Source organism: Herbidospora galbida, assembly GCF_005233835.1.
GTDB lineage: Bacteria > Actinomycetota > Actinomycetes > Streptosporangiales > Streptosporangiaceae > Herbidospora > Herbidospora galbida.
The window spans coordinates 1-49,371 of sequence record NZ_SZQA01000047.1; the positions used below are offsets into that span (position 1 = coordinate 1).

The 49,371-nt window shown below is 70.6% G+C and carries 44 protein-coding genes and 4 tRNA genes; 27 read left to right on the forward strand and 21 right to left on the reverse strand.

The genetic code is table 11. The annotated features are described in order from the left end of the window. Both FDA94_RS33740 and FDA94_RS33745 read right to left on the reverse strand, forming a co-directional pair. Positions 1 to 146, reverse strand: a 146-nt coding sequence (locus FDA94_RS33740; RefSeq protein ID WP_137251125.1) for a transposase, incomplete at its 3' end; no start/stop codon positions are given. A 68-nt stretch (positions 147 to 214) separates the two neighbouring features. Then, positions 215 to 802, reverse strand: coding sequence for an Rv1733c family protein (locus FDA94_RS33745; protein ID WP_137251126.1), 588 nt, complete (start codon positions 800 to 802; stop codon positions 215 to 217). Between the two features lie 100 nt (positions 803 to 902). Here FDA94_RS33745 and FDA94_RS33750 point away from each other — a divergent pair, with 100 nt between their 5' ends. Next, positions 903 to 1,529, forward strand: a complete 627-nt coding sequence (locus FDA94_RS33750; RefSeq protein ID WP_137251127.1) for a hypothetical protein — start codon at positions 903 to 905, stop codon at positions 1,527 to 1,529. Here FDA94_RS33750 and FDA94_RS33755 read toward each other — a convergent pair. Together FDA94_RS33755 and FDA94_RS33760 are read right to left on the reverse strand one after the other, a co-directional pair. Next, positions 1,516 to 2,544: a mechanosensitive ion channel family protein gene (locus FDA94_RS33755; RefSeq protein ID WP_137251128.1), complete on the reverse strand. Its 1,029-nt coding sequence runs from the start codon at positions 2,542 to 2,544 to the stop codon at positions 1,516 to 1,518. The genes FDA94_RS33750 and FDA94_RS33755 overlap by 14 nt on opposite strands. Positions 2,545 to 2,580: 36 nt before the next feature. Beyond that, entirely contained in the window at positions 2,581 to 3,507 is a 927-nt protein-coding gene (locus tag FDA94_RS33760) for a Bug family tripartite tricarboxylate transporter substrate binding protein (protein ID WP_137251129.1), read from the reverse strand. A gap of 123 nt (positions 3,508 to 3,630) precedes the next feature. Between FDA94_RS33760 and FDA94_RS33765 the strand changes: the two genes are divergently transcribed. From FDA94_RS33765 to FDA94_RS33775, 3 genes are read left to right on the forward strand one after another with little or no spacing between them, the layout of a single operon-like run. Continuing rightward, complete coding sequence (locus tag FDA94_RS33765; protein WP_342778559.1) at positions 3,631 to 4,023, forward strand: GntR family transcriptional regulator; 393 nt, start codon at positions 3,631 to 3,633, stop codon at positions 4,021 to 4,023. Then, the gene (locus tag FDA94_RS33770; RefSeq protein WP_137251130.1) at positions 4,020 to 4,901 is read left to right on the forward strand and encodes an ABC transporter ATP-binding protein; all 882 of its coding nucleotides are present in this window, start codon (positions 4,020 to 4,022) and stop codon (positions 4,899 to 4,901) included. Before FDA94_RS33765 ends, FDA94_RS33770 begins: the two co-directional genes overlap by 4 nt. Before the next feature lie 32 nt (positions 4,902 to 4,933). Beyond that, positions 4,934 to 5,521 carry an ABC transporter permease subunit gene (locus FDA94_RS33775; protein WP_137251131.1) on the forward strand — a complete coding sequence of 196 codons (588 nt, stop codon included), beginning with the start codon at positions 4,934 to 4,936 and terminating at the stop codon, positions 5,519 to 5,521. Here the strand turns inward: FDA94_RS33775 and FDA94_RS33780 are convergent. From FDA94_RS33780 to FDA94_RS33790, 3 genes are all read right to left on the reverse strand, one after another. Continuing rightward, the gene (locus FDA94_RS33780) at positions 5,518 to 6,423 is read right to left on the reverse strand and encodes an aldo/keto reductase (RefSeq protein WP_137251132.1); all 906 of its coding nucleotides are present in this window, start codon (positions 6,421 to 6,423) and stop codon (positions 5,518 to 5,520) included. The two genes, FDA94_RS33775 and FDA94_RS33780, sit on opposite strands and share 4 nt — an antisense overlap. 33 nt (positions 6,424 to 6,456) lie before the next feature. Beyond that, a complete protein-coding gene (locus FDA94_RS33785; RefSeq protein WP_137251133.1) occupies positions 6,457 to 7,797 on the reverse strand; it encodes a GH12 family glycosyl hydrolase domain-containing protein in 1,341 nt (446 codons plus the stop codon). An 82-nt stretch (positions 7,798 to 7,879) separates the two neighbouring features. Further along, positions 7,880 to 8,413 carry a TetR/AcrR family transcriptional regulator gene (locus tag FDA94_RS33790; protein WP_137251134.1) on the reverse strand — a complete coding sequence of 178 codons (534 nt, stop codon included), beginning with the start codon at positions 8,411 to 8,413 and terminating at the stop codon, positions 7,880 to 7,882. Between the two features lie 86 nt (positions 8,414 to 8,499). Here FDA94_RS33790 and FDA94_RS33795 point away from each other — a divergent pair, with 86 nt between their 5' ends. Further along, positions 8,500 to 9,873 carry an MFS transporter gene (locus FDA94_RS33795; RefSeq protein ID WP_137251135.1) on the forward strand — a complete coding sequence of 458 codons (1,374 nt, stop codon included), beginning with the start codon at positions 8,500 to 8,502 and terminating at the stop codon, positions 9,871 to 9,873. Here FDA94_RS33795 and glmS read toward each other — a convergent pair. The 3 genes from glmS to FDA94_RS33810 are packed head-to-tail and all read right to left on the reverse strand — an operon-like array spanning position 9,860 to position 13,395. Further along, on the reverse strand, positions 9,860 to 11,677 hold the full coding sequence (gene glmS / locus FDA94_RS33800) for a glutamine--fructose-6-phosphate transaminase (isomerizing) (protein WP_137251136.1): 1,818 nt from the start codon (positions 11,675 to 11,677) through the stop codon (positions 9,860 to 9,862). The genes FDA94_RS33795 and glmS overlap by 14 nt on opposite strands. 5 nt (positions 11,678 to 11,682) lie before the next feature. Further along, positions 11,683 to 11,946, reverse strand: a complete 264-nt coding sequence (locus FDA94_RS33805; protein ID WP_245653331.1) for a hypothetical protein — start codon at positions 11,944 to 11,946, stop codon at positions 11,683 to 11,685. Positions 11,947 to 12,006: 60 nt separating this feature from the next. Continuing rightward, on the reverse strand, positions 12,007 to 13,395 hold the full coding sequence (locus tag FDA94_RS33810; protein ID WP_137251137.1) for an amidohydrolase: 1,389 nt from the start codon (positions 13,393 to 13,395) through the stop codon (positions 12,007 to 12,009). A gap of 67 nt (positions 13,396 to 13,462) precedes the next feature. Here FDA94_RS33810 and FDA94_RS33815 point away from each other — a divergent pair, with 67 nt between their 5' ends. The 7 genes from FDA94_RS33815 to FDA94_RS33845 all read left to right on the forward strand — a co-directional run bounded on the left by FDA94_RS33815 (position 13,463) and on the right by FDA94_RS33845 (position 20,503). Beyond that, the gene (locus FDA94_RS33815; protein WP_137251138.1) at positions 13,463 to 14,851 is read left to right on the forward strand and encodes a M14 family zinc carboxypeptidase; all 1,389 of its coding nucleotides are present in this window, start codon (positions 13,463 to 13,465) and stop codon (positions 14,849 to 14,851) included. A 29-nt stretch (positions 14,852 to 14,880) separates the two neighbouring features. After that, positions 14,881 to 14,952 (forward strand) — tRNA-Gly (locus FDA94_RS33820). A gap of 1 nt (position 14,953) precedes the next feature. Then, a tRNA-Cys gene (locus FDA94_RS33825) sits at positions 14,954 to 15,027 on the forward strand. Between the two features lie 71 nt (positions 15,028 to 15,098). Further along, positions 15,099 to 15,170, forward strand: a tRNA-Gly gene (locus FDA94_RS33830). A gap of 13 nt (positions 15,171 to 15,183) precedes the next feature. Next, positions 15,184 to 15,255: transfer RNA gene (locus FDA94_RS33835), tRNA-Val, on the forward strand. Between the two features lie 718 nt (positions 15,256 to 15,973). After that, a complete protein-coding gene (locus FDA94_RS33840; RefSeq protein ID WP_137251139.1) occupies positions 15,974 to 19,978 on the forward strand; it encodes a LamG-like jellyroll fold domain-containing protein in 4,005 nt (1,334 codons plus the stop codon). A 63-nt stretch (positions 19,979 to 20,041) separates the two neighbouring features. Next, the gene (locus FDA94_RS33845; protein ID WP_137251140.1) at positions 20,042 to 20,503 is read left to right on the forward strand and encodes a hypothetical protein; all 462 of its coding nucleotides are present in this window, start codon (positions 20,042 to 20,044) and stop codon (positions 20,501 to 20,503) included. A 28-nt stretch (positions 20,504 to 20,531) separates the two neighbouring features. On the opposite strand, the gene FDA94_RS39600 is transcribed toward FDA94_RS33845, so the two are convergent. The 3 genes from FDA94_RS39600 to FDA94_RS33860 all read right to left on the reverse strand — a co-directional run bounded on the left by FDA94_RS39600 (position 20,532) and on the right by FDA94_RS33860 (position 23,928). Then, a complete protein-coding gene (locus FDA94_RS39600) occupies positions 20,532 to 21,899 on the reverse strand; it encodes a hypothetical protein (protein WP_170991242.1) in 1,368 nt (455 codons plus the stop codon). 125 nt (positions 21,900 to 22,024) lie between these two features. Further along, complete coding sequence (locus tag FDA94_RS33855) at positions 22,025 to 22,867, reverse strand: GNAT family N-acetyltransferase (protein WP_212735629.1); 843 nt, start codon at positions 22,865 to 22,867, stop codon at positions 22,025 to 22,027. Positions 22,868 to 22,977: 110 nt separating this feature from the next. Continuing rightward, on the reverse strand, positions 22,978 to 23,928 hold the full coding sequence (locus FDA94_RS33860) for an RNA polymerase sigma factor (protein ID WP_137251141.1): 951 nt from the start codon (positions 23,926 to 23,928) through the stop codon (positions 22,978 to 22,980). Positions 23,929 to 24,041: 113 nt separating this feature from the next. Between FDA94_RS33860 and FDA94_RS33865 the strand changes: the two genes are divergently transcribed. Next, positions 24,042 to 24,506: an SMI1/KNR4 family protein gene (locus FDA94_RS33865; protein ID WP_137251142.1), complete on the forward strand. Its 465-nt coding sequence runs from the start codon at positions 24,042 to 24,044 to the stop codon at positions 24,504 to 24,506. 129 nt (positions 24,507 to 24,635) lie between these two features. Beyond that, positions 24,636 to 27,683, forward strand: coding sequence for a DUF11 domain-containing protein (locus tag FDA94_RS33870; protein ID WP_137251143.1), 3,048 nt, complete (start codon positions 24,636 to 24,638; stop codon positions 27,681 to 27,683). 41 nt (positions 27,684 to 27,724) lie between these two features. Here the strand turns inward: FDA94_RS33870 and FDA94_RS33875 are convergent, their stop codons facing one another. Together FDA94_RS33875 and FDA94_RS33880 are read right to left on the reverse strand one after the other, a co-directional pair. Then, a complete protein-coding gene (locus FDA94_RS33875; protein WP_137251144.1) occupies positions 27,725 to 28,501 on the reverse strand; it encodes an ABC transporter permease subunit in 777 nt (258 codons plus the stop codon). Further along, a complete protein-coding gene (locus FDA94_RS33880) occupies positions 28,498 to 29,397 on the reverse strand; it encodes an ATP-binding cassette domain-containing protein (protein WP_137251145.1) in 900 nt (299 codons plus the stop codon). Before FDA94_RS33880 ends, FDA94_RS33875 begins: the two co-directional genes overlap by 4 nt. Before the next feature lie 105 nt (positions 29,398 to 29,502). Between FDA94_RS33880 and FDA94_RS33885 the strand changes: the two genes are divergently transcribed. After that, positions 29,503 to 30,762: an FAD-dependent oxidoreductase gene (locus FDA94_RS33885; RefSeq protein WP_170991243.1), complete on the forward strand. Its 1,260-nt coding sequence runs from the start codon at positions 29,503 to 29,505 to the stop codon at positions 30,760 to 30,762. Beyond that, complete coding sequence (locus FDA94_RS33890) at positions 30,755 to 31,195, forward strand: MarR family winged helix-turn-helix transcriptional regulator (protein WP_137251147.1); 441 nt, start codon at positions 30,755 to 30,757, stop codon at positions 31,193 to 31,195. The genes FDA94_RS33885 and FDA94_RS33890 overlap by 8 nt, the downstream gene beginning before the upstream one ends. A 4-nt stretch (positions 31,196 to 31,199) precedes the next feature. Here the strand turns inward: FDA94_RS33890 and FDA94_RS33895 are convergent, their stop codons facing one another. The 3 genes from FDA94_RS33895 to FDA94_RS33905 all read right to left on the reverse strand — a co-directional run bounded on the left by FDA94_RS33895 (position 31,200) and on the right by FDA94_RS33905 (position 36,483). Further along, a complete protein-coding gene (locus tag FDA94_RS33895) occupies positions 31,200 to 33,995 on the reverse strand; it encodes an AbfB domain-containing protein (RefSeq protein ID WP_137251148.1) in 2,796 nt (931 codons plus the stop codon). 74 nt (positions 33,996 to 34,069) lie between these two features. Continuing rightward, positions 34,070 to 35,596 carry a sugar ABC transporter ATP-binding protein gene (locus FDA94_RS33900; protein ID WP_137251149.1) on the reverse strand — a complete coding sequence of 509 codons (1,527 nt, stop codon included), beginning with the start codon at positions 35,594 to 35,596 and terminating at the stop codon, positions 34,070 to 34,072. 77 nt (positions 35,597 to 35,673) lie between these two features. Then, positions 35,674 to 36,483, reverse strand: coding sequence for a DeoR/GlpR family DNA-binding transcription regulator (locus FDA94_RS33905; RefSeq protein ID WP_246060297.1), 810 nt, complete (start codon positions 36,481 to 36,483; stop codon positions 35,674 to 35,676). 206 nt (positions 36,484 to 36,689) lie between these two features. On the opposite strand from FDA94_RS33905, the gene FDA94_RS33910 reads away from it, so the two are divergent. From FDA94_RS33910 to FDA94_RS40125, 7 genes are all read left to right on the forward strand, one after another. Further along, a complete protein-coding gene (locus tag FDA94_RS33910) occupies positions 36,690 to 37,757 on the forward strand; it encodes an ABC transporter substrate-binding protein (RefSeq protein WP_137251151.1) in 1,068 nt (355 codons plus the stop codon). Between the two features lies 1 nt (position 37,758). Continuing rightward, entirely contained in the window at positions 37,759 to 39,264 is a 1,506-nt protein-coding gene (locus FDA94_RS33915; RefSeq protein WP_137251152.1) for a sugar ABC transporter ATP-binding protein, read from the forward strand. After that, on the forward strand, positions 39,257 to 40,207 hold the full coding sequence (locus FDA94_RS33920) for an ABC transporter permease (protein WP_137251153.1): 951 nt from the start codon (positions 39,257 to 39,259) through the stop codon (positions 40,205 to 40,207). Before FDA94_RS33915 ends, FDA94_RS33920 begins: the two co-directional genes overlap by 8 nt. Next, positions 40,204 to 41,169: an ABC transporter permease gene (locus FDA94_RS33925; protein WP_246060298.1), complete on the forward strand. Its 966-nt coding sequence runs from the start codon at positions 40,204 to 40,206 to the stop codon at positions 41,167 to 41,169. Before FDA94_RS33920 ends, FDA94_RS33925 begins: the two co-directional genes overlap by 4 nt. Before the next feature lie 41 nt (positions 41,170 to 41,210). After that, positions 41,211 to 42,041, forward strand: coding sequence for a universal stress protein (locus FDA94_RS33930; protein ID WP_246060299.1), 831 nt, complete (start codon positions 41,211 to 41,213; stop codon positions 42,039 to 42,041). Positions 42,042 to 42,146: 105 nt separating this feature from the next. Then, positions 42,147 to 42,644, forward strand: coding sequence for a TrmH family RNA methyltransferase (locus FDA94_RS33935; RefSeq protein WP_246060300.1), 498 nt, complete (start codon positions 42,147 to 42,149; stop codon positions 42,642 to 42,644). Between the two features lie 101 nt (positions 42,645 to 42,745). Continuing rightward, positions 42,746 to 42,994, forward strand: a complete 249-nt coding sequence (locus tag FDA94_RS40125) for a hypothetical protein (protein ID WP_212735630.1) — start codon at positions 42,746 to 42,748, stop codon at positions 42,992 to 42,994. A gap of 238 nt (positions 42,995 to 43,232) precedes the next feature. On the opposite strand, the gene FDA94_RS33945 is transcribed toward FDA94_RS40125, so the two are convergent. The 3 genes from FDA94_RS33945 to FDA94_RS33955 all read right to left on the reverse strand — a co-directional run bounded on the left by FDA94_RS33945 (position 43,233) and on the right by FDA94_RS33955 (position 44,838). Continuing rightward, positions 43,233 to 43,673 (reverse strand): iron chaperone, encoded by a 441-nt coding sequence (locus tag FDA94_RS33945; RefSeq protein WP_137251156.1) that lies wholly within the window; start codon positions 43,671 to 43,673, stop codon positions 43,233 to 43,235. A gap of 117 nt (positions 43,674 to 43,790) precedes the next feature. Next, positions 43,791 to 44,402: a VOC family protein gene (locus tag FDA94_RS33950; RefSeq protein WP_137251157.1), complete on the reverse strand. Its 612-nt coding sequence runs from the start codon at positions 44,400 to 44,402 to the stop codon at positions 43,791 to 43,793. A gap of 79 nt (positions 44,403 to 44,481) precedes the next feature. Further along, positions 44,482 to 44,838: a VOC family protein gene (locus FDA94_RS33955; RefSeq protein WP_137251158.1), complete on the reverse strand. Its 357-nt coding sequence runs from the start codon at positions 44,836 to 44,838 to the stop codon at positions 44,482 to 44,484. 159 nt (positions 44,839 to 44,997) lie between these two features. Between FDA94_RS33955 and FDA94_RS33960 the strand changes: the two genes are divergently transcribed. The 4 genes from FDA94_RS33960 to FDA94_RS33975 form a co-directional block, all read left to right on the forward strand. Then, on the forward strand, positions 44,998 to 47,811 hold the full coding sequence (locus FDA94_RS33960) for an ATP-binding protein (protein WP_170991244.1): 2,814 nt from the start codon (positions 44,998 to 45,000) through the stop codon (positions 47,809 to 47,811). 108 nt (positions 47,812 to 47,919) lie between these two features. Further along, positions 47,920 to 48,099: an LLM class flavin-dependent oxidoreductase gene (locus FDA94_RS33965; protein ID WP_281286676.1), complete on the forward strand. Its 180-nt coding sequence runs from the start codon at positions 47,920 to 47,922 to the stop codon at positions 48,097 to 48,099. Between the two features lie 84 nt (positions 48,100 to 48,183). Beyond that, positions 48,184 to 48,957: an AfsR/SARP family transcriptional regulator gene (locus FDA94_RS33970; protein ID WP_137251159.1), complete on the forward strand. Its 774-nt coding sequence runs from the start codon at positions 48,184 to 48,186 to the stop codon at positions 48,955 to 48,957. Then, on the forward strand, positions 48,954 to 49,371 hold a 418-nt coding region (locus FDA94_RS33975; RefSeq protein WP_212735632.1), incomplete at its 3' end, for a thioesterase II family protein. The genes FDA94_RS33970 and FDA94_RS33975, both read left to right, overlap by 4 nt.

The window sequence follows — 49,371 nt, forward strand, 5'->3', positions numbered from 1 at the left end:
TCACGCCACCCCGACCCGGTGCGGAAGCGCCACAGGATCCCGTTGAACTGGTCACGCACCCGCCTTGGCAGCGGCCCGGTGGCCGCCACCGGCACCAACGGCTCGATCAACGCCCACTCGGCATCGGTCACATCAAAACGCGCCACAACCGGGTTCTATCAGCCATGGCCAGCCCACCACCGGACCTCACCAAGATCCGAACTCAGAACAGCTCCTAGCGCCCGTTGATGCGCCACGTGGGCTCGACGACCGTCCAGGCGTCGGCCCACTCCCGGCGGACGCGGCGCCACACCAGCAGCCGGGTCACGCCCAGCAGGGCGCAGCTTCCGACGATCATGGCCAGCGGCACTCCCGTGCCCACGGTGAGGGCGGCCACGACGGTGGTCTCCCGGTCACGCGGGCGCGGGACCGGCTGCCCCTGCGCGTCGGTGTAGACGGTGATCTTCTGGGCCTTCACCGACAGCACCGGGGCCTGGACCAGCCCCTGGTGGTCCTTGCCGTCGAGCCCCTTCCAGGACGCCATGACGGTCGCGGTCGCCGGGCCGTTCACGGTCGCGTGCACGCGCGCGTCGTCCAGCAGCGTCGCCTCGGTGGCGTGCCGGGCACGCGCCTGTTCTTGCTCCGCGCGGACGCCCTCGCCGTAGGCCTTGATCCCCAGCATCAGCCCGCACACCACAGCGGCGAGCGTGACGAGGACGACCAGCCGGCGGACCGCCGCCTCGGCGCGGTCACACGGGCGGCGCAGCGGGTTCCGGTCGAATCCGAGCCAGCGCCGGAACCGGACCACAGGATTTGCAGCCATCTCCCCACCTCTAGGGATCCCTACCACTTCACATCCGGTTTATGCCTATTTCCGGACATGTGACCTGGGGTTATCGCCGCTTCGCGTTACGCTCGTGGGTGTGCGTCCAGCCCTCATCGCGCTCACGGCCCTGCTCTTACTTTCGGCCTGCACCAAGCCGCAACCCAAGCCCATCCCGGGCACCGAGGTGCCCGACGGCTTCCACCGCATCGGCGGGGTGGCCACCGGCGTCTCGATCGGCGTGCCGACCGTCTGGAAGGTCGTCGACCTGTCGAAGTCGGGCTTCGAGGAGCAACTCGCGGCCACCGGCCTCACCGGCCCCGCGCTCGACCAGGCCAGGCAGGGCCTGCAGGCCCTGCAGAGCGCCAAGGCGGTGTACGCCCTCGACCCCGCCAGCCAGAAGGAGTCGAAGCAGGGCTTCGTCACCAACCTCAACGGGTTCTGCCAGCCGAGCGTGGGCGGCTCCAACGAGGCGCTGCAGGAGCAGGCCAAGCAGCAGCTCGCGAGCGTCGGCGCCACCGTCTCCGACGCCGGCGTGGTCAAGGTCGGCGCCGGCCAGGGGGTCCGCATCCGCTACACGCTGAAGATGCCGGCCGGGCCGGTCCAGGGCACCCAGTACTACGCCCACTCGGGCAAGGGCACGACCTGCGTGGTGACCCTGACGACCGACCTCCCGGGCCGCGAGCCCCTCTTCGAGCAGATCGGCGCCACGATCAGGCCTCTGTGACCCGGAGCCTCGGCAGGCTCTCGGGGTAGTTCTCCCTGATCCAGGTCACCAGGTGTTCCCGCACGTCACACCGCAGGTCCCAGGCGCTGGCCGAGTCGGCGGCCGACATGAGGGCGCGCACCTCGACCAGGCCGTTGGCGGTGACGTCGGTGACCTGGAGGGTCCAGTCCTTCTGGTCCCAGAGCGGGTTGTCCTTGATCGCCCGGTGCAGTTCGGCGCGCAGTTCGGGGATCGGCACCGTCCAGTCGACGCGGAGGAAGACGGTGCCGAGGATCCGGCTCTCGTGCCGGGTCCAGTTCTCGAACGGGTTGTTGGCGAAGTGCGAGACGGGCAGGATCAGCCGCCGCTCGTCCCAGAGCCGCAGCGACACGTAGGTGAGGGTGAGCTCCTCGACCCGGCCCCACTCCCCCTGCACCACCACGACGTCGTCGAGCCTTATGGCGTCGGAGAAGGCCAGCTGGAGCCCGGCCAGCAGGTTCCCCAGGGTCGACTGGGCCGCGATGCCGACCAGCACCCCGGCGATCCCCGCCGACGCGAGGAGTCCCGCACCCAGCGCTCTCACCTGGGGGAACGTGAAGAGCATGGCGCCCAGCGCCAGCACGATCACGACGGCGGCGCAGACCCGCCGCACCAGCTCGATCTGGGTCCTGATCCGCCGGGCCCGCCGGTTCGCGTCGCCCTCGACGCGCACCAGCCGTTCCAGCACGACGTCGGTCACCGCGTAGGCGGCCTGGATGACGAGCCAGGTGGCGCAGAAGATCAGCGCGATGGTGGTCAGGTGGCCGACCCAGCCTTCGGCGTCGGGCGGGATCAGGCCCCGGTCGTAGACGGCGGTGCCGGTGGCGAGGGCGGCGGTCACGAACCCGGGCCAGGTGCAGCGCCGCACCAGTGGCCCGGCCAGGGCCCAGCGTTCGCCGACGAGCCGTGAGCGCAGGATGCGTCGTACCAGCTCGACCGCGAGGAGGGCGGCGAGCACGGCGATGGCGAGGGAGATCCAGTTCCATGCGTCCGTCACGGATTGAGATCACCACATTTGGGGCTTTTTGTCAGATTATTGCTTGAGGCCCAGGTCGGTGAGGACGTCTCGGGCGCGGGCCGACTCGACGCGGAGCCAGTCGTCGAAGTCGGGGCCGTCGAGGTAGAGCGGGGCCCACAGGTGGCGGCGGCAGGAGGCCGTCCAGTCGTCGGAGGCGCCGACGCTCCGGCAGACGTCGAGCAGGTGGGCGCGGTCGTCCTCGCGGAGGGAGTCGGAGACCAGCAGCCCGCGCCAGTCGGCGTGGATGAGGCGTACCCCCGACTCCATGAGGGTCGGCGCGTCGACCTCCGGCAGGCGCTCGGGCGAGGAGACGGCGAGGGCCCGGACGCGGCCCGCGCGGATCTGCGGCGCGAGCTGGGCGACCCCGCCGACGCCGGCGGCGACGCGGCCGTCGAGGAGCGCGCCGAGGAGGTCGCCCTCGCTGGGGAAGGCGGCGTAGTCGACGAGGCGCGCATCGGCGCCGAGGCCCTTGGCGATGAGGCCGCACAGGACGTGGTCGGCGCCGCCGTGGCCCCGGCCGCCCATCAGGACCGAGCCGGCGCTCCGGCGCAGGGCGGCGGCCAGGCCGTCGAAGTCGCGGAGGCGGGAGCCCATCGGGGCGACGACGACCGACCACTCCCCCGCCATCCGGGCGAGCGGGACGGTGCCCGAGAGGTTGACCAGCGCGGGCCCGGCGACCAGCATCCGGCCCCGGCTCGCGCCCCGGGTGAAGTCCTTGATCGACGCCTTGTCGCCGTCGCACGTGGTGACGTCGACGGCTCGGGCGAGGCCGCGCCGCGTGACGACCCTGCGCAGCTCCTGGGCGAAGCCGTCGTCGTGGCCGCCCACCACGGCGGGCACGACCAGGGAGAGCGGCACGCCCAGTGGACGTGGGCCGGCCCCGCAGCCGGCGGCCAATGCGGCGAGCCCGGCTCCCCACAGGAGGAACTCCCGACGCCGCACTCCGCCCTCCCCTCGGTCTTACACGTTGAGCATATGACCGATTACTCATCGTTATGACAGCGGGGTCGGGATTGACGGGCAGGCCCTCCATCAATTAACTAATGCATTAGTGGATTGAGGGGAGTGACGTTGATCGAGTTCTCTCTCGACAAGAGGTCGGGCGTGGCGACGTACATGCAGATCGTGCTGCAGGTCGAACAGGCCATGCGGCTGGGCCGGCTGACGCCCGGCGACCGGCTGCCGACGGCGGCGGAGGTGGTGGGCCGGCTGGCCATCAACCCGAACACGGTGCTGCGGGCCTACCGCGAACTGGAGTCCCGGGGGCTGGTGGAACCCCGTCCGGGGCTGGGGACCTTCGTGCGGCGGTCGCTGGCGCGGCCGCGCGACCCCGCGCTGGAACAGCGGCTGGCGGCGTGGGTGCGGGACGCGCGGGCGGCCGGCCTGGGGCCCGACGACGTCCGGGCCCTGGTCGAGTCGGCCCTGTCGGGCGGCCTGATCGGGGAGGCGACGGCGTGAGCGACCAGGTTCCCGCCCTCGAAGCGACCGGGGCCGGGTTGCGGTACGGCCGGGCCTGGGCGCTGCGCGGGTGTTTCGCCAGTGTGCCGCAGGGGCGGGTGGCGGCGCTCGTCGGGCCCAACGGGGCCGGCAAGTCGTCGCTGATGCGGCTCGCCGTCGGGTTGCGGCGGGCGAGCGAGGGCGAGGTCAGGGTGTTCGGGCAGCCGCCGCGCGGCGCGAACCTGCCCCGGGTGGCCTTCGTCGCGCAGGACAAACCGCTCTACCCCGAGCTCACCGTCGCCGAGACGATCAGGGCCGGGGCCGGGCTGAACCCCCGCTTCGACACCCAGGGGGCGCGGAGGCGGCTCGACGATCTGGGCATCCCGCAGCGCAAGCGGATCCGCCAGTTGTCCGGGGGTCAGCGGGCCCAGGTCGCCATCACGCTCGCCGTCGCCAAGCGGGCCGACCTCGTCGTTCTCGACGAGCCGCTCGCCAACCTCGACCCGCTCGCCCGCCACGAGGTCATGGAGGGGCTCATGTCCGCCGTCGCCGAGCGGGGGCTCACCGTGCTGCTCTCGTCGCACGTCGTCGCCGAACTCGCCGAGGTCTGCGACCACCTGATCCTGGTCTCGCGGGGAAGGGTGCAGGTCGCGGGCGACATCGAGGAGCTGGTGTCCGCACACCGGCTGCTGGTGGGCCCGTCCGGTACGACCCCCGCCGGCTCCTACGACGTCATCGGCAGAAGCGACACCGAACGGCAGACGACCCTGCTGGCCAGGGTCCGGGGGCCCGTCCACGACCCCCGCTGGACCGCCCGCGAACTCTCCCTGGAGGACATGGTGCTCGGCTACCTGCGCGCGCCCGACGCCGTGCTGACCCCGAGGCCGGTGGCGCTGTGACCTGGCTCGCGATCAGACAGCACCGTGTCCGCATGGTCAGCATGGCCCTCGTGGTCGTCCTGTGGGCCGGGTTCGTCGCCGTCGAACGCCTCTATCCGGGCGTCAGGGGCATCTCGGCCGGCCTGTTCCCCTACCTCCCCCTGGTCATGGGGGTGTTCCTCGGAGCGCCGCTGCTCTCGCGGGAGTACGAACGCGGCACCCACCAGTTCGCCTGGACCCAGTCGATCAGCCGGAGCCGCTGGCTGGCGCCCCAGGTCGGCGTCGCCGCCGTGCTCGCCCTCGTCACGACCGGGCTGGTCACCGCGCTGATCTGGTGGTCGCTCCGGGCCCTGCCGGCGGAACTGACCGGCGCGCTCCCCTTCACCTGGGCGCTCTTCGCGCTCGCCCTCGGCACCTTCTGGAGCGCCGTCACCCGGCGGACCACGGTCGCGATGGGGGCGGCGTTCTTCGGCGTCGCCGCCTGCCAGCTGATGGCCGAGGGGCTGCGCAACCGGGCCGCCCGCGAGCTCGGCTGGGCCCCCGCCACGCTCGGCGCGGTGGAGGCCGCGATCACAGCCGGGCTCGCGGGCGTCCTCGTCGCGGGCGCGTGGTGGTACGTCACGCGCCGCGATCCCGGCTAGACGTCGAGCAGGGCCAGGTCCCCCGGGGAGAGCGAGGGCAGGTCGAGCAGTTCGTCGAGCTGGGCGATCGTGGAGGGCCCGATGATCGGGCTGACCCCGGCGGCGAGCAGCCAGGCCAGCACGACCTGGTTCCGGGTCGCCCCGAGGCCGTCCGCCACCTGGGCGAGCGCTTCGAGCCTGCGGGTGGTCCCGGGGTGGTCGTAGGCCTCGGGGAAGGGGCGCTCCGGACGTACATAGGAACCCGAGATGAGCGGGGTGTAGGCCCACAGGTCGAGGCCCTCGGAGGCCACGTAGTCGAGGGTCTCGTCGGTCACCCACGCGAAGCGGTGGTTGACGCCCTCCACCTTGATCCAGGGGCGGGGGGTCAGGTACGAGTACCGCAACTGCAGCGCCGAGTAGGGGGCGCCCAGGGCGCGGGCGCGCTCGACCCGCCACGTGGGGTGGTTGGAGACGCCGACGCGGCCGGTGAGGCCGTCGGCCACCAGGCCCGCGAGCGCCCCGGCCGTCTCCTCCAGCGGGACCGACCGGTCTTCCATGTGGGTCCAGAAGAGGTCGACGTGGTCGATCCCGAGGCGGCCGAGGCTCAGCGTGAGCGCCTCCTTGAGAGCCGGCGCCGACAGCCCTTCACGGCTGGCGGGCCACTCCCCCGGGCCGACCGGCTCGGCCCCGGCCTTGGTGGCCAGGGTCAGCCGGTCGCGCAGGCCCGGACGGGCGGCCAGCCAGCGGCCCAGGAGCCGCTCGCTCTGGCCGCCCCGGCCGCCGGGGTCGTTCCAGAAGGCGTAGCAGTTCGCGGTGTCGATCACCGTGCCGCCGGCGTCGACGAACCGGTCGAGCAGCGCGAACGAGGTGCGTTCGTCGGTCAGGGTGCCGAAGTTCATGGCCCCGAGCACGAGAGAGGTCATGACCGAACCATGAACCCTGGAGTGCGCTCCAGGTCAAACCTGGGTGCAGCCCGGGATCGTGGGCAGCGGGCTGCCGGTGGCCGGCCGGTTGGCCTGGAAGCCGAACGTGGTGGTCTGACCAGCGGGAACGCTGGAGTTCCAGCTCGCGCCGGTCAGGGTGACGTTCGATCCGCTGACCGAGAGCGTCGAGCTCCAGTTCGACGTGATCTGGTGGCCCGAGGGCAGCGTGAACGGGATCGACCAGTTGTTCGCCGGGCCGTTCAACGTGAAGTAGGCGACGTAGCCGGGGCCCCACTGGTCGAACCGGACCGTGCAGCTTCCGGTCTGGCCGCCGCCCTGGGTGGTCAGCGTGATCGTGTTCGACTGCCCCGACACGTTCCCGGCCGCGTCGTAGGCGGTCACGTAGAACTGGTAGGTCGTCGAGGCGGCCAGGCCCGTGGCGGCGTACGAAGTCGACGTCGAGGTCCCGACCTGGCTGAACGACCCGCTGGTGCCCTGACGGCGGTAGACGCGGTAGCCCGCGACGCCGACGTTGTCGGACGAGGCGCTCCACGACAGGTTCGTGCCGTTCGCCGTCAGGTTCGAGGGCGTGCTCGGCGCGGTGGTGTCGGTGGGATTCTGGCCGCCGCTGGTCGTGTACGTGAAGTTGTTCACCGTCAGCCCCGCGCCGCCGACCCACGGTTCGAACCCGGCCTGCACGCTGGTCAGGTACCACGACCGCTGCGCGTAGCCGCGGGAGACCGCGTCGCTGTAGAAGGTGTTCACGGCGAAGTCGATCGACGAGGTGCCGGAGGTCCGGACGTACGAGATGACGTTCCAGCCGATGTTGCCGAACCAGACCTGCCAGGTGCCGCCGGCCAGGTTCACGGTCCCGACCTGGCTGCCGACCGGCTGGATCGTGCCCCGGTGGTTGAGCCAGATCATGATCTCCGCGCCGGTGTTCTGGCCGTCGGTGCGCGGGGTCGGGTCGAACCAGATGTCGTAGGCGGCGTCCCACGTCCCGCTCGACGGGTAGCTCATGCTGACGCTGCTCCGGACGTTGCCGAAGTTGCCGGAGCTGGCCTGCATGGGCAGGTTGCTGCCGCTGGAGCAGTTGGCGTAGTGGCAGCCGGCGTAGATCGCCGGATAGGAGGCCGGGGCCCCGTTCGTGGCGTTGTTGTGGTTGGCCGACTGGATGGTGAAGCCGCCGGACTGGTTGACGTCGATGCACTGGGAGGTGCTCGCGCCCCACACGTTGTTGATCACAACGTAGCGGCCCGACTGGACGGTGGTGGCACCGTACTTCTCGCAGATCACAGGCGCGGCCTGCGCGGGGGAGACGCCGAAGAGCACGAAACCGCCGAGCAGCGCCGCCACAAGGGCGATGCGTCTCATGTCACGGACGCTAGGACGGGGCGGTGAAGCGGCCTACGAAAGCTTTCAGGCACGCGCGCCCACCTGCGGAGAAGTCTGAAACTTACACCAGCACGCCTTCGAGGAACAGGTCGAGCAGGCGCTCCTGCCGGACCGAGTCGCTCTCGCACGACCACGCGATGCCGTGGACGATCGTCGCCAGGTCGGCCTGGGTGAGGTCGGGCCGCACCGCGCCGGTCTCCTTCGCCCTCGCGAGCAGGTCGGCGGAGACCGCGAAGAGGGTCTCGCACTGTCCGTGCAGGGGCGACTCGGGGTTGTTGACGGCCACGGCGAGCTCGGCGGTGAGCCCCCGGGTGGCGGTGATGTGGTGGAGCTGGGCCAGCAGCCACTCGCGCAGCGCGCGGCCCGGATCGTCGCACTTCAGGTCGCGCGCGGTGGTCGCCATCGCCTCGAACCGGTCGCGGAGCACGGCCAGGATCAGGTCCTGCCGGGTGGGGAAGTGACGGTAGAGCGTGCCGACACCGACGCCCGCGGCCTTGGCGATGTCTTCGAGCGACGCCTCGGTGCCCTTCTCGCCGAAGGCCACTCCGGCCTCGGTCAGCAGGCGCTCGTAATTGCGGCGCGCGTCGGCCCTCACGACAACTCCCTTGCGTAAGTGGAGGCTGCCTCCGTATATTTACCGGAGTCGGCCTCCGATTATTTTATCGCCTGAAGGGCCTCCCCATGAACCCTCGCCAGCGCATCACGCTGCTCGTCATCGCCCTCGCCCAGCTCATGCTGATCCTCGACGGCACGATCGTGACGGTCGCCCTCCCCGGCATCCAGGAGGAACTCGGTTTCAGCCCAGGCGGCCTGTCGTGGGTGATGAACGCGTACATGCTGGCCTTCGGCGGCCTGCTGCTGCTCGGCGGCCGGGCCGGCGACATCCTGGGCCGCCGCCGCGCCCTGACGGCCGGAGTGCTGATCTTCACCCTGGCCTCGCTGCTGGGCGGTTTCGCCCCCGGCCCCGAGGCCATGATCGCCTCCCGGGTGCTCCAGGGCGTCGGCGGCGCCCTGGCCGGACCGGCCGGGCTGGCCCTGATCACCGGCAACTTCCCCCAGGGCCCGCAGCGCGACCGGGCCATCGCCGTGTTCACCTCGGTCGGCGCGGCGGGGGCCGCGATCGGGCTGCTCGCGGGCGGGGTGTTGACCGACCTGGTGTCGTGGCGCTGGGTCATGTTCGTGAACGTCCCGATCGGCCTGGCGATCCTGGCCCTGACCCCGGTCTTCGTCCGCGAGACCCCGCGCGTCCCCGGCCGCTTCGACCTGGCCGGCGCCGTGACCGCCACGACGGGCTCCTCCGGCCTCGTGTACGGCCTGGTCCGCGCCTCCGAGCAGGGCTGGGACGACGGCTGGGCACTGGCGTCCCTGCTCGGCGGCCTGGTGCTGCTGGCGCTGTTCGTCCGGGTCGAGCGGCGGGCCGCGCAGCCGGTGATGCCGCTGCGCCTGTTCGCCGAGCGCTCGCGGGTGGCCGGTTACGCGTCGATGCTGCTGCTCCCGGCCGCGATGATGGGGACGTTCTTCTTTCTCACCCAGTTCGTCCAGCTCGAACTCGGCTACTCCCCCATGCAGGCCGGCCTGGCGTTCCTCCCGCTGGCTCTGACCATCCTGGCGCTGTCGCAGCTCGCGGGCCGGATCCTGCGCGTGGTGAGCGCGCACACGGCGTCGGTGGCGGGCATGCTGCTGATCCCGGTCGGCCTGGTGTGGCTGTCGCGCATCGACGCGACGACGGCGTACTTCCCGGGCGTCTTCGTCCCGCTGGTCGTCATGGGCGTGGGCGCGGCGGCGGCCCTGGTCGTGATGAGCATGCGCATCATCAACGGCGTACGCGGTGACGACGCGGGCGCGGCCTCGGGGCTGCTCCAGGCGATGCAGCAGACGGGCGGGTCGCTGGGGCTGGCGGTGCTGGTGACGGTGCACGCGTCGGCGGGGCTGGCGGCGACGTTCCTGACGGCGGCCGGCTTCTCCCTGCTGTCACTGCTGATCGTGACGGTCCTCCGGCCCCGGCGGACCATGCCGGAACCGGAGGACGCGGCGACCGTGGTCACTCGACGGTGACGCTCTTGGCCAGGTTGCGGGGGCGGTCGACGTCGCGGCCGAGGGCCACCGCCGCGTGGTAGGCGAAGAGCTGGAGCGGGATCGACAGCAGGATCGGGTCGAGTTCGTTCTGGTTCTTCGGGACCACGATGCAGTCGTCGGCCTGGTCGGTCTCGCGATGGCCGACCATCAGGATGCGGCCGCTGCGGGCGCGGATCTCGCCCAGTGTCGTGAGGTTCTTGTCGAGCATCTCGTCGTCGGGGACGATCGCCACGGTCGGCATCTCGGGGCCGATGAGGGCCAGCGGGCCGTGCTTGAGCTCGCTCGCCGGGTAGGCCTCGGCGTGGACGTAGGAGACCTCTTTGAGCTTCTGCGCGCCCTCGCGGGCCACCGGGTAGCCGCGAACCCGGCCGATGAACATCATCCCGGCCGACGTCGCGTACCTGTGGGCGAGCGCGCGGATGTGCTCCTCCTGGGTGAGGATCTCCTTGATCTGCTCGGGCAGGGCGCGCAGGCCCTCGCAGATGCGGCGGCCGTCGGCGGGCGACAGGTCGCGCACGCGGCCGAGGTGCAGGGCCAGCAGGGCGAAGGCCGCGGCGGTCGAGGTGAAGGCCTTGGTCGAGGCGACCGAGACCTCCGGGCCGGCGTGCAGGTAGACGCCGCCGTCGCACTCGCGGGCGATGGCCGAGCCGACCGTGTTGACGATGCCGAGGACCCGGCCGCCCTTGCGCTTGAGCTCCTGGACGGCCGCCAGGGTGTCGTAGGTCTCGCCCGACTGGCTGATGGCGACGTACAGGGTGTCGGCCTCGACGACCGGGCTGCGGTAGCGGAACTCCGAGGCCGGTTCGGCGTCGGCGGGGATGCGGGCGAGTTCCTCGATGAGCTGGGCGCCGATCTGGCCCGAGTAGTAGGCCGAGCCGCAGCCGATGATCTTGACGCGGCGGAACGAGCGGGTCTCGCGGGCGTCCATGTTCAGGCCGCCCAGGTGGGCGACGTGGAAGCGGTCGTCGAGCCGGCCGCGCAGGGTGCGGGCGATCGTGTCGGGCTGCTCGGAGATCTCCTTGAGCAGGTAGTGCTCGTAGCCGCCGGTGTCGTAGTGGCCGGTGTCCCAGTCGACGGTCAGCGGCTGCTTGGCGGTCTCGCGGGCGTCGCCGCCGAAGGTGTGGAAGCCGTCGGCCTTCAGCACGGCCAGTTCGCCGTCTTCGAGGTGGACGACCTGGCGCGTGTAGCGGACCAGCGCGGCGACGTCGGAGGCGGCGAACATCTCCTTCTCGCCGATGCCCAGCACGATCGGGCTGCCCAGCCGGGCCACCACGACCTCGCCGGGGCGCTGCGCGTCGACCACGGCGATGCCGTAGGTGCCGACGACGCTCTTCAGTGCCCGGCGCACCGCGTCCTCAAGGGTGTCGGTCTCGTCGACGGCGCGGGCGATCAGATGGGAGAGCACCTCGGAGTCGGTCTCGCTGAGGAACTTGACGCCCTCGCCCTCGAGCCGCTGCCGCAGCGCGTCGGCGTTCTCGATGATCCCGTTGTGGACGACCGCGATGCGCTCGTCACTCGACAGGTGGGGGTGGGCGTTGACGTCGCTCGGCACGCCATGGGTCGCCCAGCGGGTGTGCCCGATGCCGGTGGCGCCCTTGAAGCGGGCCGGCACCACCGCCGCCAGGTCGGCCACGCGGCCCTTGACCTTGCGGGTCTTCAGCGCCCTCGACGCGACGACGGCGACGCCCGCGGAGTCGTAGCCGCGGTATTCGAGCCTCTGGAGCCCCTCCAGCAAGATGGGCGCGGCGTCCTTCGGCCCGACGTAGGCCACGATTCCGCACATAGAGTTCACCCTCCGTAGATGATCCGGCGGAGCTGGCGCTGTGACAGCTCCGGTGCCGCGACCCGGCGCGCGGGCAGCTCGGCGGCCACCCGGCGGAAGATCTCGTCGTTGCCGAGCCCGCGTGCCCGCATTTCGGCATGCCTACGCCTGACATAGGCCTCGGCCGTCTCGCCGAAGTAACTGAGCACGTCGGCGACGACCCTCGCCGCCTCCCCCGGTCCGAGCGAGGTCGTCCGCATGAGGTGGGCGATGAGGTCGTCGTACGGCACAGAGAAGGACCTTACGGAGAAGAAACCGGGAATACCAAGATTCCTGCCCGGAATCGGGCATCAAACCCCGTTTTTGTACGTCCACCGTCCGGCGAGCATCGTCCCGAGGATCTCCGGGTTCCGCAGATCGGACATGTCGCCCACGATCACGAGATCAGCCGGCGATCCGACCTGGACGCCCGTACGACCACCGGCCGCCGCCGCGAGCGCCGTCTCCAGGGAGATCGCCTGCTCGGGATGCCAGGCCGGCCGGTCGTCGTCGGTCCGGGTGACGGCCGAGGCGATGCCGTCCCACGGGTCGAGCGGCGAGACCGGGGCGTCGGAGCCGATCTCGATGGTCGCCCCGGCGGCCAGCAGGTCGGCGAAGGCGTAGGCCCGGTCGGTCCGTCCCGGCCACTGGACGTCGGCGACCTCGCGGTCGTCCGGCTGGTGGGCGGGCTGCACGCCGGCGACGAGCCCGTCGAGGGCGAACCGGGGAAAGTCCTCGCGGGAGACCAGCTGCGCGTGCTCGATCCGCCCCGGGCAGCCGAGCGCGTGGAAGGCGTCGAGGGCGATGGTCACCGCGTCGTCGCCGATGGCGTGCACGGCGGGGTGGATCCCGTTCTCGCCGGCCAGCCGCATGGTGCCGAGCAGCTCGTCGGGCGGCAGCTCCAGCAGCCCCCGGGAGGTGGTGCCGGGGTAGGGGTCGGCGCAGTAGGCGGTCCGGGTGTTCAGCGACCCGTCCACGAACATCTTCACCGGCCCGACCCGGAGAAGATCGCCGATCTCCATTCCGGTACGCAGCCCGTCGGCGATCGCGGCGGCGAGCCGGTCACGCGGGATCGAACAGGCCACCCGCACGTCGGTCCGGCGGCGCTGCCAGTCGGTCACGTTGTCGGCGTACTCGAAGTCGATGACCCCCGTCACGCCCCGCGCCGCCGCGGCGGTCGTCGCCTCGGTCACCCACGCGTCCACCTGCTCGGCCGGAGGCGGCGGCAGCGCGGCCAGGCCACGGAAGCAGTCGCCTTCGAGGAGCACCCCGGTCGGATGGTCGCCCCGCCCGATCAGCGAGAGCGCGGCCTGGTTGAACCACGCGGTGTGCAGGTCATTGCTGACCAGGACGAAGGGATGCTCGCCCGGCAGCAGGTCCTTGTGCATCTCGTCGGCCCAGAAGGCGTCCCGGAAGCCGAAGCCCATGGTGGGCTCCCCCGGTCGTACCGCAGGGAGGATGAGCGAGACGGCGTGCGCGGCGGAGGTGGCCGCGGACAGATCGGTACGACGCCGGTTCTGCGCCCACTGCACGGAGTGCACGTGGGCGTCCACGAGGCCGGGCAGCACGGTCGCGCCCTGGAGGTCGACGATCTCGTCGGGGGTGGTGTCGCCGGGGGCGACGACACGCCCGGCCGAGATCGCGAACGCGGTGAGCGGCCCGCCGATCCCAGCTCGGGCGTTCCTGAACAGGAGAGACATGCCCTGAACCTTATTTGTCAGACTTTGTGTCTTTATAGGGGGTATGGTCCGTGTGCAAACTTAAGGGATGCTGGCTCCAGACCTGACGCGTGAACTCGGCACCGTCCCCGAGTACGACCGGTTCGCCACCGTCGACGAGGTCAACGAGTGCCTGACCGGCCTGGCCGCCACCCACCGCGACCTGACCTCGATCGACCGGATCGGCACCTCACGCCTGGGCGACCCCCTGCTGTGCCTGACCATCGGCGACGGCGACCGCGACGTCGTCGTGGCCGCCGGCCCCCACCCCAACGAGCCCATCGGCGGCCTGACGGTGATGCACCTGGCCTCCCGGCTCTGCGCCGACGACCTGCTCCGCAACGGCGCCCGCTGGCACATCGTCGGCTGCCTCGACCCCGACGGCACCCGGCTCAACGAGGGGTGGTTCGCGGGGCCGTACACCAAAGCCCACTACGGCCGGCACTTCTACCGCCCCGCCGGCGACGAACAGGTCGAATGGACCTTCCCGTTCACCTACAAACGCTCTTATTTCGACCGGGTCCTGCCGGAGACCCTGGCCCTGATGCGACTGATCGACCGCACCCGCCCCGCGTTCCTGACCACCCTCCACAACGGCGAACTCGGCGGCGTCTTCTACTACCTGTCGCGCCCCGAACCCGAACTCCAGTCGGTTTTGACCGAACTCCCCGCCCTGTTCGGCCTCCCCCTGCACGTCGGCGAACCCGAACACCCGGCGATCGGCCAGCTGGCCCCCGCGATCTTCCTCACCCCGCGCATGGAGGAGACCTACGACTACGTCGAGGCCCTGGGTCAAGATCCGACCGAGGTCATCACCGGCGCCGCCTCCGACACCTACGCCGCCCGCTGGGGCACCCTCTGCCTGACCGCCGAACTCCCCTACTGGGTCGACCCCGCCGCCGGCGACACCTCCGAGACCGACATCCCGTACGGCGAACTGATCCGCACCCAGGCCGCCCACCTGCGCGAGACCGCCACGGTCCTGGAGGAGACCCTCACCGGCGTGACCGCCGACCTGGTCAGCTCCTCCCCCTTCATCCGCGCCTCCCGCTTCTTCATCCCGATGCTCGCCAGCATCGCCGCCACCGACGAGAACCGCTCGACGGCCCCCTCGGCCGACCGCGCCGCCACGGCCGCCGAGGTCTCCTCGTGCCGCGACCTCGTGCACAGCTACCGGCTGCGCTTCGGCGGCATGCTGCTGCGCGCCCTGGAGGGCGAGATGGCCATCGGCAACGGCACTCCGGCCATCCGGCGCGGCTGCCGCGCCCTGTCGGAGACCTACGAAAAGTGGTGCGTGGACGCCGAAAACGAGATGTCCGACCAGACGATCCCCATCGCTCACCTGGTGGCCATCCAGTACGGAGCCATCCTCGCGGGCGCGCGGCACGCGCTTGGTGCGCACGAGCACCCGGGAAACACGCTAAAGTCTTCTTCGTGAGGCCGACCCGGAAGGGAACGGCGGATCACGCGGAAGTGGCTCAGGGGTAGAGCATCACCTTGCCAAGGTGAGGGTCGCGGGTTCGAATCCCGTCTTCCGCTCGGTGGAGTGGCCGAGAGGCGAGGCAGCGGCCTGCAAAGCCGCGTACACGGGTTCAAATCCCGTCTCCACCTCCAGGTCGTCACGAAGTCTCGTGAAGTCCGCTAAAGTAAGACAGGTGTCGCGGAGGTAAATCCGAGGCGACCACGCGGAAGTGGCTCAGGGGTAGAGCATCACCTTGCCAAGGTGAGGGTCGCGGGTTCGAATCCCGTCTTCCGCTCGGAACGTTGCTTGGACGATTAGCTCAGCGGGAGAGCGCTTCCCTGACACGGAAGAGGTCACAGGTTCAATCCCTGTATCGTCCACCTTCGGAGACCCGTGGGCGGCGCCTTTGGCGCCTTTCGCGGGTCTCCTTCGTTTATCCGGGGGGACGACCTCCCGAACCCCCCGATGTCAGGGGGCTTCGCCCCCTCACGCTCCCCCTGGCCCGCTTCGCGGTCCTGACGTCGCTGTCGCTCCGGGTCGCTGCGCTCCTGGCGAAGGGCTCCGCCCCTCGCGCTCCCTGGACAGGCCTCGCTTCGCTCGGGATGCTCTCGCTTCGCTCGTCTACTCCTGTCTCCTGGCCACTCGGCGATCCCGTGGGGCAACTCCCATAGCGATGCCGTCGACGGCTGCCCGCTCACGGCGGCGAAACGGCCGTACACCTATTCAGGGCGTCATGCCCGGCCGTCGGGTTTGACTACGACTTGACACTGAAGGCAGAGGTCGTCGAAGCTATGACCCGGCAAGCCTCGATTAAGCCCGAAATGGCAGATTAAGCGCGCCACCCGTTAACCCGGGCTTCATTTTCCAACAATCGAGCCATCCATTCACCCCTGAAGAACTCCTGACACCCGGCACCGTTGTGCCTCTATCCGGAGTTCGACTTTCGTATGCCCAAAAACAGCTAGGACGAGTATGCGTTTGTTAACCCGAGGGTCGGTAGCCCTGACTCTGCTGGCCACGCTTGTCACACCTCTACCTGGGGCTGCTGCCGCCGAACCGCTTGGGGCGCCCGCAGCCGAGCCCGCACCCGTCCTCGTTGTGGACGAGAAGGTCGAAGCGGCCAAGAAAAGCGCGCGGGAGAAGGGCGAGCGCGTTCCCATTCCGTCGAAATTCACGGAGAACATGACCGTCTGGGCCGCCCCGGATGGGCAGACGTTACAGGCGGAGCTGCATACCAAGCCCATTCAGCTCAAGGACGAGGAAACCGGGTCGTGGAATCCGATCGACACCGCGATCGTCCGACGTGGCGGTAAACTTCAGGCGAAGCGTGTCAAGACGCCCCTTGAATTCGGTGGTGCCGGGTCGACCGATCTCGTGACGGCGGCGGGCGCCGAGGGAGCAGCGGGCTTCCGCTGGAAGAAGGGCCTGCCCGCCCCCAAGATCTCCGGAGACGAGACCGTCTACCGTGACGCCGTTGGCGCGGGTGCCGATCTGGTCGTGCGGGCCGAGCCTGATGGGTTCACCCAGCGAATCGTCTTCCGTGAGCGGCCGAAGAGGCAGGTGAGCGTCGAACTGCCGATGAAGCTCCCCAAGTCTCTGCGCTACGGGAGATCGCCGGCGGGAGTGCCGCAACTCATGACGGCCGGAGGGCAGCCGAAGGCGGCGCCCGTGGCCGTCCAGGCGATGGACGCCCGGGCCGAGCTGTCCCCGGACACCGGGAAGGTCGGCCAGGTCGACGTCACCTTCGAGGACGCCGAGGACGGAACCGTTCTGGTGCTGCGGCCGGACGCGGGCTTCCTGGCCGACCCCTCCGTCACGTACCCCGTGACGATCTCGCTGTCGAGCGTCTTCATCGGGGCCGGGCTTGAGAACGACGCCTGGGTGAACAAGAACGACCCGGGGCTGAACCATCTCACCGATACCTGGCTACGCGCCGGCACGACTCAGACGAGTGCCGATGTCGCACGCATCTACCTGCGGTATCTCATCAAGAACAGCGATCTGGAACACTCGACCATCCGCAACGCCGACCTCATGCTGTGGAACTACCGCTCCGGCGCCCCCACCGGCAGCTCGAAGAACTGTGGCCTGGAGGTCGCGTCGGGAATCGTCGCGCGCCAGCTGACGTCGAGCTGGGGATCGAGTCTGTCCTGGTACAACCAGCCGACCTGGACCACCACCGGTCAGGTGGCCAACAGGGCCGCGTACAGCGACACCGCCGGGTGCCAGGAAGGCGAGTTGATCCACTCCATCGAGCAGATCGTCCAGTCGTGGGCGGACGGCGATCCCGACCACGGCCTGGTGCTCATGGCACCCAGCGAGAGCGCCGTCATCAACTGGCGTCAGTACCGCTCGCAGGAGGGCGGCTCGCATGACCGTGAGTGGGGTCACGAGCCGATCCTCTTCGTGGAGTACGAACCCGCCCGGCAGCTCAATGTGGCCTACCTCACGGACAACGACGCGGCGACCCCCAACACCTACGAGGAAGACCTGGCTCAGGTCCTCGCGGGGAACTCCGGCGACACTGACCCCGAGGCCGACGATCTTTCTCCGGCCGAGGCTCAGGCGGCTTCGCTGGAATCCGGTGTGTCTTTCGAGACCGAGCTCATGGAGGAAGGGCACAACCCCGAGCTGACCGAAGAGGAGGTGGCGCTGGGAACCGACCCCGAACGTGGTGATGACACCCCGCCGGACCCCACGCCGTCGCCGAATCCGCAGCCCACGGCGGCCAACCCGGACGAGGTCCTGAACTCCAACCCGTACTTCGAGACCGACGTCGCTCCATGGACGGTCTCCGACGGGACGGTCACCCACTCCACCGCTCATGCGCGCCCCGGAGGCGGAACGGGTTCGGCGCTCGTCAAGGCCGCGGCGGCGACGACGCTCCATTCCGAAGGAGGGATCCCGGTGTCCGCTGCGGAGTTCTACTCCGTGGGCGGCTGGCTGCTCTCCCCCGGTCACGACCTCGACGTCCGGTACGGGATCGACTGGTTCGACGCCTCGGGTGCATATCTGTCCTCGTCATTGACCGACATCGGCCTGCGCGCGGATGACTGGCAGGAGGTGCTCGACTCGTACTGGCCGCCGGCGAACGCCGTGTCGGCACGGCTCCGGGTGGATCTCGTCAACCCGCCGGCTGACGCGGGACTGGTCGTGGACCAGCTTGAGCTGCTCGGTCCCGCCGTCCCGACTCCCCCGCCCTCGCCATCCCCCTCCCCTTCCCCTTCGCCGTCTCCGTCGGCATCACCTTCGCCTTCGCCGTCCCCCTCACCGACCCCGACGCCGACCCCGACACCGACTGGGCTCGTGGCCGAGTTCGGGATGAACGAGGGAACCGGTTCGACGGTCGGCGACTCCTCCGGGTCCGGGAACACCGGAGTGGCGAGCGGCACCTCGTGGTCGGCCGGAAAGTTCGGCCAGGCGCTCACCTTCAACGGCACCACCGGCAAGGTCTCGGTCAACCACTCGTCGTCGCTCAACCTCGCCAACCGGGTGACCATGGAGGCGTGGGTCAACCCCACCACCCTCGCGGACTACCGGACCGTACTCATGAAGAACCACGGCGAGGGATCAAGCTACGGCCTGTACGCCTCGGCGGACGGTCCGCCGTCCTCCTGGGTGCTGCCAGCGGATGATCTCGGCCATGTCATCACCTTCGGCCAGTCCGTCCTGCCGGCGAACCAGTGGACCCATCTCGCCGCCACCTACGACGGAACCGTTTCGAAGCTGTACGTGAACGGCGCGCTCGCCGCGCAGGAGGCGGCAGGCGGACCGATCGCGACCTCGAACCTGCCCCTGTGGATCGGCGCCAACTCGTACTGGGGCGAATACTTCAAGGGCCGTATCGACGAGGTCCGCGTCTACAACCGGGTGCTGTCGCAGAGCGAAATCCAAGTCGACATGGCACGCCCGGTCGGACAGCAGGCCCTGTCCGCCAAGACGGCGGCCGCCATGTCACCCACCGATCCGGGCGTCCTCCCGTCGACCAAATGGTGGCCGGACAACATCGACTCCTGGAAGGAATGCGAGGACCACAGCCTTCTCTCCGGGCGGCGCGCAGGCTGGCTGAAGAACCGGTTCAACTGGTGTCAGACCCGGTTCATCAAAGCGCGCCGATGGGTGGAGAACAACAGGGGCCGGAAGATCACCACTGGCGAGCTGAAGGCCTGGCAGTACGTCCGCGTGGAGTCGAGCCTCGACAAGCGCGAGTTCACCGTCTACAACAAGATCATTCCCACCTCGATCAACTGGGGCACGCTCTACAACGCCGATGTCGAACTCCTGCCGGCCTACCGAGGTTCGTCAGGCAGTTGCTGGCCGTCCGAGAGCTACGGGCAGCAGAAGGGCACGCTCTTCAGCTGGGGACTCGGCTACGACGGGAACGACTGGGACTCCGCATGGACCTTCAAGTCCACGTTCACCGAGCAGAACGGACCGGCGATCGAGCAGTGCAACGTCAAACCGGTGATGAGGATCACTGGGGAGACCTTCAACATCAGAATCAAGAACAGCACCAACGTCTCTGTCCGTTGCGACCGCGCGGCGATTTTCAACTGGTATCCGCAGGGCGGCTGCGTGGTGTCAAAGGGCTATCCGGTCATGCACATGGGCCGCTATGACGTGAACGAGAAGGGCCAGAGCTGGCCCGAGCAGTACGACGCCATCTGGCGGGCGCTCCACCTTCCGACCGGAAGCTGGCCGGAGCCCGGCGGGGTCAACTTCCCGAACGTCCCGAAGGGCACGCCCAAGAGCATCCCCGGCCTTTCCATCAGCGATCCGCTGCACAGAGCGACGAGCGGTACGCTGAACAACGATCAGCGAACGGAGTCGCAGCGCATCTGCCGAACCGAGCTGAGGCGGACCTGGCCGGGCGACATCAGAGTGCACGGCGACAAGGCCCTGAACTGCGACGAATATCCCTTCGCCTCGACACACGAGGGTTCACTCAGCGCCGATCCGCGCTACAACTATTCGGTGTTCCTGATCAACGCCCGGCACAACCAGCGCTTCGGTAACTCCCTCGGCGCCTGGTTCCACAACAACAGAATGCTGGATTGGGACCCGTTCCTGATGAATCTGCACACCAGGTTCTACTGGACCTGACAAACCCGGCCCGGTGGCGGACACGGTCCGCCACCGGGCGTCCGATCGAAGCGGGAAACAGCATTGCGCGCGAACTTCAGTGACGTCGTCACCGTTCAATACGGCCAGTTCCTGGTCCTCGACATCGACGGCGCCGACGGTGTCCCCCCGGGCGAACCCAGCCCGTACGACCTTTCCTTCGACGACGAGGAATGGTTCCAGCCGGTCATGAACGGCGCCCTGGTGAGCACCGGCTATTCCGACCATCTCACCGAGGTGCGGTTCGAACTCTGGGATGCCGCCCCGCCACCGCCGGACGAGGAGGCGTGGCAGTGGTCGGGCGCCTTCTTCTCGAGTTCGGGCAGGCTTCGCCTAGCCACCTTGATGACCGATGAGGCCCATGACGTTTTCGATCTGGGCAGACGCGAGAACTGGTGGAACCTCCGGGCCATCCAGATAAGGATCGGCAACCCCGACGAGGCGACCTGGGAATCCGGCCCGCCCCGGGACATCGAGCTTTACCGGCTGCAGTTCTGGCCTCAGTAGGCGAATCCGCAAATGCCCGGCTCGTCCGTCAGGAGGATTCGCCGAAGCGTGCCCGCCACGGTCCCGGCAGCTTCTGCGCTTCCCAGTCGTCGGTGTAGGCCGGCGGCTTGACGCCCCGGTGGGTCACGATGAGGTCGTAGCCGCGCTCCCTGAACTCCTGGATGCGCGCGGGCATGGTGTCGTCGAACCGCTGGGCGATGGCCTGCGACTCGCAGCCCAGCAGGTAGCCGAGCTGGGCGCCGCCCTGTCCGTAGATCACGCACGGCCCCTCGATCCGGGGCCTGAGTTCCTCGGCGGCGGCGTTCATGACGTCGCGTTCGGCGCGGGTGTCCGACGACATGGCGACGGCGACGGCGCCCTGGAGGATCAGGTGGGCGGCCACACCGGCCAGGACCGGTAGGAGGGCCAGCCGCGCCGCGTTCGCGATGGGGAGGGCGAGCAGGGCGTACACCGGGAGCAGGAAGCGCGGGGCGGCGTAGTCGACGTAGAAGAAGTACGGCAGGGCCATCGCCACGGCCGTGGCCGTGGCCAGGGCGAGCGGGCGGAACCATGCGGTGTGCCGAGCCGCCCACAGGCCCGCGGCCGTGGCCAGCGGGATCGCGATCCACCAGATGAGCAGGACGGGGGACACGCCGCCGCACTCGACCCCGAAGCGGCACAACGCCGGGCCGTCGAGGGCGCCGGCCTGCTCGCCCAGAGTGCTGGTCAGACCGGTGTCGTTGTGCTCTCCGGCTGCCCCCAGGCGTTCGGTGACTCCGCCGAACCGGACGATCGCCTCGGCCATCCACTGGGCCCAGCCGATCCCCAGCCCCACAACCAGCGCGGCCAGCTCCCGGAACTGCCGCTGCCACAGGGCGTAGGCGGCCAGCGGGACCGCCAGCACCAGCGCGTCGGTCGGGCGCATGAGCGAGACGGCCACCATGGAGGCGCCCAGGCCCAGCGGGGTTCCGGTCAGCAGGAAGCCGGTGGCGGCGACCGCGCCCAGCGCGACGTAGAGGTTGGGCATCGCCTGGTTGCCGTAGAAGAGGGACAGCCAGCATCCGGCCAGCAGCAGGGCGGCCAGCGGGACGACCCAGTGGTTCTTGACCCGCAACCAGACGGCGAAGGCGCCGAAGAGGGCGGCGGAGGAGATCAGAGTCAGCCAGATCCGCAGCACGACCACCTCGTCGGTGATCGCCACGATCGGGGCGACGAGGAGCGGCACCCCTTGTGCGCGTGGGGCGGAGTAGACGGCGGGCGGCGCGTGGGCGGCGTACTGCGAGGCGTAGACGGCCTCGTCCCAGCCGATTCCCATGCCGAGGGTGGGGATGAGGAGCTGGGCGGCGAGGTAGAGCAGCGCCACCCCCGCGAGCAGGACCGCGGGGGTGGTGGTGACCTCTCGCCGGACGATGACCATGGCGCCCTCCCGATACCGCCGAAAGGGGCTCTCCTTACCTCCAGACAAGCGGGCACACCTGGCTGATAGGACAGTTCTCAACGCGATCGGGCTTTGATGATCTCCTGCTCGCCGTCCCTTTCCGGTCAGGTCTCGCCGTTTGACGAAGGGGCGGCGTCAGGCCGCCAGAGCCAGTTCTGCCGGGTGTACAGCGGCCGGAGCCCGGACCTGATCATGTTGTTCAGCGACGGGTTGACCTGGCCCTCCGCCGGTTGCCCGGTTTCGGCGACGAGCCAGCGGCAGCCGGCGTTCGCGGCCTCTTTGGCGCGAATCGCCAGCAGAGCCGACTGGGCTCCGCGGTTGCGGTACTCGGGAAGGGTCGCGCCGGTGTTCAGCGAGCCGACCTCGCCGTGCAGGAAGAGGTTCGCGCCGGCGACCATGCGATCGCCGTCCCAGGCCGCGAAGGGCCGGGTGGACGGATGCTCCACTCCGGCCACCAGCATTTCCGCGATCCCCTTCTCCGGCATGCCGAAGCCGCGGAGCACGACAGAGGCCCACTCCCGGGCGTCTTCAGGGGTGACGGGTCCGACGCGCAGGTCGGTCGCGCCGGGGCTGAAGACGTCGATCGGGCACCACAGTTTCACGATCCGCCCGCCCTCGCGCAGGTGGTGCCTGGTGCGGATGTCGTCCCAGTTCGACGGCAGAACAGAGGGAGCGATCTGCAGGGTCGCGCCGTCGCTGCCTTCCCCGCGGTAGAAGTCCAGGATCCGGTCGACGAGTGCGTGGGTGACCGGCTCCTCGAAGCCGAACCCCAGGGCCTTGCTCCAGAAGTTCGTCGGGTCGTCGCGCATCGAGAGGGCAACGCCTCCACCGATGCGCGTGGTCGTGACGCCGAGCTCGGTCCGCACCGACGATGGTGCGCCGGACTGGTAGAGGTACATGAACTCCGCCTCGGCGCCTTCGGCCAGGGCGGTCTGATCCAGATACAACTTGATCTTCCCCGTTGGATGTCGCGGACGTCCCCCAGCCGCCGGTGCGCGCTCTGGGGGACCTGACACAGGCAAGATGCAGCGATCGGGGCGGAAAGTTCGATTTCCGGCTACTCGGCTTGCGGAACATCCCGGCGGGGACGCGGATGGAACAGCCGGATCTTGTGGACGCGGTCTTTCACCAGGTGATTCACCCAGACGACGGTGGGCGGGCAGTGGAAGGGATCGTCGGGCGGGCTGATGAGCCGGTTCTCCCAGATGACCACGTCACGGCCGATCACGACGTCGGCGACGCGCTGCCGCACACCGATCGCGAGGTCGCGGTTCATCGCCCCCAGCAGGTAGTCGACGCCCTTCGTGCGCGCGCCCTTCATCGTGGTGATCTCCACCTCGGGCAGGCAGAGGTCGGACAAGGCCTGCCCGAACGCGCCGTCGCGGGCGGCCCGCATCGTCTCCTCGGCCTGTCTGCGGCGCCGCTCGATCGGGACCGTCATGTCGCCGTGGGGCAGGCCCGCCGTGGCCAGCAGCGCCTCCGACAGCTTGGCCCGCGCCTGGCTGAGCCTGCTGCGCACCGTGCCGACAGGGACGTCGCACACCTGCGCGATGTGCTCGTAGGAGGTGATGTCGGTGAAGTAGCGCAGCAGCGTCACCAGACGCAGGCGTGGTGACAGCTCGTCCAAGGCGTGCCACACCCAGTCCCGCAGGGCGTAGCGGTTCAGGAGTCCCTCGGGATCGCGATCAACACGAGAGAGGAGCAGGGTCTCGACCTTTTCGACGGGTATGGGCTTCGTGCCGCGCACCTGCATCAGGCAGGCCGAGCGGACGATCGCCCGCAGCCACGGCCTCAGGGCCGCCGGATCGCGGAGATCTCCGATTCGGCGCAACACGATCAAGACGGCTTCCTGGACGGCGTCTTCGGCGTCAGGACGGTATCCGAGGATGCTGTACGCCACCGCCAGCATGTCCGCCTGATGCGTGGCCAGCAACAGGCCGAGTGCGTGGACATCGCCCGACTGCGCCTCGCGGACGAGGTCGGTCTCGGTGAGTAGGGCGTTGTCCATGCCTTTCAGCGTATTGACACCATGTGACTGGGTCTGCCGCCCGACTGTCAGACTCGCGGGTCACCGGCGACGTGTGGGTCGCACCCGGTAGAAACCGGATATCTTCGGGCGCCATGAGCTCCCGGTACGCATGGTCTGAACGCTTTCCTTCGGGACACCCGGCGGTCAGCCCACTCGGGGATCTGCATTCTCCGGCCACCGAAGCGGAGATCCGTGGGCTTGAAGAGCGGCTCGGTGTGGAATTGCCGCCGAGTTATCGGCAGTTCCTTCTGTTCACCGACGGCTGGGGCAGCGACGACGACTGCCGCCTACTGCGGGTCGAGGAGATCGGCTGGCTCCGGGATGTCGATCCTTCGACGGCCGAGAGCTGGTCAGCGCCCACGACGGAGAGGAGCGTGCCCGACTCCCTTCTGGCCGGATATTGGGATGACGGAGTGGCTCTCCTCAATCCCCGCGTCAGCACCGCTGAAGGCGAATGGGAAGCGTGGTATCTCGCGCCATGGCTTCCGGGGGCCAACCGTTACAGGTCTTTCTGGGACCTCGCAATGGATGAGCTGAGAATGCGATACGCACACTGAGTCGACGGCGCCGGGTGAGCGCGGGCTACGGCTATCCCCCCTGGGGACCGATCAGGTAGGGCCCTACTCAAGACGCGGTCCCGTCGGCCGCGCAGGATCCCCGATTGAGCGCACCTTCAGGAGGGGACCATGCGAAGACGTCTGGCGATCGTGAGCGTCGCCGCGCTGATGCTGTCGTTGCTGTCGGCGGTGCCCGCGTGGGCGGCGGGGCCGCCGATCTCGCTGACTTTCAGGATCGACTACCTCAAACAGATCGAGAACGCCGACGGGACCGGCGACTACTTCCCGCGCGTCCGGATCGCCGACGGGCCGCTGCACCAGGGGCCGAGGATCGAGGACGACGAGTTCAGCCCGCTCGGGCTGCCCGAGTCGCCCAACGGGTGGACGTTCACCAAGAGCGACCTGCCGGGCGACGTCCCGACCGTGCCGATCACGGTCACGATGTGGGACTACGACAGCTTCCTCAACGGCAACGACGACCGGATGGACATCAGCCCGATCGACCAGGACGTCGAACTGAACCTGGTCTACGACCTGCGGACGCGCACGCTCTCGGGCGACGGCATCCCGGCCGCCGCGCCGTGCGTGAACTCCTCCGGCGTCGACCAGGGGCAGTACTGCATCCAGGGCGACGGCGACCACGGCTTCCCGAAGGACAACGACGGCCGCATCACCCGGATCGCCGTCAGCGTCGAGGTGACCACGCCGGACACCGACGGTGACGGCATCCCCGACGTCGTCGAGCTCTCCGGCATCCGGAACGCCGCCGGCGACGTCCTGGTCGGGCCCACCGACCCGTGCCGTAAGACGATCATCCTGCAGCTCGACTGGATGGCCGCCGGCGGGCACAGCCACGAGCCCAAGAACGACGCCATGACGCTGGTCAGGAACGCCTTCGAGGACGCGCCGGTCGAGCCCGCGGCCTCCTGCCCCTACGTGGGACCGCGCCAGGACGGCATCGAGTTCGTCCACCGCCGCGGGGTCCAGATCGCCGAGCAGGACACGATGGGGCTGAACGACGACAACGACTACCGGAACGCGCGCACCGCGAACCTTCCCGCCGAGCTGGCCCCCTACGCCCACTACGGGATGATGGCCCACGACCTGGTCGTGGGCAGCGGGACCGTCAGGCGGGGCGTCTCGGGCCAGTGCTGTGAGCCGACGAGGGACAACAACAAGGACTTCATCGTCACCCTCGGCTCCTGGCGGACCCAGTGCGTGGTGGACTACGGCGTCGACTACGGCGGCGACGGCATGCTGCAGACCACCGCCGTCGACGACGACGTCACGAACGGCAGGGTCATCGGCGTCGGCCCCGACCGCACCTGCGACACGACCAGCACCGACCCCACCGACCGGCAGGTGCTCACGCCGGGCACCGGAGCCGCCGACGCCCAGCTGGGCACCGTCCAGGACCAGGCCGGGACGATCATGCACGAACTCGGCCACGCCCTGAACCTGGCGCACGGCGGCGACTCCGGCGTCCAGTACAAGCCCAACTACCTGAGCGTCATGAACTACTTCTTCCAGACGGGCATCCCGAACAGCCCGCCGCCGCTGCTGGTCGACGACACGGCCAACTGGAGGGTCGGCGCGGTGCGGCTCGACTTCTCCGACGGCGACCTGCCGCAGCTGGTGGAGAACGCGCTGGACGAGAACGTCGGCATCCGCGACGGCGCCGACCACACCTTCTGGTACACCGACAACCTCCGCGACCCGGCGAGCACCCTCCGGCCGCTGCGGTCGGGGCCCGGCAACGGACCGCTCAACTGGAACGACACCGTCGACGCGACCACGGGCGCGCCGATCTTCGAGCCCACGACGGTCAACGTCGACCTCAACGCCAGCGGGACCAACAACACCTTCACCGACCACGACGACTGGGCCGCCCTGCGCTACCGGGCCGCGCAGTCGCCCGACGTCCGCACGACCGCGTGCAGCGGATACCTGACGGCCTCGCCCTCCTGCCTGGGCAACGGCGAGGAGCTCGACTACGCCACGGTGGCCAACCAGGAGATCGCGTTCTTCAACCAGTACGACCCCGACATCGCCCTCACCAAGACCGTCGACAAGGCCGACGCCGAACCGGGCGAGCAGCTCACCTACCGGGTGAAGCTCGACAACGCCGGCCCCGGCGGCGCCTACCGGCTCGCCGTCACCGACACCCCGGAGACGCGCTCGATCCCCTATCTGGCGCCCGGCAACACCGCCACGGAGACGTTCACGTCCACCATCCCGTGCACGACCGCCGACGGGACCGTCATCACCAACCGGGCGACGGTCACCGCCCAGGACACCGCCGGAGGGGCCGAGGCCAACACCGCCAACAACAGCGGGACCGCGCAGACCACCGTCCACGCCCCGAAACTCACCCTGACCAGGGCGGTCCCGGCCACCGTCAAGGCGGGCGAGGCCGTGAAGGTCACCCTCACGGCGCGCAACACCGGCGGCGCGACCGCCCAGGAGACCGTGATCACCGACACGCTGCCCAAGGAGGTCTACTACAGCCAGGCCCTCGACCAGGGCGCCGGCCCCCGGCCCGGCACGGTGACCCGCAACGCCGACGGCACCACCACGCTGACCTGGACCCTCGGCTCCCTGTCGGCCGCCCAGAGCGGAACCGTCGAGTACACCGCCCGGCCCAGCCTGCTCTTCACGGCGGGCGCGACCCTGACCGGGAACGCCAGGGCGACGTACAAGAACGGCAAGGGCTGCGGGTACGACCCCGCGACCGCCACCAGCGGCACCGGCGTCACCGAGGCGAGCCCCGGCCGCGACCCGCGCACGACCGTCTACTGGACCCTGCACCCGCACGCCCGCACCACCGAGTTCCTGGCCCGGGTCCAGGCCACCGACCAGCGCTTCGACGCCGACGGCGACGGCCGGCTCTCCGACCAGGAGGCGCTGGGCGCCCTGACGGCGATCGGCCTCCAGCCCAAGCCGCTGAAGACCAAGCTGCTGACCACCCTGCTCAACCTGAGCGAACGGAGGATCAACGCCTCGACCCGCGTCAGCTCGCTGGTCACCCACAAGCTCGACGTGACGACCGTGGGCGGCGCCGTCCGCCACACGTTCGCGACACTGGAGCTGCCCGCCGACCTCCAGAACACGATCCGCTACCTCGACGCCTCACTCCTGCTCGACGAGATCAACACCGGGCTGAGCGAGCGTTACTAGCGAAGACGAGGGCCTCCCGGCACGTGCCGGGAGGCCCTCACTCAGGTGTCGCGCGAGCGGAACACGGCGAACGCCGCCGCCAGCAGCACCAGGGTGAACCCCGCCATCACGCCCAGGCCCGTCCACGGCGCCACCCGTTCGGGGTTCTGCACGGTGGTCGTGATCTGCAGGCCGGCCGAAATGGGCCAGTACGTCGTCACCCAGTCCCCCACCGCGTCCGGCAGCAGCCGGGGCCCGATGACGGGGATGATGAAGTTCACCGCCACCAGCACGGTCGTGGCCGCCATGGTGGCCCGCAGCAGAATCCCGAGCGCCACCCCGACCAGGCCGACCAGCGCCCAGATCAGCCCCATCCCGGTGACCGCCCGCAGCACCCCGGGCTGGGAGAGGGAGGCGGCCGGCGCGCCCCCGGCGGCGATCACCGTCTGCCCCAGCGTGTAGGCCCCGAAGCTGGACACGAGCCCCATCGCCAGCGCGATCAGCCCGTAGGTGGCGACCTTGGCCGCCAGCAGCCGGCCGCGCCGCGGGACGACGGTGGTGCTGGTCCGGATCAGGCCGGTCGCGTACTCGTGGGTCACCACCAGCACGCCCAGCGCCCCGACGGTGATCTGGGCGAACAGGAAGCCGCCGTACATGCTGATGTAGGTGGCGTCGAACAGGGCGCGACCGGCCCGGTAGTTCTCGGCGGCCCCGTTGGCGGTGAGGGCGCCCGCGCCGACCATGAGCACCACGGCCGACAGCAGGGTGGGGACGTTGGCCGGGATGGTGCGGAACTTGGTCCACTCCGAGCGGACCGTGTCCGCGAAGGCCGCGCTCATGCCGCGCTGGTCTGGAACTCGACGCTGTCGCGGGTCAGATCCATGTACGCCTGCTCCAGGGAACGCTGGGGGGTCAACTCCGTCAACACCACTCCGGCGTCCAGAGCGCACCGGCCGATCTCGCGGGCCTCAAGCCCGGTGACGATGAGGGCGCCGTCGGCCCCCGGGGTGACGGTGGCGCCGGCCTCGGCCAAGCGGTGGATGAGGGACTCCTGCCCCTCGGCGCGGACCAGGACGTTCTGGCCCTGGCGGACGAACTCGGTGACGCCGATGTCGGCGATCAGCCTGCCCCGGCCGATGACGATGAGATGGTCGGCCGTCTGGGCCATCTCACTCATGAGGTGACTGGAGACCAGGACCGTACGGCCCTCGGCGGCCAGGCCGCGCATCAGTTCGCGGATCCATTTGATGCCTTCGGGGTCGAGGCCGTTGACCGGCTCGTCGAACAGCAGCACCTTCGGGTCGCCGAGCAGCGCCACCGCGATGCCGAGCCGCTGGCCCATGCCCAGGGAGAAGCCGCCGGCCCGGTTCCGGGCCACCGATTCGAGCCCGACCAGGGCCAGGACCTCGTCGACCCGTGCGGCGGAGATGCCGTTGGTCTGGGCGAGGCACAGCAGGTGGTTGCGCGCCGTGCGGCGGGGGTGCACCGCGCGGGCGTCCAGGAGCGCGCCCACCTCGCGCATCGGGCGGGACAGGCCCGCGTATCCCCGGCCGTTGACGGTCACGCCGCCGGCGTCCGGCCGGTCGAGACCGAGGATGGCCCTCATGGTCGTCGACTTGCCCGCGCCGTTGGGCCCGAGGAATCCGGTGACCTGGCCGGGCCTGACGGTGAACGTCAGGTCGTCGACCGCGGTTCTGGTGCCGTAGCGCTTGGTCAGACCGATGATCTCGATCACTTTCCAGTCCTTCCGGTACGGAGGATGGAGCCGGACACGTCGGAATGGTCATGGTGTATCAGGTAGCTTATAGGTAACTATCAGGTACCTGATATGGGGTGGATCTTGCGGGTTCTGGTGATCGGGGCGGGGATGGGCGGGCTGACGCTCGCCCAGGCGCTGTCCCGCCACGGGATCGAGGTGGTCGTGCACGAGCGCGACCGGGCCGTGGAGTCCACGGGCGGATACCGGCTGCATCTCGACGACCGCGCCTGCGCCGCGCTGCGCCGCCACCTCGCGCCGGGTCACTACCGGGCGCTGCTGGCCAGCTCGGCCGGGCCGCAGGCGTTCACGCGGTTCGCCGTGGCCGACCACCGGATGCGCCTGCTGTTCGCCGAACCGCAGGATCCGGCGGCGGAGATCCTGATGATCGGCCGGGTCCCGCTGCGGCGGCTGCTGGCTCACGGCCTGGATGCCGCGCTGCGGCTGGGGTCGGAGTTCACCGGGCACCAGGCCCACCCCGACGGCACGGTCACCGCCCACTTCGCCGACGGCGGCACCGACCACGGCGACCTGCTGGTCGGCGCCGACGGCGTGGGGTCGCGCGTCGCGCACGCGCTGGCCGGACGGCCGACGTCCTCCCCCGCCGGGGTGAGCTCCATCGCGGGTCGCACCCTTCTCACCGCCGGCACGCGGCCGCTGGTCCCCGCGCTGCTGTCGCCGGGGCCCGCCCTGGCGTTCGGGCCCGGCGGCGTCGGGGCCTTCCTCACCCGCCACGACCCCGACTCCGGCGCGGTCGATCCCTCCGACTGCACGGGGATCGCGGCGATCACCGAGCCCGCCTCGCTGATCTGGGGTGTGCTGGCGCCAGACGGCGTCTTCCCCGTGCGGCCCCGGGAGCTGGACGGCGCCGGGCTGATCCGGCTCGCCGACTCCCTGCTGCGCGGGTGGAGCGCGGACGTGCGCGCCCTGGTGCGGGCGGCCGACCCCGGTTCGGCGGCCTTCTTCGGCTTCCACGCCGCCGATCCGGCCGCCGACCTCACCCCGTGGCCGGCCGGGGCCGTCACCGCGCTGGGCGACGCGGTGCACGCCATGCCGCCCACCGGCGGCATGGCCGCCGCCACCGCGATCCGCGACGCCGACGTGCTCGCCGAGGAGCTCCTCCTCGTCCGTGCCGGGGAGTCCACGATCCCGCGGGCGGTGCACCGCTTCCACGAACGGATGGCCGCCTACGCCGGGGAGGCCGTGCGCACGTCGATCCAGCCGTTGCGGTGGGTGGAGCGGCTCGCCACCCCGGCGGGCACCCGGGCCGCCCGGATCGCCCTGCCCGCCGTCGCCGCCGCCGCGCGGCTGGGCCGCGTCCTGTCCGGGAACCGCGATGCCTGAGGCGTGGCCGGGGGGCGAGCCGGACCTCCCGCTGTGGGAGCTGATCCAGACCTCCTATCTCGTCACCCGGGGGTTCGCCGAGGTTTTCGGCACGGTCGGGCTCACCCCGATCCAGTTCGGCGTGCTGGCCTCGCTCGCCGACGGCGACGACCTCAGCCAGGCCGAACTCGCCCGCGCGATCATGGTGCGGCCCCAGAGTCTCGGCGAGGTGGCCCTCACCCTGATCGACCGGGGCCTCGTCGAGCGGGACGGGCCGGGCGGCCGCGGTCGCCGCGCGGCCCTGCGGATCACCCCGGCGGGCCGGGCGCTCCTCGACCGCGTGCTCCCTGCGGTGGCGGCCTTCAACCGTCCGGCCAACATCGGGCTGTCGGACGCGGACGCCGCCGAGCTGATCCGGATGCTGCGCGCCGTCCGCGCCGCCCTGTCCCGATGACCGGTCACGGCGCCCAGGGGGCCGCCAGATTCCACGTGCTGTCGGCCGTCACCATCTGCGGGCGGTTCCAGGTCCCGCCCGTCCCGTTCGCCGACCATGCCTGCGAATCGAAGTGCCGCAGGTAGGACCCGGGATAGTTGATCGACTCCAGGGTCACTCCCCCGCCCTGCAGTCCGGTCCGCGCGCACCAGGTCGCGTCCTGGGCGAAGAGGGCGCTTCCGTCATCGGCGTCCATGCGGACCCGGGAGGCCGCGTGCCGCAGATACCGTCCGGGGAAGTTCACGGACTCCAGTGAGTAGCAGCTGGTGTCGGCCAGCCCGCGCCGGATCGTCCACGTCGCGTCGTTCTTCAGCAGGGCGCCGCTTCCGGCGTCGACGACCTCCGTGAAGCCGAGGCTGTCGGCGTGCCGCAGGTAGCGGTTGGTGAACCCCCATGTCTGCACCTGGAGCGAGCGGCGCACGTCCACCGGGAGCAGGGCGCTGCTGCGCCACAGGGCGGGGGCGGCGACGTCCCAGGTCGCGTCGGCGGCGAAGGTCGCGCCGCCGTCGAAGGGGTTGGGGCCGCTCGCGCGGGCCAGGTAGACGTTGTCGGCGTGGTGGCGCAGATAGGCCCCGGGGAAGTTGGCCGACTCGAAGGACGTCCCGCTGCCGGACAGGCCCGGGCGGGAGCACCACGTCGCGTCGGCGGCGAAGGGGCCGCCGGTGTCGGCGTCCAGGCGGACGATCGAGTTGGCGTGCCGCAGGTAGCGGCCCGGGAGGTTGACCGACTCGAAGGAGTAGCAGCGGGGGTCCGAGAGGCCCGGGACGGTGCGGAACGAGGCGTCCTGGCGGGGGGCGTCACCGCTGCCCGTGGTCAGGACGTCGGTGCGGGCCAGGGAGTTCGCGTGGCGGAGGTGGCGGTCGGTGTATCCCGCCGTAGTGACGCGGAACGACCGCACGTGGCCGGCCTTCAGGTTGGGCGTCGCGTTCTGGTTGCGGGCCAGCGCCAGGAGGGACTGGTGGGCGGCGCGGACCTGGGCGGTGTCGACCTTCTGGACGCGGCGGTCATAGGTCAGCAGCCCGTTGTACTCGCCCTCCAGGTCAGTGATCTCGGTGTAGACCGAGCCGCTCAGACCCTTCTTCACGACGAGTTCGCGCAGGTCGCGGACCATCCCGGTGTACCGGTCGTTGAGCTGGGCGGCGCTCGACTGCTGCTCGTAGGCGAAGAAGCCGCCGTGCGGGCTGTACTCGTGGCCGGGGGTGCGCAGGCCCAGGCCGCCGAACTCGCCCAAAATGGAGATCCGGGTCGCGGACGGGTCAGGCGCGTCCGGGCCCGTGTAGGCGTGCCAGTCGATCATGTCGCCGTTGCCGGGGTCGCCCAGGCTGGCGCAGCAGTTGAAGCCGCTGTGGCCGTTGACCAGGCGGGTGGGGTCCTGGTTCTTGAGGTTCTGGATGATGCGCCGGGTGTCGGCCAGGTTCCACTCGCCCCAGCCCTCGTTGAACGGCACGTACGTCACCACCGCCGGTGAGCTGCGGTGTTCGTCGACGATCTCGCGGGCCTCGGTCTCGAACTGGGCGGCGGCCGCGGCCGAGACGTCCTTGTTGGCGGCCGTCATCGACGGGATGTCCTGCCAGACCAGCAGGCCCAGCCGGTCGGCGTGGTAGAACCAGCGCTGCGGCTCGACCTTGATGTGCTTGCGGACCATGTTGAAGCCGAGGTCCTTGTGCTTCTGCAGGTCGAAGGCGAGGGCGGCGTCGGTCGGGGCGGTGTAGAGGCCGTCGGGCCAGTAGCCCTGGTCGAGGGTGCCGAGGTGGTAGACGAACTCGCCGTTGAGAGTCGGGCGCAGGACGCCGTTGACCAGGCGGGTGCCGACCTCGCGCATGCCGAAGTAGTGCGTCGTCCGGTCGACGGTCTGGCCCGAGGCGTTCCGGAGGGTCAGGCGCAGGTTGTAGAGGAACGGGTCGTCGGGGGTCCAGCGGCGGGCGTTCGGGACCGGGACGCTGAACTCGGTGAAGCCGCCGGTCGCGGTGCCCACCACGGTCGCGCCGTTCATCGCCTCGGCGAGCACGGTGTGGCCGCCGACGTTCCCGCGCGTGAAGACGCGGACCCGCACCGTGTTGGTGGCGAGGTTCGCGTACAGGTCGGCACTGGAGATCGAGGCTGCCGGGGTGGGTTCTAGCCAGACGGTCTGCCAGATGCCGGAGACCGGGGTGTAGAAGATGTTCGACGGGGTGCGGGTCTGCTTGCCGATCAGCGGGTGGCTGCCGCCGTGGGCCGAGTCGGTCGGGTCGTACACCTTGACGACGAGTTCGTTCACGCCGCCGTTGAGCGCGTCGGTGACGTCGAACTCGAAGCGGTCGTAGCCGCCCCGGTGGGTGCCCATCGCGCGGCCGTTGACCCAGACGCTCGCCTCCCAGTCGACCGCGCCGAAGTGCAGTTGCACCCGGCGGCCGGTCCACGCCGGCGGGACGGTGAAGGTGCGCCGGTAGAAGAGGTAGTAGCGGTTGTCGTCGGCCGGGCGCATGACGCCCGACAGGGCCGACTCGACGGCGAACGGGACGTTGACGCGTTCGGGCAGCGTGACCCCGAACTGCGGGGCGTCGTTGGTCGCCGACTGGCGCAGTTGCCACTCCCCGTTGAGGTTCTGCCAGTCGGGGCGGGTCATCTGCGGGCGGGGGTAGTCGGGCAGGGGCGTTCCGGTGAGGGCCTGGCCCGTCCACGGCGTCGACAGCGGCGGGATCTTCGCCGGGATCGCGTGGGCGGGCTGGGCGGTGAACAGGACCGCGAACAGGACGGCTAAGAGCACTCCTCGTGTACGCATGACGCCTCTCCAAGGGTGGGGGCTCGCAAGCGATCACATTGCACCACGGTCGATCACATTTGACCAGATATCAATCAGATCCGATCGACGGTGGCCATCGTCCGCATGACGAGGTCGGCGGTGAGGTCGGGGCCGCCCAGTTCGGCGGCCACCACGCCGTCGCGCAGGACCACCACGCGGTCGGAGCCCTCCACGAGTTCCTCCAGGTCGGAGGAGATGAGCAGGACCGCCAGGCCCTCGACCGCCAGGTCGTCGATGAGCGCCTGGACCTCGGCCTTGGCGCCCACGTCGATGCCCCGGGTGGGCTCGTCGAGGAGCAGCACGCGCGGGTTCATCGCCAGCCAGCGGGCCAGCAGGACCTTCTGCTGGTTGCCGCCCGACAGCTCGCCGACGGGCTGGCCGGGACCGGCCGCGCCGATGCCGAGGCGGTGGACGAAGGTCTCGACGACCCGGTCGATCCGGCGCTCGGAGACGATCCCGGCCCGCGACAGCCTCGGCAGGGCGGCCAGGGCGATGTTCTCGCGGACCGACAGCGACGGGATCAGACCCTCGACGGCGCGGTTCTCCGGCAGCATGCCGATGCCCGCGCGGATCGCGCCGCGGACCGTGCGGGCCCGGACGGGCAGGCCCGCGACCGCGACCCGGCCCGAGTCGAGCGGCAGCGCGCCGGCGATGGCGCGGGCGGTCTCGCTGCGGCCCGAGCCGATCAGGCCGCCCAGGCCGACCACCTCGCCGGGGCGCACCGCCAGCGACACGCCCTTCAGCACCGGCTCCCTCGACAGGGCGGTGACGTCGAGGAGCGGGGCGTCGGCGGGGGCGGCCTGGGAGCCGGTGAACGCGGTGGCGCCCTGTTCGGCGAGGTCGGAGGGCCGGCGGCCGAGCATCAGCGACACCAGGCGGAGGCGGTCGAGGCGGTCGACCGGGCCGGTGTGCACCACCCGGCCGTCGCGCAGCACGGTGACCCGGTCGCAGAGGCGGTAAATCTCGGCGAGGCGGTGGCTGACGTACAGGACGGAACGACCCTCGGCTCTCAGCCGGTCGACGGCCTCGAAGAGGGTCTCGGCCTCCCCTGCCTCCAGCGACGAGGTCGGCTCGTCGAGGATCACCACGCGGGCGTCGGTCTGCACGGCCCTGACCAGGGCGATCAGCTGCCGGGTGCCGGGGCCGAACGCGCCGAGCGGGCGGCGGACGTCGAGGCGGAGGCCGTACAGGCACAGCAGGCTGTCGGCGAGGGCGTGGGTCCGGGCGAGGTCGATCAGGCCGAGGCGGCCCCGGGGTTCGCGGCCGAGGAAGAGGTTGCGGGCGACGCTGAGGCTGGGCACCAGATTGCCGTCCTGGTGGACGGTGGAGATCCCGGCGCGGCGGGCGTGCAGGGGGTCGGTGAAGCGGACCTCCTCGCCGTGCAGCCGTAATCGCCCGGCGTCGGGGCGCAGGACCCCCGTCAGCACCTTGACCAGGGTGGACTTGCCCGCGCCGTTCTCCCCGACGAGCGCGTGCACCTCACCGGCGGCGAGGGTGAACGAGACGTGGTCGAGCGCCCGGACGCCGGGGAAGTTCTTGACGATGCCCGCCGCCTCGACGGCCCGCACGGCGGCTGCCATATGACCCTCCGTGGATCGCCGGGGGAAAGCCTGCCCCGATGATGACGGAGAAAAGAAACATTTCCGTAAAGAACCGATCAGGACGCGACGTGCAGACGGACACCCCGGGACGCCAGGTCGTCGAGGACCTCCGTCGGCGCGCCGTCGTCGGTGACCAGGTGGGCGATCTGCTCGGTCGGCACGGTCTGGACCATCGTGTCGACGCCGATCTTGGTGTGGTCGGCCAGCACGACGACCTCCTCCGCCGCCGTCGCGATGGCCCGGTCGACCCCGGCGACCTGCATGTTCGGCGTCGACAGGCCGCGCTCGGGGGTCAGCCCGTTGCCCGACACGAAGGCCCGGCGGACGCGCAGCCCGGCGAGCGAGGCCTCGGCCGCGCTGCCGACCAGGGCGTGGATGGAGCCGCGCAGCGTGCCGCCCGTCATGACCACCTCGATGCGCGGCGAGTCGGCGAGGGCCTGGGCGACCAGCAGGGAGTTGGTCACGACGACCAGGTCGGCGTGGCGGGCCAGCCGCCGGGCCAGCGCCTGGGTGGTGGTGCCGGCGCCGACGGCGATGGCGTCGCCGTCTTCGACGAGGGAGACGGCCAAATCGGCGATGTTGGTCTTCTCGGCGCCCGAGAGCTGGGCCTTCTGCGGGTAGGACGGCTCCCGCGACAGCTCGCCCGGCATGGTGGCGCCGCCGTGGTGGCGGTCGAGCAGGCCCTCGGCCTCCAGGATGCGGACGTCGCGACGGACCGTGACCTCGGAGGAGCCGACCGACCGGGCCAGGTCGCGCAGCGAGACGGCGCCGTTGGCCCGCACGAGTTCGAGGATCCGCTGCCGCCGCTCGGCGGCGAACACCGGCCGGGCCCCCTCGGCCGCGTCCTGGAACTTCCCGTCCGTCACCTGTCTGCCCGCCCCTGTGACTAGTGCTGATCGGCCCGATCTTAAAGAATCCGCGTCACGGATGGATGACAGCCTGCACAAACATCGGATGTGATCGAGTCCGATCATATTCGATCGATTGTGACCGCTACGTGTCCTCTCGGTTATCGGCCCGTTGCGAAATCTCCGCACCATTTGATCACCAACGATCGCCACAGGAGGACCCCATGCTCCGACACCGGGCCGCCGCGCTCCTCGGCGCGGCCGCGCTTCTCGTCTCGGGCTGCGCGAAGTCCGAGAACACGGCCACGGCGCCGGAGCCGGGCGGCTCCGACGCCCAGCAGCAGGTCGTGGAGAGCCCCACCGGCCCGGCCGGCGCGGGCTGCACGATCGCCCGGCAGGGCGCGACCGCGTTCGACCTGAAGACCGCGGTCGTCGGGTTCTCCCAGTCGGAGAAGGAGGCCAACCCCTTCCGCATCGCCGAGACCCAGTCGATCAAGGACGAGGCCGCCAAGCTGGGCATCGCCAACCTCAAGGTCACCAACGCCCAGTCGCAGTTCGCCAAGCAGATCAGCGACGTGCAGCAGCTCATCGCCCAGGGCGCGCAATTACTCGTGATCGCCCCGCTCAACTCCGACGGCTGGGAGCCGGTGCTCCAGCAGGCCGCCGCCAAGAAGGTGCCGATCATCACGATCGATCGGAAGATCAACGCCAGGCACTGCGCCGACTTCCTGACCTTCATCGGGTCGGACTTCGTCGAGCAGGGCCGCCGCGCGGCCGACCAGATGATCGAGGCGCTGGGCGGCAAGGGCAAGGTCGCGATCCTGCTGGGCGCCCCCGGCAACAACGTCACCACCGAACGCACGCAGGGCTTCAAGGAGCAGGTCGCCGCCAAGGCCCCCGACATCGAGATCACCTTCGAGCAGACCGGCGAGTTCGCCCGCGAGAAGGGCCAGCAGGTCACCGAGCAGCTGATCCAGTCCAACCCCGACATCGACGGCATCTACGCCGAGAACGACGAGATGGCGCTGGGCGCGGTCACCGCGCTGAAGGGCGCGGGCAAGAAGGCCGGCGACATCAAGATCGTCTCGATCGACGGCACCCGGGGCGCCGTCCAGGGCATCGTCGACGGCTGGATCTTCGGCGTCGTCGAGTCGAACCCGCGCTTCGGCCAGCTGGCCTTCGCCACGGCGCAGAAGTTCCTCGACGGCGAGGCGATCCCCGAGAAGGTCATCATCTCCGACCGCGAGTACGACGCCGCCAACGCCGAGGCCTCCCTCGGCCAGGCCTACTGACGTGCTGGAGACAGACGGTGTGCGGAAGGCCTTCCCGGGGGTCACGGCGCTCGACGGCGTCTCCTTCTCCCTCGGGACGGGAGAGGTGCACGCCCTCGTCGGGGAGAACGGCGCGGGCAAGTCGACCCTGATCAAGGTGCTGACCGGCGTCTACCGCGCCGACGCCGGCCAGGTCAGGTACCGCGGCGAGCCCGTGTCGTTCGCCAGCCCGCTCGACGCCCAGCGGGCCGGCATCGCCACCATCTACCAGGAGGTCAACCTCGTCCCGCAGATGAGCGTGGCCCGCAACCTGTTCCTGGGGCGCGAGCCCCGGGGCCGGTTCGGGCTCATCGACTTCGCCGCGATGCGGGAGCGGGCCGGGGAGGTCCTGCGCGGGTACGGCATCGGCTCCGACGTCCGCCGCCCGCTCGGGTCGCTCGGCCTGGGCGCCCAGCAGATGGTCGCCCTGGCCCGCGCCATCGAGGCCCACGCGCAGGTCGTCGTCATGGACGAGCCGACCTCCTCGCTCCAGCCGCGCGAGGTTGACCGGCTGTTCCGGGCCATCGGCGACCTGAGGGGCCAGGGGCGTTCGGTCGTGTACGTCAGCCACCGCCTGGAGGAGCTCTACCGGATCTGCGACCGGGTGACCGTGCTGCGCGACGGCCGCCTCGTCCACACCGGGCCGCTGGCCGGGCTCGACCGGCTGCGGCTGATCTCGCTGATGCTCGGCCGCGACCTCGACGCGGTCAGGTCGGAGGGCCTGACCCGGTTCGCCGAACGCGCCCGCTCCCACGCCGCCCCGCTGCTGCGGGCCACGAACCTCAGCCGCCGCCACGTCCTCGACGAGGTGTCGCTGGCGGTGCGGCCGGGTGAGATCGTCGGCCTCGGCGGGCTGCTCGGCTCGGGGCGCAGCGAGACCGCCAAGGCGATCGCCGGGGCGCTCCCCCTCGACTCCGGCGGCGTCTCGGTGGCGGGCGAGGCGGTGCCGCCCGGCTCGGTCGGCTCGGCCATCAGGGCCGGGATCAACCTGCTGCCCGAGGACCGCAAGGCCGAGGGGATCGTGGCGACGCTGTCGGTGCGGGAGAACATCGCGCTGGCGGCGCTGCCCCGGCTGTCGCGGGCCGGGATCGTCTCGGAGGGCGACGTCGACCGCGTCGTCGACCGGTTCATGCGCCGGCTGCGGATCAAGGCGGCCGGTCCGGGCCAGCCCGTCGGCGAGCTGTCCGGCGGCAACCAGCAGAAGGTGCTGCTCGCGCGCTGGCTGGCGATGAACCCCCGGGTGCTGCTCCTGGACGAGCCCACCCGCGGCATCGACGTCGGCGCCAAGGCCGAGGTGCAGGTCCTCATCGACGAACTGGCCGAGGAGGGCCTGGCCGTGCTGCTCATCTCCTCCGACCTGGAGGAGCTGGTGGAAGGATCACAGCGCGTCGTGGTGCTGCGCGACGGCGCGGTGGTCGGCGAGCTGAGCGGCGCCGATGTGACCGAGGAGAAGATCATGGCCGCTATCGCGGGGACGACCGATGACTGAGACGATCGACCGGGCCCTGGACAGGGTCAGGGTGGTCTCCTGGCTCCAGCGCTACGGCGTCTACGCGGCGGTCGTCGTGCTGTTCGCCTTCAACGCCGTGTTCACGCCCCACTTCCTGGCCGCCGACAACTTCCGCACCCAGCTGGTGCAGGTCGCCCCGATCGTGATCGTCGCGCTCGGGATGGCCCTGGTGATCGGCACCGAGGGCATCGACCTGTCGGTCGGCTCGGTGATGGCGCTGGCCGCCTCGATGGTCGCCCTCTATCTCGGGTACGGCGCCCTGCCGGCCATCGCGATGGCGCTGCTGGCCGGGGCGCTGGTCGGCGCGGCGGGCGGCGTGCTCGTCGCGGTCGTGGGAGTGCAGCCGATCGTGGCGACGCTGGCCCTGCTGGTCGGGGTGCGGGGGCTGGCCAACGTGTTCCTGCCGCAGCTGCGGGAGTTCACCAATCCGACCCTGGTCGCCATCGGCAGCGACTCGGTGGCCGGGGTGCCGATCGTCGTGCTCGTCGCGGTCGTGCTGGTCGCGGCGGTCGCGTTCCTGGTCCGCCGGACCACCTTCGGCCGGCAGCTCGTCGCGGTGGGCGGCAACCGGACCGCCAGCAGGCTGTCGGGGCTGCCGGTGCGCCGGATCCTGCTGACCGTCTACGTCCTGGCCGGGGTGCTCGCCGCGGTCGCCGGGGTGCTGGCCACCTCCCGGCTGCAGGCCAGCGACCCGACCTCGCTGGGGCTGTTCATGGAGCTGTCGGCCATCACCGCGGTCGTGGTCGGCGGCACGCCGCTGACCGGCGGCCGGGTCAGGGTGCTCGGCACCGTGATGGGCGCCCTGCTCATGCAGCTGCTCCAAGCCACCCTGATCAAGCACAACCTGCCCCAGTCGTGGACGCAGATGGCCCAGGCCGTGATCATCCTCGCGGCCGTGTACGCAGCCCGGGAGCGCCGGTGACCACCACCACACGGGAGCGGGCGGGCAGCCTGTTCCGGCGGCACGGCGCGCTGCTGGTGCTCGGCGCGCTGCTGGTCATCGGGACGCTCGCCTTCGACTCCTTCACCACGCCCGCCAACCTGGGCAACATCGCCACCGCCTCCTCGTTCCTGGCGATCGTGGCCGTCGGCATGACCTTCGTGATCATCTCCGGCGGGATCGACCTGTCGGTGGGGTCGCTGTTCGTGCTCGGCGGCGTGCTGGCGGCCTACGGCTCGCGGTACGGCGTCGTCGTGGCGCTGCTGCTGCCGCTCGTGGTGTGCGGGGTCTTCGGGCTGGTCCAGGGCGTGATCATCGCCCGGACGCGGATGGCGCCGTTCATCGTCACCCTGGCCGGGCTGCTCGCGGCGCGGGGGCTGATGCTGTCGCTGACCGACGAGGGCGCGACGACCTATCTCGTGGAGGACGACCTGTTCGCCTCGATCGGGCAGGGCGCCGTGCTCGACGTCGGCTACCCGTTCCTGGTCATGCTGGCGATCCTGGCCGTGGCGGTGGTGTTCCTGCAGCGGACCGGGTTCGGCCAGAACGTCTACGCCATCGGCGGCAACGAGGACGCCGCGGCGCTGATGGGGGTGCCGGTCGCCCGTACCAAGATCGTGGTCTATCTGACGTCCGGGCTGCTGGCCGGGCTCGCGGGGGCGCTCAACGCGGCCCGGCTCTCCTCGGGCGTGACCATCCTGGGCATCGGCATGGAACTCGACGTGATCGCGGCCGTGGTGATCGGCGGGACCCTGCTCACGGGCGGGGCCGGCGGGCTCGGCGGCACGATCGCGGGGGCGCTGCTGCTCGGGGTGATCCAGAATCTGATCAACCAGATCCCGGGGCTCTCGTCGTCGTTCCAGCAGGTCGTCAGCGGGGCGTTCCTCGCGGCGGTGGTGATCACGCACCGGGTGCTCGGCGGCGTGCGCGACGACGACTCGTAGGGCGGCCGACCTCCCGGACGTCCGCGACCCGATGTGATCACATGGACGGCATGATCGTCGTGGGGGTCGACGGGCTGCGTCCCGGGTTGCTGGCGGTGGAGTGGGCGGCGCGGGAGGCGGTCGTGCGCGAAGTGCCGCTCCGGCTCGTGAGCGTCGTCCCGGCCTGGTGCCTGGAGGACGGCCCGACCGGCGCGATCGCCGAGATCGGCGCGTGGATGCGCAAGGGCGGCGAGACCGCCCTGCTCGAGGCGGCGGCCGCCGCCATGCGCGCGGCCGGGAAGGTCGCCGTCGAGACCGCCCTGGTGGGTGGCGACCCCCGGCAGGAGCTCATCGAGGCCTCCGCCGAGGCCGACCTGCTCGTGGTCGGCGATTCCGGGATGGGCACCCTGCGCGGCCTCCTGATCGGTTCGGTCGCGCTGGGCGTGGCCGGTCACGCCCACTGCGACGTGGTCGTGGTGCGCGCCTCGGCGGCCGCGCCCGACGCGGAGGTCGTCGTCGGCGTCGACGGGTCGGCGGCCCAGGCCGACGTGCTCGACTTCGCCTTCCGGGAGGCCGCCGCCCGCGGCGCCGACCTGCGCGCCGTCCTCGCCTGGAGCTGGCGCGACCTCCTCGGCGGCGGTCCGGAGGCGAGCAGGCAGGCGCTGGCGAAGGCGCTGGCGGAAGGCCGGGAGCGTCACCCGGACGTCCACCCGTCGATGGAGATCGTGGAGGGGAGCCCGGTCGACGTCCTGCGCCAGGCCGCCGCCGGGGCCGGGCTCCTGGTGGTCGGATCACGCGGACGCGGCCTGCTGACCGGGATGATCCTGGGGTCGGTCAGCCAGGCCCTGCTGCACGTCGCCCCCTGCCCGGTCGTGGTCGTGCGCGCGCGGTGACGATTCGGTACGATCATCGGGATTCGTCTTTCTTAGATGGCCCGGGCGTGCCGATGAAGCGCCCTTTCTCATGGATGAGCACGACCCGATGCCATGAGCGTCCGGATGCGGACCTCCAAAGACCTCCGCGCCCGGCGTCGCCGCCGCTCGCCGGGGTGTCTCGGGCATCTGTACGCCGCCCCGCTCTGGCCCATGCACGGCGCCAACCTGGGCACTCTTCTTCGCACCTGTGATGCGGTGGGCGCCTGCCTGGCCGTGCCCCGGCTGCCGTGGGTGCCGGAGGCGCTGGCCAGGGGCGACACGCTGCGGCATCGGCCCTGCGTCCACTGGGTGCGACCGTTCGGGTGGCTCGCCGGGCAACGGGCGGCCGGAGCGCGGGTGCTCGGGGTGGAACTGGCGGAGAACGCGATCAGGCTGGCCGACCTGCCGATGGCGCGGCGGCCGACCGTGGCCGTCCTCGGGCACGAACAGGACGGCATCCCGCCGGAGGCCCTCGACCTGCTCGACGACGTGGTGGAGATCCCGATGATCGGGACCGGCGCCAGCCTCAACGTGGCGGTCGCGGGGTCGCTGGTGCTCTACAAGCTGGCGGGCATGGCCTGACCCGAACGCGGAATGATGATCGGTACCAGGCCATGCGAAGGAGCGGACATGCGGATCGGCGCCGTCTCCCCCAGACCGAGATCGGACCCGACGCCGGCGCGGTGCGCGTCTACGGGCACCCGGTGGAGGAGCTGGGCTTCACCCACGTGATGGCCTACGACCACGTGCTGGGGGCCGACCGCACCCTGCTGGAGGAATGGGCCTACGCCCGGCCCTACGCCACCGAAACACACCGCCGTCAAGCACTCCCGCAATGGCTGCACTTCCCCAGTCACCATCGCGGCCACACCGCACTCGACGGCCACCCATCCGCCAACCGTGCACCCAACCTCTCAGGTCAGAACAACTAGAAGGCCCCTTGCCTGAGCCGATCACCCGCTGTCCTGACGATCATCTGTGCGTCGATCACGCTCTCCCCTTACTGGGGACAAGCCTCCCGGCGAGCAGAACGAGATACGACGGCGTTTGATCTGCTCAGCAGAGACATCGCGGGCAACATCCGGTGACATGCGCGAGCCGACGTCATTCGACGAAAGTGATGTATGACCTGAGTTGGCTCAATTTAGTGCGCACATTCCTGGCCGCGCCTCAGCTCACCGCCTGCTTCACCAGCGCACTGATCCGCGCCTCCACTTCGGCCGTCACCTCGGTCAGGGCGAAACCGGTGGCCCACATCGTGCCGTCGTCCAGGTTCGCCTGGTCGCTGAACCCGAGCGTGGCGTAGCGTGTCTTGAACTTGGCCGCGCTCTGGAAGTGGCAGACGATTTTGCCGTCCAGCGCGTAGGCGGGCATCCCATACCAGAGCTTCGGCGCGAGGACCGGGGCGCTGGCGGTGATGACGGCATGGACACGCTCGGCCAAGATCCGGTCCGATTCCTGCATTTCGGCGATCTTCGCGAGTACGTCACGCTGGTCCTGCGCCGCCTTGTCCGCGCGTGAGCTGCGGCGCGCTGCCTTCTTCTGCTCTTGAGCGTGGTCCTTCATTGCGGCCCGCTCCTCGGCCGTGAATCCCTGGTAGGTGCTGCTCATGACGGATTCTCTCCTTGAGGATCTTGCTGTTCGGGATCTTGAGAAGGGACCTTTGACCTCGGCCCCACCGGCTTGTACCTGCGTGATGATGCTGCCGAGGTCGTCTCGCCGTGTGCCTCAGACGGATGCGACCTTCCACACGAACCCGTCTGGGTCGGTGAAGGGCCCGGCGTCACCGCCGATCACGATCCGGTGCGATCCGATGCCCTCCTGAGAGACGCCGGTGTCCTTGGCGAGGGCGCGGCGCGGGTAGAGCGCCAGCGTGACGGCCGACGACGGGGTGTCGAACTCGACGTACTTGCCGCCGAAGCTCTTGGCCACGGCCAGGCCGCGGTCGACGTAGAACCGCTTGCTCGCCTTGACGTCCGCCACTCCCAACAGGAGCGCGACCTGGTCGATGTGCCGGGCGGCAGGGCCGGTGTCCTTCTTCTTCGAGGTCGCGATCTTGCAGATCGTCCCGTCCGGGGCACGTACGACGCCGCCGTAGCCCCAGAACCCCTTCGTGGCGGGCTTCAGCGTCGTGGCGCCGGCGTCGAGGGCGGCGCCGACGAGGGCGTCGACGTTGCCCGGCTGGGACACCACGAGTGACAGCGCGAACCCACGGAAGCCGGTCGTCGGCGCATCCGAGGCGCGGACGTGCACGTAAGGGCCCAGACCGAAGGCGTTGTAGAAGGCGTCCGCGGCCGTGGGGTCGGGGACTTCCAGGGTGACGGATTCGAAGGAGGTCATGGCAGGTCCTTTGCGCAAGGTGGGTTTGTCGTCTTATCGGCGGCCGCTACGCGGCGGACATGGCAGGGGCGGGCGGCGCTCAACGGTCCTGCAGGAGTCCCAGGACGTTGCCGTCGGGGTCGATGACGGTGGCCACCAGGCGGCCGCCACCGACCTCGTGCGCGGCCTCCCGCACGGTGGCCCCCGCGGCGATCACCTCGGCCAGCTTCGCCTCGATGTCCGGCACGTGCCAGTAGGCCACCGGTGAGGTCATGCCCTGCGGTCCACCGCCCGGCACCAGCCCGATGTGCTGGCCCTCAGCCTCGAAGCCGACGTAGTAGGACGAGTCGGTCTGCGGCGGGATGCCGAGCAGGGCCGCATACACCGCTTTGGCCTTCGCCAGGTCGGACACGGGGTGCAGCACGGTCTTGATTCCCTGGGTGAAAGAGCCGGTCATGGTCACTCCTGTGGTGGTGGGTCTCATCGACCCGCTGTCTGCGTGTTCACAGCTTTGCTTCCGGCCTGGCCGGCCCGCATCCGTGGTGATCACGGAACCGCCCACGGATCGACGGCACGGATCGCGCACAGTGGCCACTACGGATGAGAGCACGGAGGGATGCGGCAATATGTGACCGTGATTGCAGGAGTGGACATCTCGCCTCGGGAAGCCGAAGTGCTGGAACTGGTCGGGGCCCATCTCAGCAACGCCGAGATCGCGGTACGGCTGTGCATCTCGGTGCGTACCGTGGAGAGTCACGTCTCCTCACTGCTGCGCAAGCTGGAGGTGCCGGATCGGCGGGCGCTCGCCCATCGCGCGCCCGAGCCGGCCGGCGTCGGCCCGTCTCACCTGGCACCGGTTCTGCCGACTCCGCTGACCTCGTTCGTCGGCCGGGTGAGCGAGCGGGCCGAGCTGGCCGAGATGATCAAGGCACACCGGCAGGTGACCGCGGTCGGTTCCGGCGGAGTGGGCAAGACCCGGCTGGCGTTGGCGGTGGCCGCGGAAGCAGCCGGCGAGTACGCCGACGGGGTGTGGTTCGTCGACCTGGTTCCGGTCACCGATCCGGGCCTGATCGCCACGGCGGTCGCCGGGGCGCTCGGCCTCGGTGAGCAGCCCGGCCGCGACATGACCGAATCCGTGGTCGCCGCGCTGGCCGACCGCCATGCGCTGCTGGTGCTGGACAACTGCGAGCACGTGGTGGACGGGGTGGCGCTGTTTCTCGAGCGGCTGCTGGCGACGTGCCCTCGGGTGACGGTGCTGGCGACCAGCCAGGCACGGCTGATGGTGCCGTTCGAACGGGTGTATCCGGTCCCGCCGCTGTCGCTGTCCGTCGACGGTGAGTCCGACGCGGTCGCGTTGTTCAGGGAGCGGGCGGCGGCGGTGGGCCGGTCGCTGGATCCCGCATTGGACGACCAGATCGCCTCGATCTGCGAGCGGCTGGATGGGATGGCGCTGGCGATCGAGCTGGCCGCCGCCCGGTGTTCCACGCTCGGGCTGGACGGCATCAACGCCGCCCTGTCCCACCCGCTGCGGATGCTGACCGGCGGCTCCCGCGCCGATGAGCGGCACCGTTCGGTGCGGGGGGCTCTGGACTGGAGCCATGCTCTGCTGGAACCGGCCGACCGGGCGCTGCTGCGCCAGGTGTCGGTGTTCGTGGCACCCTTCACCGCTGCCGCGGCGGCGGAGGCAGCCGGTTCCGAGGAAGGCATTGTCGCCGAGGGACTGGCCCGGCTGGCCGAACAGAGCCTGCTGGTGGTGACGGCGTCCCCGGGCGGGACCGAGTACCGGGCGTTGGAGACCATCCGCCAGTACGGGACGGAGCGGCTGGCCGAGGCCGGTGAGCTGGTCGACGCTCGATCCCGCCACGTTCGCTGGTGCCTGGCCAAGGCCGCCGAGCTGGCGGTGGTAGGAGCGGACTGGCGGGCCCGGTTCGACGCGGTGGCGGACGATCTGCGCGCCGCCCTGGCGTGGGCGGCCGACCGGCCGGAACAGCGCACGGACGCGTACGATCTCGCCCGGCACCTGGCGGAGCTGACCTTCATCCGTAACCTGATCGGCGAGTCCCAGGGGCGCTATGAGCAGGCCGCCGCGCTCGCCGGCGACCCCGCCGCCGGGGCGTCGATGCTCCGGCACGCCGCGGCCGTGGCCGGGTGCCGGATGCATGGTGATGACATGTACCGCCTGCACCGCGCGGCCGCGGACGCCGCCCGCCGGTCCGGCGACACCGCCGGCGCCGCCTGTGACCTGGCGACCGCCGCCGCCAACGCCTACCGGTTCTCCGGCAAGTTCGTCCAGAAGCTGCCACAGGACGAGGCGATCGCGCTCATCACCCAGGCGCGGGAGCTGGGCGACGACGACCCGGCCGCCCAGGCCGCGGTGGCGCTGGCCGAGGCTGGGCGGGCGCTCACCGAGCTCGGTGCCGCACCGGGCCTGAACGACAACGCTGTTCCCATGACGATCGCACGCGCCGAACGAGCGGTCGAACTCGCTCACCGCACGCGTGACCCGCTCGCCGAGTCCGCCGCGCTCGATACGCTCACCTGCGCCCGGAGCTGGGCCGGTGACACGTTCGCCGCCGCCGACACGGCCCGGCGCCGGATCACGCTGCTCTCATCCACACCGGATACCCCGGCCGCTACCCACGAGCTGATCGAGGCGCTTGGTGAGGCCACCGAGGCCAGCCTTGGCACCGGCGACCTGCCGGGTGCCCGCCGGTGGGCACGGCAACTCGCGGATCATCCACTGCTGGCGGAAGTCGGCCACCGTGCCACGGGCTGGCTCCTTGTGGCCGACGCGTTGGCGGGCAACGTCGAGGAGATACTGACCGGCAGCGTCCGGTTCCTCGACGCGTGGCAGCAGGCCGGCAGCCCCGCCAGGTCCGTCCTCGGTCCGTCGGCGGCCGCGGTGGCGACGATCCACGGCCTACGCGAGGACCAGGATGCCTGGCGCGAATGGAGCGCGGTGCTGAATCGGCTCGACCCCTCATCGAGGAATACCTACGGCTACGGGGCGATCTTCGAGGCGATGCTTCTACTCCACCGTGGGCAGGCATCGGAGGCGCTGGAGCGGCTGGCGCCTGAGCCCGGCGAGGTGTGGCAATGGGTCACCTGGATCTGGCTGCACTGGTATGTGGCGCTGCGCGCCGAAGCTGCCGTGCTCGCCAGGAGCTCCGATGCCGGCGACCGTCTGGCCGAGGCTCGGACCGTCGTGGCCGGCAACCCGGTCGCCGGTGCCATCGTGGAGCGGGCCCAAGCGCTGCTCAACAATGACCGGGAGCGGTTGCTCGCCACGGCAGATGCGTTCGACACCGCCGGCTGCCGCTATCAGTCGGCGCGGACCCTGGTGCTCGCCGGGGGCGATCACGCCGCCCGCGGCGCGGCCGTGCTGGCCGATCTCGGCTTCGCCCCGATGGCCCTGCCCCGACACCCGTGACGACCTCAGACTGACAGTCGCCAGGGTAAATATTCCACGCAAGCTGATCCACCCCAGGCCGGAGCCTTCCCCCGGATCACTTCACATGGGAACCGACGGTTCGGCTACCTGGCCGCGCTGACCTCGCTCGAGATGGTGACCGCGATCATCATCGCGCCGCAGCGGCAGACCGCGCTGCCGGCCAAGCAGGCGGCCGAGGTCGACCTGCTCACCGGCGGCCGGTTCCGGCTCGGGGTGGGGCTCGGCTGGAACCGGGGCGATTTCCCTACAAAATACGTAGGTTTTTAGGGTATATACGTAGTTTCGCTGATGTGCGGAGCGGCCGGGCCGAAGAGTGTGGAGGACATCAGTCCACTGCCGCCAGAGGTGCCGATGCGTTACGAACTGCTTGGGCCGCTCCGTGTGTCCGACGGCCGGGAGTCCCATTTCCTCAGTGCTCCGAAGATGGAGACGACCCTGGCCATCCTGCTCGTCAGGGCGGAGTGGGTCACGACCAAGGAGCAGCTCATCACCGAGCTGTGGGGGGAGTCGCCGCCCCAGCGGGCCTCGGCGGCGCTGCACGTCTACATCTCCCAGCTGCGCAAGTTCCTGGCCGCCGCCGGGCACGGCGACGGGGAGGCGATCGTCACCCGGTCGTCCGGCTACGTGCTGCGGCTGCGCGACGCCGAGTACGACGTGGCCGACTTCCAGCGGGCCGTCGGCCACGGCAGGCTCTTCCTGCAGGCCGGGCGGTACGAGGAGGCGCTCGCCCAATTCGAGGAGGCGCTGCGGCTGGTGCGCGGGCCGGTGCTCGACCAGCTCCCCGAGGGGCCCGTGCTGGCCGCGTTCGCCGCGTGGGCGGAGGAGGAGCGGCTCGACTGCCTGGAGCTGTCGATCGAGGCGCGGACCGCGCTCGGCCGCCACCGCGAGGTGATCGGTCCGCTGAACGGGCTGATCACCCAGCACCCGCTCCGGGAGTCGTTCTACCGGCAGCTCATGCTGGCCCTCTACCGGTCGGAGCGGCAGGCCGACGCGCTGCAGGTCTACCGCACGGCGCAGCAGGTGCTGCAGGCCGAGCTCGGCGTGCAGCCCTGCCCGGCGCTGCGGCGGCTGCACCACGCGATCCTGACCTCCGACGCCCTGCTCGACCTGCGTGCGGCCAGTTGACCACCCCGCCGATCACCACAGAAACCTGGCTGCGCCGCTACCACGCGAGCCCGTCGGCCACGGCCGAGCTGGTCTGCTTCCCGCACGCGGGCGGCGCGGCGGCCTACTGGTATCCGCTGTCGGCGCTGCTGGCCCCCGGCGTCGAGACGCTGGCCGTGCAGTATCCCGGGCGGCAGGACCGCCATCGCGAACCGCCGGTGACCGACCTGCACGCGCTGGCCGACCGGCTGGCCGAGGTGCTCGGGGAGCCGGCGGCCCGGCCGAGGGTGTTCCTCGGCCACAGCATGGGGGCCTCCCTCGCCTACGAGGTGGCCGCCCGGCTGGAGGGCCGCGAGGGCGCGGCGCCCGTCCGGCTGATCCTGTCGGGCCGCCGCGCGCCCTCGCGGTGGCGGCCCTCCCCCGAGCCGCCCGGCG

Coding starts and splice junctions, on each gene's coding strand:
- FDA94_RS33795 (WP_137251135.1), top strand. CDS start 8,500: ATGAACCCTCGCCAGCGCATCACGCTGCTCGTCATCGCCCTCGCCCAG.
- FDA94_RS33895 (WP_137251148.1), bottom strand. CDS start 33,995: ATGCGTACACGAGGAGTGCTCTTAGCCGTCCTGTTCGCGGTCCTGTTC.
- FDA94_RS33955 (WP_137251158.1), bottom strand. CDS start 44,838: ATGACCGGCTCTTTCACCCAGGGAATCAAGACCGTGCTGCACCCCGTG.
- FDA94_RS33815 (WP_137251138.1), top strand. CDS start 13,463: ATGCTGGCTCCAGACCTGACGCGTGAACTCGGCACCGTCCCCGAGTAC.
- FDA94_RS33935 (WP_246060300.1), top strand. CDS start 42,147: ATGCGGACCTCCAAAGACCTCCGCGCCCGGCGTCGCCGCCGCTCGCCG.
- FDA94_RS33870 (WP_137251143.1), top strand. CDS start 24,636: ATGCGAAGACGTCTGGCGATCGTGAGCGTCGCCGCGCTGATGCTGTCG.
- FDA94_RS33890 (WP_137251147.1), top strand. CDS start 30,755: ATGCCTGAGGCGTGGCCGGGGGGCGAGCCGGACCTCCCGCTGTGGGAG.
- FDA94_RS33860 (WP_137251141.1), bottom strand. CDS start 23,928: ATGGACAACGCCCTACTCACCGAGACCGACCTCGTCCGCGAGGCGCAG.
- FDA94_RS33945 (WP_137251156.1), bottom strand. CDS start 43,673: ATGAGCAGCACCTACCAGGGATTCACGGCCGAGGAGCGGGCCGCAATG.
- FDA94_RS33875 (WP_137251144.1), bottom strand. CDS start 28,501: ATGAGCGCGGCCTTCGCGGACACGGTCCGCTCGGAGTGGACCAAGTTC.
- FDA94_RS33900 (WP_137251149.1), bottom strand. CDS start 35,596: ATGGCAGCCGCCGTGCGGGCCGTCGAGGCGGCGGGCATCGTCAAGAAC.
- FDA94_RS33910 (WP_137251151.1), top strand. CDS start 36,690: ATGCTCCGACACCGGGCCGCCGCGCTCCTCGGCGCGGCCGCGCTTCTC.
- FDA94_RS39600 (WP_170991242.1), bottom strand. CDS start 21,899: ATGGTCATCGTCCGGCGAGAGGTCACCACCACCCCCGCGGTCCTGCTC.
- FDA94_RS33810 (WP_137251137.1), bottom strand. CDS start 13,395: ATGTCTCTCCTGTTCAGGAACGCCCGAGCTGGGATCGGCGGGCCGCTC.
- FDA94_RS33950 (WP_137251157.1), bottom strand. CDS start 44,402: ATGACCTCCTTCGAATCCGTCACCCTGGAAGTCCCCGACCCCACGGCC.
- FDA94_RS33785 (WP_137251133.1), bottom strand. CDS start 7,797: ATGAGACGCATCGCCCTTGTGGCGGCGCTGCTCGGCGGTTTCGTGCTC.
- FDA94_RS33960 (WP_170991244.1), top strand. CDS start 44,998: ATGCGGCAATATGTGACCGTGATTGCAGGAGTGGACATCTCGCCTCGG.
- FDA94_RS33780 (WP_137251132.1), bottom strand. CDS start 6,423: ATGACCTCTCTCGTGCTCGGGGCCATGAACTTCGGCACCCTGACCGAC.
- FDA94_RS33930 (WP_246060299.1), top strand. CDS start 41,211: ATGGACGGCATGATCGTCGTGGGGGTCGACGGGCTGCGTCCCGGGTTG.
- FDA94_RS33920 (WP_137251153.1), top strand. CDS start 39,257: ATGACTGAGACGATCGACCGGGCCCTGGACAGGGTCAGGGTGGTCTCC.
- FDA94_RS33775 (WP_137251131.1), top strand. CDS start 4,934: ATGGTCAGCATGGCCCTCGTGGTCGTCCTGTGGGCCGGGTTCGTCGCC.
- FDA94_RS33865 (WP_137251142.1), top strand. CDS start 24,042: ATGAGCTCCCGGTACGCATGGTCTGAACGCTTTCCTTCGGGACACCCG.
- FDA94_RS33745 (WP_137251126.1), bottom strand. CDS start 802: ATGGCTGCAAATCCTGTGGTCCGGTTCCGGCGCTGGCTCGGATTCGAC.
- FDA94_RS33970 (WP_137251159.1), top strand. CDS start 48,184: ATGCGTTACGAACTGCTTGGGCCGCTCCGTGTGTCCGACGGCCGGGAG.
- glmS (WP_137251136.1), bottom strand. CDS start 11,677: ATGTGCGGAATCGTGGCCTACGTCGGGCCGAAGGACGCCGCGCCCATC.